General features: G+C 64.2%; 48 protein-coding genes (2 of these 48 cut by a window edge). 27 read left to right on the top strand and 21 right to left on the bottom strand.

What is annotated here, in order from left to right; translation table 11 throughout:
* Positions 1-934: the 5' portion of a hypothetical protein gene (locus tag CMASS_RS09315; protein WP_022862973.1), read on the bottom strand. It extends 530 nt beyond the left edge of the window; only the first 934 of its 1,464 coding nucleotides appear in the window; it begins with the start codon at positions 932-934; its stop codon lies off the left edge, out of view.
* A 55-nt stretch (positions 935-989) separates the two neighbouring features.
* Between CMASS_RS09315 and CMASS_RS09310 the strand changes: the two genes are divergently transcribed.
* Genes CMASS_RS09310 through CMASS_RS09300 form a run of 3 tightly spaced genes read left to right on the top strand, consistent with a single transcriptional unit; the run spans position 990 to position 3,252 of the window.
* A complete protein-coding gene (locus tag CMASS_RS09310) occupies positions 990-1,532 on the top strand; it encodes an NUDIX domain-containing protein (RefSeq protein ID WP_022862972.1) in 543 nt (180 codons plus the stop codon).
* A 22-nt stretch (positions 1,533-1,554) separates the two neighbouring features.
* Positions 1,555-2,490: an ABC transporter ATP-binding protein gene (locus CMASS_RS09305; protein ID WP_022862971.1), complete on the top strand. Its 936-nt coding sequence runs from the start codon at positions 1,555-1,557 to the stop codon at positions 2,488-2,490.
* Positions 2,491-3,252 carry an ABC transporter permease gene (locus CMASS_RS09300; RefSeq protein WP_022862970.1) on the top strand — a complete coding sequence of 254 codons (762 nt, stop codon included), beginning with the start codon at positions 2,491-2,493 and terminating at the stop codon, positions 3,250-3,252.
* A 44-nt stretch (positions 3,253-3,296) separates the two neighbouring features.
* On the opposite strand, the gene cls is transcribed toward CMASS_RS09300, so the two are convergent.
* From cls to CMASS_RS09280, 4 genes are read right to left on the bottom strand one after another with little or no spacing between them, the layout of a single operon-like run.
* A complete protein-coding gene (cls, locus tag CMASS_RS09295) occupies positions 3,297-4,763 on the bottom strand; it encodes a cardiolipin synthase (RefSeq protein ID WP_022862969.1) in 1,467 nt (488 codons plus the stop codon).
* A gap of 25 nt (positions 4,764-4,788) precedes the next feature.
* On the bottom strand, positions 4,789-5,598 hold the full coding sequence (locus tag CMASS_RS09290; protein ID WP_022862968.1) for an exodeoxyribonuclease III: 810 nt from the start codon (positions 5,596-5,598) through the stop codon (positions 4,789-4,791).
* 10 nt (positions 5,599-5,608) lie between these two features.
* Complete coding sequence (locus CMASS_RS09285; protein ID WP_022862967.1) at positions 5,609-6,319, bottom strand: GNAT family N-acetyltransferase, cg3035/Rv0428c family; 711 nt, start codon at positions 6,317-6,319, stop codon at positions 5,609-5,611.
* A gap of 10 nt (positions 6,320-6,329) precedes the next feature.
* Positions 6,330-6,947, bottom strand: coding sequence for a peptide deformylase (locus CMASS_RS09280; protein ID WP_022862966.1), 618 nt, complete (start codon positions 6,945-6,947; stop codon positions 6,330-6,332).
* A gap of 16 nt (positions 6,948-6,963) precedes the next feature.
* Between CMASS_RS09280 and CMASS_RS09275 the strand changes: the two genes are divergently transcribed.
* The 3 genes from CMASS_RS09275 (at position 6,964) to CMASS_RS09265 (ending at position 9,473) form a co-directional block, all read left to right on the top strand.
* Positions 6,964-7,242 carry a DUF3263 domain-containing protein gene (locus CMASS_RS09275; RefSeq protein ID WP_027018655.1) on the top strand — a complete coding sequence of 93 codons (279 nt, stop codon included), beginning with the start codon at positions 6,964-6,966 and terminating at the stop codon, positions 7,240-7,242.
* Between the two features lie 17 nt (positions 7,243-7,259).
* Complete coding sequence (locus CMASS_RS09270; RefSeq protein ID WP_156831789.1) at positions 7,260-8,120, top strand: LytR C-terminal domain-containing protein; 861 nt, start codon at positions 7,260-7,262, stop codon at positions 8,118-8,120.
* A gap of 213 nt (positions 8,121-8,333) precedes the next feature.
* A complete protein-coding gene (locus CMASS_RS09265; protein WP_027018654.1) occupies positions 8,334-9,473 on the top strand; it encodes a glutamate--cysteine ligase in 1,140 nt (379 codons plus the stop codon).
* 111 nt (positions 9,474-9,584) lie between these two features.
* Here the strand turns inward: CMASS_RS09265 and CMASS_RS09260 are convergent, their stop codons facing one another.
* The 8 genes from CMASS_RS09260 to CMASS_RS09225 form a co-directional block, all read right to left on the bottom strand.
* Complete coding sequence (locus CMASS_RS09260; RefSeq protein ID WP_240482784.1) at positions 9,585-11,060, bottom strand: glycosyltransferase 87 family protein; 1,476 nt, start codon at positions 11,058-11,060, stop codon at positions 9,585-9,587.
* Between the two features lie 93 nt (positions 11,061-11,153).
* A complete protein-coding gene (locus tag CMASS_RS09255) occupies positions 11,154-11,534 on the bottom strand; it encodes a monovalent cation/H(+) antiporter subunit G (RefSeq protein ID WP_022862961.1) in 381 nt (126 codons plus the stop codon).
* Positions 11,531-11,806 carry a monovalent cation/H+ antiporter complex subunit F gene (locus CMASS_RS09250; protein ID WP_022862960.1) on the bottom strand — a complete coding sequence of 92 codons (276 nt, stop codon included), beginning with the start codon at positions 11,804-11,806 and terminating at the stop codon, positions 11,531-11,533. Before CMASS_RS09250 ends, CMASS_RS09255 begins: the two co-directional genes overlap by 4 nt.
* Entirely contained in the window at positions 11,807-12,340 is a 534-nt protein-coding gene (locus CMASS_RS09245; protein WP_022862959.1) for a Na+/H+ antiporter subunit E, read from the bottom strand. It lies immediately after the preceding gene.
* Positions 12,337-14,037 (bottom strand): Na+/H+ antiporter subunit D, encoded by a 1,701-nt coding sequence (locus CMASS_RS09240; RefSeq protein ID WP_022862958.1) that lies wholly within the window; start codon positions 14,035-14,037, stop codon positions 12,337-12,339. Before CMASS_RS09240 ends, CMASS_RS09245 begins: the two co-directional genes overlap by 4 nt.
* On the bottom strand, positions 14,030-14,530 hold the full coding sequence (locus CMASS_RS09235) for a Na(+)/H(+) antiporter subunit C (RefSeq protein WP_022862957.1): 501 nt from the start codon (positions 14,528-14,530) through the stop codon (positions 14,030-14,032). The genes CMASS_RS09240 and CMASS_RS09235 overlap by 8 nt, the downstream gene beginning before the upstream one ends.
* A gap of 10 nt (positions 14,531-14,540) precedes the next feature.
* On the bottom strand, positions 14,541-17,717 hold the full coding sequence (locus CMASS_RS09230) for a Na+/H+ antiporter subunit A (protein WP_022862956.1): 3,177 nt from the start codon (positions 17,715-17,717) through the stop codon (positions 14,541-14,543).
* 395 nt (positions 17,718-18,112) lie between these two features.
* A complete protein-coding gene (locus CMASS_RS09225) occupies positions 18,113-19,477 on the bottom strand; it encodes a dipeptidase (RefSeq protein ID WP_022862955.1) in 1,365 nt (454 codons plus the stop codon).
* 180 nt (positions 19,478-19,657) lie between these two features.
* Between CMASS_RS09225 and CMASS_RS09220 the strand changes: the two genes are divergently transcribed.
* The 7 genes from CMASS_RS09220 (at position 19,658) to CMASS_RS09190 (ending at position 28,606) form a co-directional block, all read left to right on the top strand.
* Positions 19,658-21,238, top strand: a complete 1,581-nt coding sequence (locus tag CMASS_RS09220) for a glycosyltransferase 87 family protein (RefSeq protein WP_022862954.1) — start codon at positions 19,658-19,660, stop codon at positions 21,236-21,238.
* Between the two features lie 129 nt (positions 21,239-21,367).
* A complete protein-coding gene (gene groL / locus CMASS_RS09215) occupies positions 21,368-23,011 on the top strand; it encodes a chaperonin GroEL (protein WP_022862953.1) in 1,644 nt (547 codons plus the stop codon).
* Positions 23,012-23,502: 491 nt separating this feature from the next.
* Positions 23,503-23,703: a hypothetical protein gene (locus CMASS_RS09210; protein ID WP_156831788.1), complete on the top strand. Its 201-nt coding sequence runs from the start codon at positions 23,503-23,505 to the stop codon at positions 23,701-23,703.
* A gap of 95 nt (positions 23,704-23,798) precedes the next feature.
* On the top strand, positions 23,799-24,638 hold the full coding sequence (locus CMASS_RS09205) for a GDSL-type esterase/lipase family protein (RefSeq protein ID WP_022862951.1): 840 nt from the start codon (positions 23,799-23,801) through the stop codon (positions 24,636-24,638).
* 122 nt (positions 24,639-24,760) lie between these two features.
* Entirely contained in the window at positions 24,761-25,660 is a 900-nt protein-coding gene (gene ppk2, locus CMASS_RS09200; RefSeq protein WP_022862950.1) for a polyphosphate kinase 2, read from the top strand.
* A gap of 165 nt (positions 25,661-25,825) precedes the next feature.
* Complete coding sequence (locus CMASS_RS09195) at positions 25,826-26,704, top strand: NINE protein (protein ID WP_022862949.1); 879 nt, start codon at positions 25,826-25,828, stop codon at positions 26,702-26,704.
* A gap of 219 nt (positions 26,705-26,923) precedes the next feature.
* Complete coding sequence (locus tag CMASS_RS09190; protein ID WP_022862948.1) at positions 26,924-28,606, top strand: DUF4073 domain-containing protein; 1,683 nt, start codon at positions 26,924-26,926, stop codon at positions 28,604-28,606.
* 67 nt (positions 28,607-28,673) lie between these two features.
* Here the strand turns inward: CMASS_RS09190 and CMASS_RS09185 are convergent, their stop codons facing one another.
* The 3 genes from CMASS_RS09185 to CMASS_RS09175 all read right to left on the bottom strand — a co-directional run bounded on the left by CMASS_RS09185 (position 28,674) and on the right by CMASS_RS09175 (position 29,643).
* Positions 28,674-28,955: a hypothetical protein gene (locus CMASS_RS09185; protein ID WP_084684402.1), complete on the bottom strand. Its 282-nt coding sequence runs from the start codon at positions 28,953-28,955 to the stop codon at positions 28,674-28,676.
* A 5-nt stretch (positions 28,956-28,960) separates the two neighbouring features.
* Positions 28,961-29,179: a hypothetical protein gene (locus tag CMASS_RS09180; RefSeq protein WP_022862947.1), complete on the bottom strand. Its 219-nt coding sequence runs from the start codon at positions 29,177-29,179 to the stop codon at positions 28,961-28,963.
* Positions 29,180-29,394: 215 nt separating this feature from the next.
* Positions 29,395-29,643, bottom strand: a complete 249-nt coding sequence (locus tag CMASS_RS09175; RefSeq protein ID WP_420536132.1) for an ArsR/SmtB family transcription factor — start codon at positions 29,641-29,643, stop codon at positions 29,395-29,397.
* A 224-nt stretch (positions 29,644-29,867) separates the two neighbouring features.
* Between CMASS_RS09175 and arsB the strand changes: the two genes are divergently transcribed.
* Positions 29,868-30,911, top strand: a complete 1,044-nt coding sequence (arsB, locus tag CMASS_RS09170) for an ACR3 family arsenite efflux transporter (RefSeq protein ID WP_027018651.1) — start codon at positions 29,868-29,870, stop codon at positions 30,909-30,911.
* 529 nt (positions 30,912-31,440) lie between these two features.
* Here the strand turns inward: arsB and CMASS_RS09165 are convergent.
* A complete protein-coding gene (locus tag CMASS_RS09165) occupies positions 31,441-35,478 on the bottom strand; it encodes a Pls/PosA family non-ribosomal peptide synthetase (protein ID WP_022862945.1) in 4,038 nt (1,345 codons plus the stop codon).
* A gap of 2 nt (positions 35,479-35,480) precedes the next feature.
* A complete protein-coding gene (locus tag CMASS_RS09160; RefSeq protein ID WP_027018650.1) occupies positions 35,481-35,945 on the bottom strand; it encodes a MarR family winged helix-turn-helix transcriptional regulator in 465 nt (154 codons plus the stop codon).
* A gap of 239 nt (positions 35,946-36,184) precedes the next feature.
* Here CMASS_RS09160 and CMASS_RS09155 point away from each other — a divergent pair, with 239 nt between their 5' ends.
* From CMASS_RS09155 to CMASS_RS09140, 4 genes are all read left to right on the top strand, one after another.
* Positions 36,185-37,198 carry a GDSL-type esterase/lipase family protein gene (locus CMASS_RS09155; protein WP_156831787.1) on the top strand — a complete coding sequence of 338 codons (1,014 nt, stop codon included), beginning with the start codon at positions 36,185-36,187 and terminating at the stop codon, positions 37,196-37,198.
* 265 nt (positions 37,199-37,463) lie between these two features.
* Positions 37,464-40,694, top strand: a complete 3,231-nt coding sequence (locus tag CMASS_RS09150; RefSeq protein ID WP_084684400.1) for a cytochrome P450 — start codon at positions 37,464-37,466, stop codon at positions 40,692-40,694.
* Between the two features lie 9 nt (positions 40,695-40,703).
* The gene (locus CMASS_RS09145) at positions 40,704-42,395 is read left to right on the top strand and encodes an AMP-binding protein (protein WP_022862938.1); all 1,692 of its coding nucleotides are present in this window, start codon (positions 40,704-40,706) and stop codon (positions 42,393-42,395) included.
* 203 nt (positions 42,396-42,598) lie between these two features.
* A complete protein-coding gene (locus tag CMASS_RS09140) occupies positions 42,599-43,483 on the top strand; it encodes a cutinase family protein (RefSeq protein WP_156831786.1) in 885 nt (294 codons plus the stop codon).
* 64 nt (positions 43,484-43,547) lie between these two features.
* Here the strand turns inward: CMASS_RS09140 and CMASS_RS09135 are convergent, their stop codons facing one another.
* The 3 genes from CMASS_RS09135 to CMASS_RS09125 all read right to left on the bottom strand — a co-directional run bounded on the left by CMASS_RS09135 (position 43,548) and on the right by CMASS_RS09125 (position 49,092).
* Positions 43,548-45,728, bottom strand: coding sequence for a YhgE/Pip domain-containing protein (locus CMASS_RS09135; protein ID WP_022862936.1), 2,181 nt, complete (start codon positions 45,726-45,728; stop codon positions 43,548-43,550).
* A complete protein-coding gene (locus CMASS_RS09130; RefSeq protein ID WP_022862935.1) occupies positions 45,729-48,308 on the bottom strand; it encodes a YhgE/Pip domain-containing protein in 2,580 nt (859 codons plus the stop codon).
* A 256-nt stretch (positions 48,309-48,564) separates the two neighbouring features.
* A complete protein-coding gene (locus CMASS_RS09125) occupies positions 48,565-49,092 on the bottom strand; it encodes an inorganic diphosphatase (protein ID WP_022862934.1) in 528 nt (175 codons plus the stop codon).
* 132 nt (positions 49,093-49,224) lie between these two features.
* On the opposite strand from CMASS_RS09125, the gene dacB reads away from it, so the two are divergent.
* The 9 genes in view from dacB to CMASS_RS09080 are tightly spaced (at most 38 nt apart) and all read left to right on the top strand, a layout consistent with a single transcriptional unit that may run on beyond the window.
* The gene (dacB, locus tag CMASS_RS09120; RefSeq protein WP_022862933.1) at positions 49,225-50,517 is read left to right on the top strand and encodes a D-alanyl-D-alanine carboxypeptidase/D-alanyl-D-alanine endopeptidase; all 1,293 of its coding nucleotides are present in this window, start codon (positions 49,225-49,227) and stop codon (positions 50,515-50,517) included.
* Between the two features lie 4 nt (positions 50,518-50,521).
* Positions 50,522-51,493: a tRNA lysidine(34) synthetase TilS gene (gene tilS / locus CMASS_RS09115; RefSeq protein ID WP_027018649.1), complete on the top strand. Its 972-nt coding sequence runs from the start codon at positions 50,522-50,524 to the stop codon at positions 51,491-51,493.
* A 38-nt stretch (positions 51,494-51,531) separates the two neighbouring features.
* Entirely contained in the window at positions 51,532-52,119 is a 588-nt protein-coding gene (hpt, locus tag CMASS_RS09110; RefSeq protein ID WP_022862931.1) for a hypoxanthine phosphoribosyltransferase, read from the top strand.
* A gap of 12 nt (positions 52,120-52,131) precedes the next feature.
* On the top strand, positions 52,132-54,768 hold the full coding sequence (gene ftsH / locus CMASS_RS09105) for an ATP-dependent zinc metalloprotease FtsH (RefSeq protein ID WP_022862930.1): 2,637 nt from the start codon (positions 52,132-52,134) through the stop codon (positions 54,766-54,768).
* Positions 54,761-55,354 carry a GTP cyclohydrolase I FolE gene (gene folE / locus CMASS_RS09100; RefSeq protein WP_027018648.1) on the top strand — a complete coding sequence of 198 codons (594 nt, stop codon included), beginning with the start codon at positions 54,761-54,763 and terminating at the stop codon, positions 55,352-55,354. The genes ftsH and folE overlap by 8 nt, the downstream gene beginning before the upstream one ends.
* Positions 55,355-55,381: 27 nt before the next feature.
* Positions 55,382-56,275 (top strand): dihydropteroate synthase, encoded by an 894-nt coding sequence (gene folP / locus CMASS_RS09095; protein ID WP_022862928.1) that lies wholly within the window; start codon positions 55,382-55,384, stop codon positions 56,273-56,275.
* Between the two features lie 4 nt (positions 56,276-56,279).
* On the top strand, positions 56,280-56,768 hold the full coding sequence (folB, locus tag CMASS_RS09090) for a dihydroneopterin aldolase (RefSeq protein WP_022862927.1): 489 nt from the start codon (positions 56,280-56,282) through the stop codon (positions 56,766-56,768).
* Between the two features lie 5 nt (positions 56,769-56,773).
* Positions 56,774-57,319, top strand: coding sequence for a 2-amino-4-hydroxy-6-hydroxymethyldihydropteridine diphosphokinase (folK, locus tag CMASS_RS09085; RefSeq protein ID WP_022862926.1), 546 nt, complete (start codon positions 56,774-56,776; stop codon positions 57,317-57,319).
* Positions 57,316-57,671, top strand: partial view of a DUF3180 domain-containing protein gene (locus CMASS_RS09080; protein WP_022862925.1) — the 5' portion only. Its footprint extends 121 nt past the window's final position; 356 of the gene's 477 nt are visible here — the first part of the coding sequence; the start codon lies at positions 57,316-57,318; its stop codon lies off the right edge, out of view. The genes folK and CMASS_RS09080 overlap by 4 nt, the downstream gene beginning before the upstream one ends.

Raw genomic sequence — 57,671 nt, 5'->3', positions numbered from 1 at the left:
GCATGTCCCACGGGCGGGAGGCCTCCGCGAAACCCTGCGAGCCGGCCGACCACGTGGCCAGGTTGGAAAAGACGACCCAGACGATCGCCAGGGTGATAAGCCCGGTCGCGGTGAGGAACCCGCGGTTGAAACGCCGGCGGGTTAGCCGCCACAGCCACCACTGGGCGAGGATGAGGAAGATGACCGCGGCGATGAGCCCGGACAGCGGCACCCACTGTGGGGACGTCAGCTGCTTTTGCTGCTCGGACACGCGCATGCTGGTCAGCCGGAACAGCTCGTCGGCGGCGGGCAGCAGATCGTCGCGCATGAGGGCGGAGGCATTCGACATATACGCCTCGGAGACCGCATTGCCGGCGCGGTGGTTCGCGCGGGTGGCCTCCACCATGCCGGTGTAGGTGGGCAGCTCGCGCTGGATGAGCCCCACCAGGTCGCGGATGCGCTGATCCTCCGGGGAGGTGCCCAGGACCGACTCGGTGGCGGCGACGGCGGCGTTATCGATTGCCTCGTCGTAAGCGCGCCGCATCGACTCCGACTGCACGCCGGCCTGCACGAACCCGGTCGTGGCATACGCGTCCGCCTCCGACAGGGAGGTATAAAGCTGGTGCGCCGCATTGCTCATCGGCTCGGTGGTGGACAACAGCTCATTGAGGTTTTCCTGCCGGGAGGCCGAGGAATTCGACATCGAGATGCCCGCCGCGGTGATCGCCAGGGTGAGGATCACGGTGACGGTGAACAGCTTGCCGGGGCTGGTGCCCAGAAACGACAACGTGCGGCGCAGCACCTGCAGTGGCCCGGTGAGCGTCGTCGCGGCGGCGTGCGAAACCTGCCGGAAGACCGGGCTGGCGGTGGACTGATCCGGTGGGGTGGCGGCCGCGGGAGCGCGATCCAACCAGGTGTCTTGGGGTGCGCTCGGGGTAGGGCCGGGGCCGGTCATTCCCTAACCATATATCCGTTCCCGCAGGACTCGCCACCCCTTACTATGGAGAGTCATGACTGGTGCAGGAGATAAAAATTTTGGCCCGGGCAGCGGCAACGGCTGGTCTGTGGGGCCAGGCGGCGTGCCCGTCTGGGGACTGTTCGGCGCCGCCGGGCTGTTCATCCTCGCGGAAGGCGACGGCTCGTCTACCACTCCCTCCGTCCTCCTCCAACACCGGGCAAGCTGGACCAACAACGGCGATACCTGGGGTGTGCCGGGAGGAGCGCGCGACGGCCACGAATCCCCGGAGGAGGCCGCGGTGCGCGAGACCGTTGAGGAGTGCGGCATCGATCCGGCCGACATCGAGATCCTGCACTCCGAGGTGACCGCGGGGCCTTACCCGCAGCCCGACCGCCCCGAGGCGGGCGAGGGGTGGGCGTACACCACCGTCATCGCCCGCACCCGTGACGGCCGCGAGCTGGAGACCACCGCCAATGAGGAGTCCTTCGAGCTGCGCTGGGTGCCGCTGGACGAAGTGGAGGATCTCCCGCTCATCCCGCCCTTCCGGGTGGCCCTGCCGCGGCTGCGCGAGATTCTTCACCGCGTGCTGGAGTAATGCGTATGGCAAGCTAGTGCCCATGATCGAAGTTGAGGGATTGACCAAGCAATACGGGTCGGTCCGCGCCGTCGATGACCTGACCTTCTCGGTGCAACCGGGGGCGGTCACGGGCTTCTTGGGCCCCAATGGCGCGGGCAAGTCGACCACCATGCGCATGATTCTGGGTCTGGACAAACCCACCGCCGGCACCGCGCGCATCAACGGTCAGCACTACTCGGAGTTTAAAGAGCCCCTCCGCGAGGTCGGCGCGTTGCTCGACGCGAAGGCGGTGCACCCCAACCGGTCGGCGCGCAATCACCTCAAGTGGCTCGCGCACGCGAACGGCATCCCCGCCTCACGCGTGGACGAGGTCTTAGAGCTGGTGGGCTTGAGCGATGTCGCCCATAAGAAGGCCGGCGGCTACTCGCTCGGCATGGGCCAGCGCCTCGGCTTGGCCGCCGCCCTGCTGGGCGATCCGGGCGTGCTGATTCTCGATGAGCCCGTCAACGGCCTCGACCCGGAGGGTATCCGCTGGGTGCGCTCCCTGGTGCGCGCGCTCGCCGCCGAGGGCCGCAGCGTGCTTATCTCCTCCCACCTGCTCGCGGAGATGGCCATGACCGCCGACCGCCTCGTGGTCATCGGCCGCGGCCGCCTGGTGGCGGACATGTCCACCTACGAGTTCGTCAAACAGCACTCGCAGTCCTCGGTCATCGTGCGCACCGACTACTCCCAGGAATTCGGCGCCGCGCTTGCCGATGAAGGCGTGGACTTCACTTACGGCCGCGACGAAGAGGACCGGACCACCTTGGTGGTTCCGGGGCGGGAGACGGATTTCATCGGCAAGCTGGCGTACTCCAGCGGCGTGCCTCTGAACGAACTGACCCTCAAGCGCGCCTCTTTGGAGGACGCGTTCATGGAGATGACCGGCGACGACGTGCAGTACCAGGCGCAGCACATGGAAGGTGGGGCGAAATAAATGCTCAATATCCTGCGGTCCGAATGGACCAAACTCACCACGACCAAATCGTCCTGGTGGACCACCGGCCTCTTCCTCGTGCTCACGTGCGGGTGGGCGTTCATCCAGGCGCACTTCACGGAAGACAACGAGCTGGGGCGGATGTTTTTCAACCCGGATAACGCGGTCATCGTGCTGAGGATGCTGGGTCTTCCCATCCTGGCCATCCAGTCGATCATGATGGTGACCACCGAGTACCGCTACCGCCTGCAGTCACAGACCTACCTGGCCAACCCGCGGCGCTGGCAGGTCGCGCTGATGAAGCTCGCGCTCGGCGCGGCGCTGGCGGCGGCCCTGACGTTTATTGGCATCGTGCTCGCCTACGGGATCATGAAGGTGTTCGGCCCGGAGGGATTAACCAGCGAGTTCCACCCCTTCGACGACGCGCACGGCAAGCGCTACCTGTGGATCTACCCGCTGGCCGCGGTGCTTATCGCCCTGTTCGCCCAGGGGCTGAGCCTGCTTCTGCGCCAGACCGCCGGCGCGGTGGCGCTGACCCTCATCTTCTACCTGGGCATCGACGGCTTTGCCACCGCCATCCCGAAGATCGGCGACAAGATCGTGAACTTCCTGCCGTTTACCGCTTTCAACAACTGGATCGGCGAGCAGGTGCCCGAGTCTGCGCCGTGGGACAGCGTGGCCGCCAACGGCTGGGTCTTTGTCGCCTGGGCCGCTGTCTTGTGGATCCTCGGCTTGGTCATGCTGCAGTCCCGGGATGCGTAACCGCCCCCCCAGCGGGCCACGGTTACGCATTCCCCCGGTAGCCGCTACTGCAGCGAGGACGTCAGCCGCATGACGTTGTCCACGTAGCGGCGCAGGAGGCTGCGCTCGTTCCACTCTTCGAGCGTGAGCTCGTGGGAGACGGCGCGGTAGTTCGCCGCGAGTTGATTGAACCCGGCGATGAGGTCGCCCTGGGAGACCAGGATCGTCGACTCGTAGTTCAGGCCGAATGAGCGCATGTCCATGTTGGCGGAGCCGAAGATGGCCAGCGGGTGTTCATCGTCAAGCTCTGGGTCCGCCAGCATGAACTTGGAATGCAGCACGTACGGCGCGGGGAACTGGACGATGCGCACACCGGCTTCCAAGAGCGCCTGGTAGTACGACGACTGGGCGTGTTTGACCATGAACTTTTCCACGTCGCGGGAGACGTAGACCTCCACGTCCACGCCGCGGTAGGCGGCGGTGGTGACCGCTTCCATGAGGGTTTCGTCCGGGATGAAATACGGCGAGACCAGCACCAGGCGCTTTTTCGCGTGGTGGACCAGGGAGCTGAACATGCGTAGCACCGGCTCGGTGGTGTAGCCGGGGCCGCTGGGCAGCATCTGCACCAGGTTGGTGCCGGGCGTATCGGGGTCGGTGTGTTCCACGGCGGGCTCGATGGGTAGCTGCTCGTCGGACTCCAAGTACCAGTCCACGGCGAAGATGTACTGCATGGACGTGACGATGTCGCCGGTCATCTCCACCATGTAATCGATCCAGGCGCGGTCCTTGGTGTCGTAGTAGCGCTTGATGATGTTCTGCGAGCCCATGAACCCGCGCTTGCCATCGATGACGATGATCTTGCGGTGGTTGCGCAGATCCGGGCGGCGGAAGCGCGCCTTGTGCAGCTGGATGGGCAGCATGAGCCGCCAGTCCACGCCGATGGCGGTGAGCTTTTTGCCAAAGGAGGAATACCCCTTGTACTTGAAGCTGCCGATCTGGTCGAGCAGCAGCTTGACCTCCACGCCGCGCTCGCGGGCGCGGGCGAGCGCCTGGTAGAACACGTCGGAGGTCTCATCCCACGACTGGATGTAGATCTCCACGTAGACGTAGTTTTCGGCGCGGTCGATGGCGCGCGCGATGGCCCGGATGGTCTCGTCGTAGTCGGCGTGGATGCCGTGGTTGACGCCGCGGACCGTGGGAAAACCCGTCAGCTCGCGGTTGAGGTGGATGACCGATTCGATCTCCGGCGGCAGTTTCGGCCCGGGGTAGTTGGGCAGGGCGGCCTGCACGTCGTCGAAGGTCTCGTTGGCCTCGATCTGCACCTGGTGTCGCCGCCGGTTGATGTACGGCGAGCCCATGAGCAAAAACAGCGGCAGCCCGACGAACGGGATGAGCAAAATAGCCAGCAGCCACGCGGTGGAGCTGGACGGGCGGCGGCCCTCCGGCACGTAGCCGACCGCGAAGATCTTGATGGCGTAGTCGAGCGCCATCAGCGCGATCTGCCACGCGGAGAGATCAATGTCGATATTCATCTGGGAAAAGCTTAAATCCCCGGCGCTAGCGCACCGAATCGAAGTCGGCGACCGCGAAGTCCGCGATGAGCGGCGCGTGGTCGGAGGTTTTCTCCCCGGCGCGCTCGTCCAGGTCCACCTGGGCGCCGGTCACGGTCTCGGCCAGCGGCGCGCTGGCGAGCTGGAAGTCGATGCGCATGCCCTCGTTTTTGGCAAAGCGCAGCGACTTGTAGTCGAAGTAGGTGTAGCGCTCGTACAAGGTGTACCGCCGGGTGACCTCCTCGAGGCCTGCCTCCTCCAGCATCTGGAAGGCGGCGCGTTCCGGTTCGGTCACGTGCGTCTTGCCGCGGAAGACGGCAAGGTCCCACACGTCCTCGTCTTCCGGCGCGATGTTGAAGTCGCCGGTGAGCAGCAGTTTCCGCTTCGCTTTCGACTCGGCGTAGCGCGCCAGCGAGTAGAGGAACTGCAGCTTGTAGGTGTAGTGCCGGTCGGTGATTTCGCGGCCGTTGGGCACGTACAGCGACCAGAATTCTACCCCGCGCACCACTGCGCCAACCGCGCGCGCCTCCACGCGCTGATCCTTGTCGGGGTCTTTGGCAAAGCCGGGCTGGTGTGGGAAGTCCCGGAAGACTTCGGTGGGTTCGTCCCGGGTGATAATCGCGACGCCGTTCCACTGGTTCAGCCCGTGCGCGACGACGTGGTAGCCAGCCTCAGCGAAAGGTTCGGTGGGGAATTTGTCGTCTTTGACCTTGGTTTCTTGCAGGCACAGCACGTCGATGTCGTGGCGCTGTAAAAGGTCCACCGCACGCGAGGCGCGCGTGCGCACAGAGTTGACGTTCCAGGAGGCGATGCGCATGGCCAATACGTTACCCGTGCGCCTTTGTCGCAATCCGCCGCCGGTACAGCTCCAGGTACCCGTCCTGCTCGAGCGCCGCCGCAGCCTCTTTATCGGCCGCCGCGATCACCACGTAAGGCGCGCCTGCCGCGTCCTGCGCGTGGCCGCGGTGCATGACGATGTCCTCGTCGCCCGCGTCCCAGCCCGGATCGGTAAGCAGGCGCTCGGCGGGCTTGCCGATGCGCTCCGGCACCGCCACCCGCACCGCCTCGCCGAGGCGGCGGTAGAAGGCTTCGATCTCCGCCAGCGGCGCCGGCTGGAACGCCGCCGCGGTCCCTAGCGGCACCGCCGGGTGGCCGGCGCGCATGAACCACTGGTTGTCGCCCGTCCATGTGGTGGCACCGGCAACGCCGCCACTGGCTTCGCGGGTTTCCGGGTCCACGCCGGCGAGGTAGAACTCCGCGCGGCGGATGTCCGAGTTGCGCACGGTGCGCGGCGAGAGCTTCTTGACCACGTAGAGCTGCGCGGCGGGGATTTCCACCGCGGGCAGGTCGGAGGGGTAGCCGCCGACCTGTTGCGGGCGGATGACCAGGGGATCGACCCGGAGCACGTGCCCGATGACGTCGGAGTGCACCGCGCCGCGGGCCGCGTTCTTGTACGGGGTATCCGCGTCGCCGTACTGGCGGCGGGCTACCACGCGGTCGCCGACGGCTATGTCGTCGGAGCGGAAGAACCTGGCCATAGCGCGTCGTTTACGCCTCGTCGTGGCCGAACGGGTCGTCGTCCTCGCCCGGCATCCAGGTCAGTCCCGGCTCGGTCCAGCCGTTTTTCTTAATGGTCTTCTTGGCCTCGCGCTTGTAGCGGCCGGTGAGCACGTCGGTGTAGACGTAGCCGTCCAGGTGGCCGGTCTCGTGCTGCAGGCAACGCGCGAAGAAGCCGTAGCCCTCGATGGAGACGTCCTCGCCCTTTTCGTTCGTGCCGGTCACCCGCGCCCAATCGGCGCGGCCGGTGGGGAAGCTCTCACCTGGTACGGACAGGCAGCCTTCGTCATCGGAGCCATCGTCACGCGGCATCGTCTCCGGGATCTCGGAGGTCTCCAGGGCCGGGTTGATGACGCAGCCGCGGCGCATCTCGCCGGCTTCCTTCTCGGTGCCGTCCGGCCCGTCGGTGTCGGGGCAGTGGTAGACGAACACGCGCTTGTTCACGCCGATCTGGTTGGCGGCCAGGCCCACGCCGTTGGCGGCCTCCATGGTCTCGTACATGTCCTCGATGAGCTGCTGGAACTCCGGGGACTGGAGGTCTTCGTCGACGGGCTGGGTCGGGTTGTGCAGGACCGGATCGCCGTGGATCACGATGGGGCGAATAGACATGGCTTACAGTCTAGGCATGCCTGAGACAACCGGATCTGACGGGATGGGACTGACCGACCTCGATACGCAGATTCTTGACTTCGCCGCCCGCGCCCCGCGCACCGCCGGCGCGCGCGAGGAGGCGATCCGCGCCAACTTCGACATGTCCCCGGTGCGCTTTCACCAGCGGCTCAACCAGCTGCTGGAGCTGCCCGCGGCGTGGGAGGCGTATCCGACGCTGGTCAAGCGGCTGCGCCGGGTGCGCGAACATCGCGATGACATTCGGCGCGCCGCGCGCACAGCGGACAGTAATTGATCGCTAAAGTTGCGCGTGTGACTAATGTGAATCCTGAGAACGACGCGTACGACGAGTTTGATGATCGCTTCGAGTCGGCTGACGGCGCCGGCGACGTTTACGCCACCGAGGCGGGCCACGCGGGCCAGGCCACCAGCCCCGCCCGCACGTCGGGCCGGACCCCGACCTCGCACGCCCGCGCCGAAGAGGCCAGCGGTTTCCCCGTCCGCGGCGTGGCCATGGTGCTTATCGCCGTGGCGGTCCTGCTCGGCCTGTGGGGGCTCTACGCCCTGACGCAGTCGGGGGACAAGGACTCTTCCGCTGACTCGCGCGATACCGCCGCGACCGACTCGGCCGACAAGGGCGCCGCCACGGGCGGGCCGGAGGGCAACCCGGACGCGCGTGGCGATGCCCACGGTGATACCGACAAGAACACCGGCGCCGATAAGTCTGCCGATAAGTCCGCCGACAAGCCTGGCGATGCCGCCGACCGCGACAAGGCCGGCGACAACGGCAACAGCGACAGCGACCGCGGCGCAGCGGCGCCCGCCCCAGCGCCGGGCGAGGGCGCGAACGGCGCGAACGGTCAGGGCGGTGCGGATGCCGCGCCGAAGCGCGTGAACGTGCTGAACAACTCCACGGTGTCCAACCTGGCCAAGGACATCTCCGGCGACATCAAGAAGAAGGGCTACGACTTAGGCGAGGTGGGCAACTTCTCCGACGAGATCCTCCCGGAGACCACCGTCTTCTTCCCGGAGGGCGACTCCGCCGCTGAGGAAGAGGCGCGCAAGCTCGCCAGTGAGATGCACGGCGTGGCCCGCCCGAATATCGACTCGCTGCCGAAGGATGCGACCAAGGACCGCTCCCTGACCGTGGTGCTGGTCGACCCGAACGCGTAACGCCCGGCGGCTTAGCAAGCGGCCGGTGCACATTCGGTCCGGTGCAAATTCGGTGCCGACTAGCGCTACATTTGGGCGCCAAAATCCCTCTTAGTCTGCACCGAATTTGCATAGGGCCGTGAAGGCGGGCTCGCCTGCGCGGTGGTGAATTTATATCGCCCGAAATCGCGCAAATATGCTGCGCGTTCGCACCCGCCACGTAGCATGATCCGGGTGGATATTCCCGCAGAGAAGTTCGCCCGCTCCCCACGCCCTACGCTCGGCGTGGAATGGGAGGTCGCGCTGGTTGACCCCGTCACCCGCGACCTGGTTCCCCGCGCCGCAGAACTCATCGACACGGCGAAAGAACTAGCCCCGGATACCCACCTGGAAAAGGAGTTCCTCCAGAACACGGTGGAGCTAGTCACCGGGGTGTGCGAGACCGTCCCGGAGGCGATGGCGGATTTGCGGGGTTCGTTGGACATCGTCAAGCATGTTGCCCACGACATGGGGCTTCGGCCCTGGGCGTCCGGCGGGCACCCGTTTTCGGACTTCCGGGAAAATCCCGTCTCGCCGAAGCAGACGTACTCCGAAATCATCAACCGAACCCAGTACTGGGGCCAGCAGATGCTGCTGTGGGGCACGCACGTGCACGTGGGCATCAGCCACGAAGACCGCGTGTGGCCGATAATCAATGCGGTGATGACCAAGTTCCCGCACCTCCTGGCGCTTTCGGCGTGCTCGCCGGGGTGGGACGGCATTGACACCGGGTACGCGTCCAACCGCACGATGCTCTACCAGCAACTGCCCACCGCCGGGCTGCCCTACCAGTTCGCCAACTGGGAAGAATGGCAGTCCTACATGCGCGACCAGGCGATCTCCGGGGTCATCAGCCACACGGGCTCCATGCATTTCGATGTCCGCCCGGCGTCCAAGTGGGGCACCATCGAGGTGCGCATTTCCGATGCCACCTCCAACCTCCGCGAGCTCGCCGCCATCGTCGCGCTCACGCACTGCCTGGTCGTGCACTTCGACCGCATGATCGATGCCGGCGAGAAGCTGCCCACTCTGCAGCCGTGGCACGTGGCTGAGAACAAGTGGCGCGGTGCGCGCTACGGGCTCGACGCGCTGGTGATTACCTCGCGCGATACCGACGAGCGCGAGGTGCGCGACGAGCTCACCGATCTGGTGACCGAGCTCGGCCCGCTGGCCGCGGAGCTCGGGTGCCGGGCGGAGCTGGAGATAGTCCGCGAAATCGTTGCCCGCGGCGCCGGCTACCAGCGCCAGCGCGAGCTATTCGAGCGCACCGCTGACTGGAAGCCGGCCGTCGACCTGGCCTGCCAGGAGCTGGAGGACGGCACGCCCTGGGCATAAGGGCCGCGCGCCCGAGTGCAACCGGATGACCCACGAGCAAGGAGTTTGGGCGCCAATGTCGCGCCTAGTGGGTCAACCAATTGCACGAGCCGGCCCCGCGGGGGAGGGAGGCTAGAACCCGGCGGCGTCTGTGGCCGCGGCCGCGGGGTCGTCTCCGCGAGCATCGCTGTGAGCTTTCCCGTGGCCCTTCCCACCGCCCAGGCCGAACAAGCCGGACAGCGCGTAGAGCACGATGAATGCCAGGCCGGTCAGGGTAAACAGGCACTGGATCCACGGCTGCGCGAAGTCGATGTGCGTGGTGCCGCGGTAGGACATGAGATCCCACACGCGCACGTTGACGAACGGGATGAGCACGAACATCGCGGCCGCTAGCGAGAGCAGGCCGGCCAGCTGCGCGCCGAAGATTCCCATGGCGCGGTCGAAGCGCGGGCCGAGCGCGCGGTTAACCGCGGCGAATACGCAGGCCGCCAGCGGGATGATCCACACCCAGTGGTGGTACCAGGAAAACGGCGAGACCAAACAAGCGCTCACACCGGTCAGCGCCATGGCCACGCTGCGGTTGCCGCGGCGCACCGCGACGAAGACGGCCGCGCAGGTCACCGCGAAGGTGCCGGCGACGCACAACAGCCACACCGGGCCGCCGTCGATGCCGGCGTAGCGGTAGAGGATGGAGCGCAGCGACTGCGCGCCCAGGTTGGAGTGCTCGCCGATGCGCGAGGAATCGAAGATGGCGCTGCGCCAGAACTCGCCGCCGTCGCGGACGAACAGCATGCCCACCACCACGGTCACCGCGAAGGTGAGCACTGAGCCGGCCGCGGCCCACCAGCGCTTCTGGAACAAGAACACGAGACCGAGGTACGCCGGCGTGAGCTTCAAGCCCGCGGCCAAGCCGGTGCCGATGCCCGGCAGGCGGAACTTCCGCGGCAGGAAGTCGAAGGAGACTAACAGCATCAAGAAGATGTTGATCTGGCCGAAAAACAGGGTGCCGTGGATGGGCTCCGTGGCCACGGTGGCGGTGGAAAAGACGACGGCGGCCAGGATGGTCCAGACGCTTACTCCCATGCCGCGCTCGCGGAAAATCATGGCGACGATCCAGGCCAGCGCCACCATGCCGCCGATCTGCCACAGGCCGATGAGCACGTTGTCACTCAGCGCGTCCATCCAGGAGAAGATAAGCCCGGAGATCGGCGGGTAGGTGAAGGGGAGGTTGACGAGGAGGGGGCCATCGTAAAGCGGCAGGCCTTCGGCGACCTTCTCGCCGCCCAGGCGGTAGATGGCCAAATCCAGCGGCACGCGCCACTTGAGCGCGTGGTCGTCGGGCGCGGACATGATGCGGTAGACCGCGAACGCGGTAAACGCCGCCAACAAGACGAAGACGGTGGGAAGCCCGTACGAGCGGCGCGGCGCCGCGGGCTCCGCGTCGACGTCGGGCGTGGAAGGCGCCACGGTGGCCGGGGACGCCGCAGTGGCGGGAGTAGCCGTAGTGGCGGGAAAAGCCGCGGTGTCAGGGAAATCCGTAGAAGCCCCAGTGTCGGGCGTGGCAGGCGCGTCGGAGTGCGACATCGGGTCTGGGTCTCTCGTTTCCATGCAGGTCTTTCACTTCCACCGTGCGGGTTGGGCACACGGGCGGCCGGCGAGCAGGCGGTGCTGCACACAGCGCGTCGAGCAAGCAGGAAGCCCCTACTTGCGGCGCACCTTCTTGCCCGCCGGCCGGTCGTTGCGTGTCATATTTTCGTCTTTACCGTACAACCCCTCACGCCGGGCGATACGGGACATGCGCTGGGCGGTGACGGGGCTGGTCATCATGGCAAACAGTACCAGCAACAACAGCATTCCCAGGTCACTACGCTCCGAGACGCCGGAGGATTCCGCGCCCACCACCCGGATGAACGCGCCCAGGATGGTCATGACCAGCCCGAGGGTCTGCGGCTTGGTCACCGGGTGCACGCGCGACATGGTGTCTTTGAACCGCACCAGTCCGATGGCGGTGGCAAAGACCAACACGCCGCCCATCGCGAGCAGGACCAGCGAAACGATGTCCGTGATGAGCTGGAAATTCATTGGCTATCCCTCCTGCGGAAGCGGGTGGCGGCCACCGTGGAGATAAAGCCCAGCAGCGCGATGACCATCATGGCGTTCACAATCGAGGTGTTGAGTGACCACGCGATGTAGATGGCGCAGCCGCACTGGAACATGGCCACGAAACCGTCCATGCCCAAAAGGCGGTCCATGGAGTTCGGGCCCACGACGATGCGCCACAACACAATGAGGAACGACAGCGCGAACAGGGCGGCGATGACCAAGAGGATGCCGTTGTAGAGTGTCGCGTCCATTTAGGCGGGACTCCTTTCAAAGATGGCGATGAGCCGGCGCTCCATGTCCTTGAGCGAGGTGATCTCCCGGTCGAGGTCGGCCGGAGTGTCCGCGTCGAGCAGGTGGACGGTGAGCATGCGATTGGCGATGTCGATATCCGTCACCGCCCCACCCGGCTGCAGGTTGTAGAGCATCACCGCGAGGGTGAGCACCAGCTCGGAGTTGACGCGCATGGGCACTTCCACGATCGCGTGTTTCGGCGGGGCGGCCGGGCGCAGCGCGAGCCAGCCGACGCGGATGGATCCGCGGATGAGGTTCACAAACCAGTCGAAGAAGAACTTCGCCAGCTTGCCCCAGGAGATGTCGAGCGTGCCCACCGGCATCGCCGGCAGTGGCAACAGCAGCACGACCGCGACGGCGACGACGAGCCCGCCGAGCAGGTTGGCCAGGCTGAGCTCGCCCATGAGCATCAGCCACATCACGGTAATCCACACCACGAACGTGGGGCGGAAGCGGTGGCGCAGGCCGGAAAAGCCGGAAAACTTCCTCCTCATCGGTCGGCCTCCTCTCGGCTGGTCAGTGAGTCGGGCGAGCCTTGGTAGCGTTCGTCCTGGTCGAGGTGGCGGGTGGGGTTATCGGCCCTATCGCCCAGCACTGCGTAGCGGTAGACGCTTTTGTCCTGCACCGTCTCCGCGGCCCGCCCGGTGATCCCGGACATCGGCCCGGCCACAAACGTCAGGCTGGTGGAGACCACGACCAGCATCGCCGTGGAGGCGACCATGCCGTAGGTGAGCCGGCCGGCATCGCCACGCACGCGGGTGGCCAGACCCTTGCCCTCGTTGTCTTCGTTGGACACGTCGCCGGTTTCCACCAGGGCGGCGTCGGGGGCGTCGGCGCGGTCGCGCAGGAAACCTTTCGCCCACACGAGCATCATGACGTAGAGGGTGAGAAGCGAGGTGAGCACCGCGCCGCCGGCGAGCACCCAGGCGAGCCACGTGCCCTTCTCCGCGGCGGCCTGCAAAAGGAGCACCTTGCCCAAAAAGCCGGAGAACGGCGGGATGCCGCCCAGGTTGAGCGCCGGGATGAAGTAGAGCACCGCGATGATAGGCGCGGTGTATAGCAGCGAGCCGAGCTTGCGCAGCGAGGCGGTGCCGGTCTGCCGTTCGATGAGCCCGACGACGAGGAAGAGCGCGGTCTGCACCAGAATGTGGTGGATGGCGTAGAAGATCGCGCCGGATAGCCCCTTCGGGCTGGCCAGCGCCAGGCCGAAGATCATGTAGCCGATGTGGCTAACCAGGGTGAACGACAAAAGTCGTTTGATGTCGGGCTGGGCCATCGCGCCCATGATGCCGACGATCATCGTGGCCAGGCCCACCCACATGAGCAGGGTGTCCAGGCTGCCGCTGGTAAAGACCACCGAGCGCATGCGGATGATGGCGTAGACGCCCACCTTGGTCAAAAGGCCGGCGAACACCGCGGTGACCAGCGAGGGGGCGGTGGGGTAGGAATCGGGCAGCCAGGCATCGAGAGGCACCACGGCCGCCTTGATGCCGAACGCGACGAGCAGCACGGCGAAAATCGCGGTGCTCACGCCGCCGGGCACGTCCTCGATGCGCTGGCCGATCTGCGCCATGTTCACCGTGCCCACCGCGGCGTAGACCAGCGCCAAGCCGATGACGAAGATCATGGACGAGGCCATCGACACCATAACGTAGCCGACGCCGGCCCGCACGCGCGACGGCGTCGCGCCCAGGGTGAGCAAAACGTAGGACGCCGACAAGAAGATCTCGAAGCCGACGTAGAGGTTGAACAGGTCGCCGGCTAAAAACGACAGGTTCACGCCCATGGTCAAAAGCATGTAGGACGGCAAAAAGACCGCGACGGGGTCTTCGTTGCTGTCGTCGTGGATGCCCTGGGAGATGGCGTACCAGACCACCGCGAACAGGATGATGGACGAGGTGGTGAGCATCAGCGCGGCCAGGCGGTCGGACACCAGGGTGATGCCCACTGGCGCGTCCCAGCCGCCGATCTGCAGTGTCTGGATGCCGTCGACGTCCGCGATGATGAGCAACAGGCCGTTGACCACGATGGTCACCAGCAGGGTGAAGAACGCCACCTGGCGCTGGGTGGTGGTGCGTTTGCCGAAGACGAAGCAGATGGCCGCGGCCAGCATCGGCAGGATGACCGGCAGCGGGAGGAGGTAGCCGACGTACGGGGTCAGCGCGTCGACCCACGCGGGGGTATCAGTCATCCTTCGCCCCCTTGACGGGCTGCTCGAAGGACTTCGGTCCGAAGTCGTCGCCCTTCTTCGTCGCCCGCCCGGTGGTCGGGTCGTCGGAGGCGTCTGAGCCCGGCCCGGAGGCCGAGCTGGTCGGGCGCGAGGCCATCGCGGTAATCGCGGTGTCCTCCGAGTCGTCCTCAATGAGGTCGGCGGAGCGGTAGCGGTACTGGCGGTAGGCGAGCGTGAGGATGAACGCCGTCATCGCCATCGAGATCACGATCGCGGTGAGCATCATCGCCTGCACGAGCGGATCGGCGATCTTGTCGCCGTACTGGGCGGTCTCCCGCCCGGCAATCGGCGGCGAGCCGGCGGTGCCGCCGGCCTGCAGCATGAGCAGGTTGGCGCCGTTGCCGATGAGCAAAATGCCCAGCATCATCTTGGTCATCGACCGGTCCAGCAGCAGGTACACGCCCGCCGCGATGAACACGCCGGTGGCGAGCAGGAGGAATAAGTTCGCTTCCATAGCTTCCCTCTTACGTTTCCTTTCCGGTCGAGTCGGTGTTCGGGTGCTGCTGAATCTCGGTTTCTTCTTGGTCGCCGCGCGGGGTGCCCGGTTCGGTGTCGGAGCCGCGCGGGTGGGAGACCGTGCCACCGGAATCCGGGTCGGCGCGCCCTAAGACCTTGCCGTCCGCGCCGACCACCGAGTCCTTGCGCGCCGCGCCCACCGCGGTGAGCTGCAGCCGCTTCTGGTCCGGCGCCGCAGGGTCGGTTTCGGTGGCGGGCGAGGACGGGTTGACCACGTTGTTTCCAATGTGGCGCTTGCGCCGCCGGGCCAGGGATCGGGCGCGGTCGCGGGCGCGCTGCTTGCGGATGTCCTCTTCCTGGTCGAGCTTCGCACCGAGCGCGCCCATTACGGCGACGATGAGACCGACGACCACCATGTACACGCCCAGGTCGAACACGAGCGCGGACGGGACGTGCACCTCGCCGATCAGCGGGACGGAGAACTCCGCCACCTCGGAGGACAGCGGCGGGCGGCCGAAGAACATCGGCACGATGACCGCGGTCAAGCTCAACAGGATGCCCAAGCCGAGGATGCGCCCGGCATCGATAGGCAGGGCCTCGTCCAGCTCGTGGCGCCCGCCCGCCAGGTAGCGCAGCGTGAACGCGAGCGCGGCCACCAGCCCGCCGGCGAACCCGCCGCCCGGGGCGTTGTGCCCGGCGAAGAAGAAGTAGACCGACAGCGCGATCATCGACGGGAACAGCAGGCGGGTGGACACCTCGATCATCAGCGAGCGGTTCGCCTGCTGCTCGGTCTCCGGCTCCGCCGCGAGCCACCGACGGCCGGTCACGCGCAGGGTCGGGCGGCGGGACTCGCGGTTGAAGGACTGGGTGCGGAAGATAAGGGAGGCCACGCCGGTCGCGGCGATGGCCAGCACGGTCATCTCGCCCATGGTGTCCCAGCCACGCAAGTCCACCAGCAGCACGTTGACGGTGTTGTCGCCGTGCCCGATACTCTTCGCCAGCTCCGGCATGTACTCGCTGATCGGGTGTGCGTTCCGCGCGTTCATGGCAAACAGCCCGATCAGCGGCACGACCACGCCCACGGTGACCGAAAGCCATGCGCGCTTGCGGGTGCGCTCCGGGTCGTGGGTCTGCGGGGTGCTGGCCGGCATCTTGCGCAGCACCAGCATGAACAGCACCATGATGAGCGTTTCGCTGAGCAGCTGGGTCAGCGCCAGGTCGGGCGCGCCGTGCAGGATGAACAGGAAGCTTAAGGCGTATCCGGAAATGCCGACCACGATGACGGCGGACAGGCGGTTGTCCAGCACCGTCGCGGTGACCGCGGCGGCGATGATGATGACCGCGGCGAGGATCTGCCACGGGTTTTCCGCCACGATCATGCGCACGTCATCCAGCTCGCCCACAATGGCCGCGGTCAGCGGCACGACGATGAGCGTGCAGAAGATCGTGACCAGGTTCAGCGTCAGGGAGCCGCGCTGCGTGGACGCGGTCAGGTGCAGCGAGATCTTCCGCGCGGTGGCGAGCACGGTGTCGTAGGCATCGTCCGCCGAGCCCAGCGCCGGGTAGTCGAACTGCGCGCGGGCCACCACGGAGCGCTGCCAGTGCATCACCGCGCCGAGCACTATGATGCCGGCGGAAATCCCCAGCGTCGGCGTCAGCCCGTGCCACAGCGCCAACTCCGTCGACTCCGCAGCCGGCCCAAAGCGCGCGTCCAAGTCTTGATTGATAATTGCCGACAGCGGCTGCGGGAACACTCCCAGCACCACCGTCAGCGCGGTGAGCACCGTCGGCGGCAGCCACAGCATGGGGCCGATCTCGTGCATCTGGTCCACGGCCTCCGATACCCCGCCGCCGGTGGGGTGGTCCGGGTCCTTGGTGGCAAACGCGCCCCACAAAAAGCGCAGCGCGTACGCCATGGTGAGGATCGACCCGGCGACCATGCCCACCAGGAGCATCGCGCGCGGCATGCCCACCAGCAGGTCTTCGTGCATGACCGCCTCCAAGACGGTCTCCTTGGTCACAAATCCCAAAAGCGGCGGCACGCCGGCCATGGACGCGGCGGAGATGATCGCGATGGCGTAGAGCACCGGCTGCCTGCGCCCCAGCCCGGACAGCTGCGTGATGTCGCGGGTGCCGGCGGTGTGGTCGATGGCGCCGGTGATCATAAACAGCGCCGCCTTGAAGAACGAGTGCGCAAACGTCAGCGCCAGCCCCGCCAGCATCGCCTCCCGGGAGCCGATGGCCACCACGGACATGATGAACCCCAGCTGGGAGACGGTGCCGTAGGCCAAAATCAGCTTCAAATCCTTCTGCTTCAGCGACATCCAGCCGCCCAGAAGCATGGTGAAAATGGCGATGGGCAAAAGCGCCAGGTGCCACGACGGGATCTCGTGCAGCTGCGGCGCCAGGCGCGAGACCAGGTAGATGCCCGCCTTCACCATCGCCGCGGAGTGCAGGTACGCCGACACCGGCGTCGGCGCGGCCATCGCGCCGGGCAGCCAGAAGTGCGCCGGCGCCAGCGCCGACTTGGTCAGCGCGCCGACGAGCACCAGCACCGCCGCCACGACTAGTCCTGGCGTGTCCGCCAGGTGCGGCTTGTCCGTCAGCTCGCTAAAGGACCACGCCCCGGTGCTCAGTCCCATGAGCACCAGCCCGACCAGCATGGTCAGGCCACCCAGGGCCGTCACCATGAGTGCCTGCATGGCGGACCTGCGTGACGATGCCCGCTCGCCGTAGTAGCTCACCAGAAGGAACGACAGCAGGGAGGTGATCTCCCAGAACACGTACATCAGCAGGAACGAGTCCGCGGAGACCAGCCCGAACATGACGGTGGCAAACAACGTCATCTGGGCGCCGAACATTTCCAGGCGCCGCGGCGCGGTGTCGAAGTAGCCCCAGCAATACAGCAGGACCAGAAAGCCCACGCCCAGCACAATCAGACTGAAAAGGCCACCTAGCGCATCCAACCGGAAGTCGATGGACAGGTGCGCGGCGGGCATCCATTCGATGTGGCGGGTGACGGCCCCGCCATGTTCAAAGGTCCCGGCGGCGAACAGGTGGAGGACCCACCCGCAGCCGACTAGCGGGACGAGCGCCAGCAATCCGAAGGCGGCGCGCCCGATGCCCCGGATGAGAACCGGGGCGATGGCTGCGGCCACGAAAAGGGCACTGAGTAAAACCAGCACGATGGAGGTGCGCTCCCTACTTCAAGGTTTCGGACTCGTCGGCGAGATGGGCCGCGACTCGGCACACCGAAGACACCGGTGAATACCAGCCACTGAACGCACAACGCGTGTTCTCCACCCAGCGGGAAGTTCACAAACAGATGAGGTTGTCACTGAGGAAACAGAGGATCACCTGCGCCTACGTACACACTCGTCTACTTACTCGCGTACACACTGTGGGCGCAGCGTTGCGGCGGCGTCTTGGGATACGGCGCGGCCGGCTCGTGTCCCCATCCTACCGATGGGTGGAGTCGAGCGAAAGGAAAATTCCACAACCGCGCCCACACCGCACCGCGCCCACACCGCACCGCTCCCACGCGGCACCGCACGCAGACTCCGTACTAGCAGACCCCGTACTACTTGCCGTAGCGCTGAAGGAACAGTGCCTCCGCGATGGCGATGTTTTCCACCTCGGTGGGATCGACCGACTCGTTGGCGGAGTGAATGGTGCACTTCGGCTCCTCGACGCCGAACAGCACGATTTCCGCGTCTGGGTGCGCCTCCTGCAGCTCGACGGTCAGCGGAATGGATCCGCCCATGCCCATCGAGGAGGCGTCGGAGCCGTAGGCCTCGGCCAGGCACTCGCCCAGGGTGGCCAGGGCGGCGGCAGACGGGTTGGTGGAAAAGCCGCGGTTGACGTCCCACACGTCGACGTCGATGTGCGCGCCCCACGGAACGTGGTTCTTCAAGTGCTCGGCCACCGCGTCGGCCACTTCCTGCGAGTCCATGGTGGCCGGCACGCGCAGGTTCAGGTTGGCCTGCGCGGTGTGCGGCACCGCGTTGACCGCCTGGTCCACCGGCGTGGAGGTAAAACCAGTGACGGTCAGCGCCGGGCGCGCCCACACCATGTCGGCGACCTGGCCTGCGCCTTCCTCGCCGCCCATGATCTCCGTGCCGTCGAGCATCTGCGCATCGGCCTTGAACTGCTCGGCCGGGTAGCCCTGGCCGTCCCACTGAGCGGCACAGTCGATGCCGTCGATCTGGGTGCGGCCGGTCTCGTCGGTCAGTGAGTCGATGGCGCGCATGAGCGCCTTGACCGCGTCTGGGGCGGCGCCGCCGAACTGCCCGGAGTGCACCGGCGCGCGCAGCGTATCCACCGTCACGGTGATCTGCGCGCCGCCGCGCAGGGAGGTCACCAGGGTCGGCTGGCCCACGGCCGCGTTACCGGCGTCCGCGATGAGGATCGCGTCGGCCGCGAACAGCTCGGGACGGTCAGCGATGAGCTGGGAGAGGCCCTCGCCGCCCTTTTCCTCGGAGCCTTCCACCAGCACCTTGAGGTTCACGCCAGCGCCGCCATTGGCCTCGAGCGCCCGCAGCGCCGCGAGGTGCATGGCCAGGTTGCCCTTGCAGTCGGCCGCCCCACGCCCAAACCAACGGGTGGAGCCGTCCGCGGCCGTGCGCTCGGTGAGCGTGAACGGATCGGAGTCCCACTCGGCGTGGTCACCGGCCGGCACGACGTCGTAGTGCGAGTACAACAGCACCGTCGGCGCCGCCGACTCCGCCGTCTTCTCACTCACCAGTGCCACCGAACCGTCGGTGGTCTCGATGGCTTCGACCGCAAAGCCTGCCTCCGTCAGGGCGTCTTTGACCCACTCGGACGCGCCCTGTGTCTGGTCTTTGAGCTCCGGGTCGCCGTGGACGGAGTTGAAGGAAACCAGCTTCTTCAACTGGGAGAAGATACGGTCTCGGTCGCCTCGTACGTGTTGCGCAATATCAGTCATGCCGCCATATTCTACGGCGCTGCATCCTCGCCCACCCCGTCTTTCGCGGTTGGGCATGACTTACCGGCGCGTGGAACGCTATTTCCCGTGCGCTGCGGTTTACCGTGGACAACAACCAGGCACACACTGCCTCTTTTGCCCCAAGCCCCGCACCGCCCCCCCCTCGGAAGGACGTTCACCGTGGGCCGTCACGCCGCCCCATCGCGCACCAAGAACCGGAGCCACACTCCGCAGAACCACCCGCCGCAGAACCGCCCACCACACCGCATCTCCCCGTACGCGCGCGCCGGCGCTCTGCTGACGGTCTGCGTCATCGCGCTGGTTGTCCTGGCGAAAAACACCAGCGACTGGGCGATGGAACCGGCAGTCGATTCGGCAGTGCAGCTAGAAAACGAGGCGGACCCGGCCGCCCGCACCGCGGATACGTACCACCTGTTCGGCATCCCCATGGACTTCCAGGTCTATTACCGGGCCGGCGAATGCGTGCGCACGGCCGGCTGCGATGTGTACGCCCATAACTTCGTCACCGAGAACAACGGGCAGCGCTGGGACCTGCCGTTTACCTATCCGCCCTTGGTGGCGTGGCTGTTCGGGCTCGTCTCCCGGCTGCCGCTCATCGCGGCCGCGGAGCTGTGGCAGCTGTTCGCGCTTCTCGCGCTCGGCGGGCTCATCGCCGCGGTGCTGCGCGAGCGGCACATCCCTCTCACGCTCGGCTCCGTGCCGGCCATCTGCGCCGTCACGCTGGCCGCCTTCGCCTTTGAGCCGGTGCGCGCTGGGTTCTTCTGGGGACAGATCAATATGTTCGTCACCGCGCTTATCGCCGTGGACTTCCTCGCGGCCCCGGTCCTTGCTGCGTACAACGACAAAAACCCTCGGCCCGGCGACGAACGGTCGCGCCCGTCCAATCGTCACCACCCAGACGACCCCTGGTGGGCTGGTGTCGGCGTGGGCCTTGCCGCGGGGATCAAGTTGTTTCCCGCGTTTTTCGGATTCCTCTTCCTCTTACAGCGCCGCTACCGCGCGGCGGCCGTCGCAGGCGGCACCTTCCTCACCACGGTGGCGCTGGGGGATATCGCCGTCCCGGGTGGCTTCCGCGCGTGGTGGAAGACCCTGTTCGACGTGGAGCGCTTCGGCGGCATTGATAACCCGACCTCACAGAGCCTGCGTCTGTGGCTGCAACGCGAGGTCGGCGTCGACAGCGGGGTGTTGTGGGCAGCGCTCGCGGTGACGGTCGCGGTGCTGACCTTCGCCAGCGCCTCGCGGCTTCTCACAGCGCACAACGTTACGGCCGCGATGGCCATCACGGGGATCGGGATGAGCCTGGTCTCGCCGTTTTCGTGGCACCACTACTGGCTGTGGGTCGTCCCGCTGGCCGTCGGTGGGGTAGCGGACGTGCTGCGCCGCACCCAGCAATCACACACAATCCAGCCATCCCACCCCGCATGCCACTTCGCCCTCGGGCTCGCGCTCCCCATCGCGGCACTTGTGGTTATGTGGCCGTTCCTCAGCGTGATGCTGGATCTGCCGTTCGACATCTGGGACCAGATCCACTCCGGCAACGCGCTGGCGCGCTCGACCTGGATTTGGTGGAGTCTGCTGCTCATCGCGGCGCCGTGGCTGAAGTATCTGGTGCAGTCCGCACGCACTCAACCCCGCTGGCAACCAGCCCAGTCCCGCTACCAACCTGCGACGCGCCGTGGCTCGGGTGGTCTTGCACACACTGCGCGCGAGTGCCAGAATAGCCCTAGCACTCACCGATAAAGAGTGCCAGAAAACCTGGCATACGTGGTTGAGGCTGGTTAGCACTCACCAGCTCTGCCGTCGCGGGCGACCATGTATGACGCAGACACGAGTGTGGTTGAAAAGCGAATTCAAGGAGCACTACACACTATGGCAAAGCAGATCGCCTTCAACGAGGAGGCCCGTCGCGGCCTCGAGCGTGGACTGAACACTCTTGCCGATGCCGTCAAGGTCACCCTCGGCCCGAAGGGCCGCAACGTCGTCCTGGAAAAGTCCTGGGGCGCGCCGACCATCACCAATGACGGTGTCTCCATCGCGAAGGAGATTGAGCTCGAGGACGCCTACGAAAAGATTGGCGCCGAGCTGGTCAAGGAAGTCGCGAAGAAGACTGACGATGTCGCCGGCGACGGCACCACCACCGCTACCGTTCTGGCCCAGGCGCTCGTCCGCGAGGGTCTTCGCAACGTCGCGGCTGGTTCCAACCCGATGGGCATCAAGCGCGGCATCGAGGCAGCGACCAAGAAGGTGGTTGACTCCCTGCTGGATTCCGCGAAGGAAGTAGAAACGCAGGAGCAGATCGCCACCACCGCTGGCATCTCCGCCGCGGACCCGGCTATCGGTGAGAAGATCGCAGAGGCCATGTACGCCGTGGGCAACGGCTCCGTGGCTAAGGACTCCGTCATTACCGTCGAGGAGTCCAACACCTTCGGCGTGGATCTCGAGGTCACCGAGGGCATGCGTTTCGACAAGGGCTACATCTCCGGCTACTTCGCCACCGACATGGAGCGCCAGGAGGCGGTCCTGGAGGATCCGTACATCCTGCTGGTCTCCTCCAAGATCTCCAACGTCAAGGACTTGGTCCCGCTGCTCGAGCAGGTCATGCAGTCCGGCAAGCCGCTGCTGATTATCGCCGAGGACGTCGAGGGCGAGGCCCTGTCCACCCTCGTGGTCAACAAGCTGCGCGGCACCTTCAAGTCCGTCGCCGTGAAGGCCCCGGGCTTCGGTGATCGCCGCAAGGCCACCCTGCAGGACATGGCCATCCTCACCGGCGGCCAGGTCATCGCCGAGGAGGTCGGCCTCAAGCTGGAGACCGCCGGCCTCGAGCACCTCGGCCAGGCCCGCAAGGTCGTCGTCAACAAGGACGAGACCACCATCGTGCAGGGCGCTGGCTCCCAGGAGCAGATCGACGGCCGCATCAAGCAGCTGCGCGCGGAGATCGAGAACTCCGATTCCGATTACGACCGCGAGAAGCTGCAGGAGCGCCTGGCCAAGTTGTCCGGCGGCGTGGCTGTGCTCAAGGTCGGTGCCGCTACCGAGGTCGAGCTCAAGGAGCGCAAGCACCGCATTGAGGATGCCGTGCGCAACGCCAAGGCTGCCGTGGACGAGGGCATTGTCGCCGGCGGCGGCGTCGCCCTCCTGCAGGCGGCGCAGGCGCTGGATTCGCTGACCGATCTGACCGGTGATCAGGCCACCGGCGTGAAGATCGTCCGTGAGGCGCTGTCGGCACCGCTGAAGCAGATTGCGTACAACGCCGGCTTCGAGCCGGGCGTTGTGGCCGACAAGGTCGCCTCCCTGCCGGCCGGCCAGGGCCTGAACGCGGCTACCGGTGAGTACGTCGACCTCATGGAGGCCGGCATCAACGACCCGGTGAAGGTCACCCGCTCCGCCCTGCAGAACGCGGCCTCCATCGCCGCCCTGTTCCTCACCACCGAGGCAGTCGTGGCGGACAAGCCGGAGCCGCAGTCCAACGCTGGCATGCCGGATGCCGATGCCATGGGCGGCATGGGCTTCTAAGAAAGCCTTCGTCCTAACCCAGAGCCCAGCGACGCTCTCAGCCCCGCTGAGAGCCGCTGAGACGCTCGCAGAGGCCCTGTCTTTCCCGTCTGGGAGGGCAGGGTCTTTTGGCGTTTCTAAGGGCTGCAGCGCGTGTCGATGCCCGCTCTCGCCGTCTCGACGTGAATCAGCGTCGCGCCCTACGTTCGCGCAGCGGAAAATTTCTACCTTTAAGTGCGCTTTTCTGGTCACAAGCGAGTAAGTGTGAACGCGGTTTCGTTTGTCTCACGGGTCGCATGGGTCACTCTGGAGATGCCCCGGTACCCCCGGAATAGGGTAAAGGCTGGGTGCCTGAGACGGGGTTCGACGAAATTTTCAAGAAAGTTTTCAGCGGTTGTGCAACATCGAGAGCGGGCCGACGAGCGTTACGTAACTACGGGTTAAATGTTGCCGCGTCACGCAAACAGCGGATTAACTTGCTGGTAGAGGCTTTTTTCGAGTGAGAAATACTTTTGACGCATCCGGCCGTGGAGACTCTGCCGCGGCGGCGTGAGAAATCGAACCTTGATTACGTCTTGTCCTCCGACCTGGACTTCGGCTTCTCCACCATCGAGAACCTCTTCACCAACGGCTTCACCGACCTGTACTCCGTCGTTAAGCCGATCGTCTCCATCGCTGAGGGCGCTTCCAAGCTGCTCGGCATGTTCGCATAAGACGAACTCCTAAAGTCCTCTGCCCCGGCCTTCAGGGTCGGGGCTTTGGCATATCTAAAACTTTTACAACTGGAGACCTAGGAGTAGACGGAATCATGTTCAAGCGCGCCCGCCGCATCGCCGTAGCAACTGCTATGGCTGCAGGCCTTGTTTCTGCCCCGCACGCTCTAGCCGAGGAAGGCCAGGGCAACCTTGTCGCTATTGGCGATTCGATCACTGCCGATCCCTGGGTAGGGGACTGGGCCCCGTACTGGGTCGGCCAGGAGACAGAAGCTACCAAGGCATCTCCAGTCGGTTGCCCGACTAGCCCGAATAACTACGCCAAGCAGGCAGGGCAGCGCTTGGGCCTTCCGGTAGACGACTACTCCTGCACCGGACTGACCGTGTCCAGCGAGAGGAACAAGCTGTTCAAGGACCACGCTGCCAAGGCGATTGAGGACGGCGCGCTGAACGCAAGCACCGAACGCGTCATTATCACCGTCGGGTTTAACGACTCGTACAGCGAGAAGTTCGGCGATGGTGGCCAGCGCATCCAGCACTACATCGATGAGGCAGCTCCGGTTGTCGAGCAGAACAAGGCTGCCGCGCCGAACGCCCGCATCCAGATGGTCGGCTACCCGACCATCTCCAAGGACGGCAACGTGTGCCCACTCCACGTCGTGGATGACAAGCTCGTGCCGGCTCCGCCTATCCACCTGCCGATGGTCACCGACTTCGAAAACATCGCCCAGGACATGCAGCGTGGCCTCGCCGAGCGCACCGGCACCGAGTTCATTGACATGAAGCCGTCCACTGAGTTCAACGGGATGTGCGGGCCGGACGAGTCCCGTGAGTTCGCTGGCGTCATCGACACTACCGGCCCGGCATTCAACCTCCCGTTCCACGCGAACTCCCGCGGCCACGCCCACATCGCTGACGTCATCGCCAACAGCTAAGCCCGTACCGCGCGGCCCACGGGCGAGGGCCGCGTCCCTCCGAGTGAACACTGAGTAAAGAGTGTCCCCGGAGGTGGAGATTGTGGCCCTATGGTGAGTGAAACATCGTTAAGCTGGTGCTCATGGCTGACCTCAAAGACGACGACCTGCCGGAAATTGACCTCACTGAAACCGACGGCTACGTCGTCGATGAAACGGATGAGGATGATCCCACGCTCCTCGGCCCTGACGGCAACGAGGTGCAAACCTGGCGCGAGAACTACCCGTACGACGAGCGCATGTCCCGCGACGAGTACGAGCAGGTCAAGCGCGCCCTGCAGATTGAGCTGCTGAAGTGGCAGAACTGGACCAAGGAAACCGGCCAGCGCCACATCATCATCTTCGAAGGCCGTGACGCCGCGGGCAAGGGCGGCACCATCAAGCGCTTCAACGAACACCTCAACCCCCGCGGTGCTCGCACCGTGGCGCTGGAAAAGCCTTCGCCGCGTGAGTCCACCTCCTGGTACTTCCAGCGCTACATCGAGCACTTTCCATCCGGCGGCGAGATCGTCTTCTTTGACCGCTCCTGGTACAACCGCTCCGGTGTCGAGCGCGTCATGGGCTTTTGCACCGAGACCCAGCACGCGGAGTTCCTCCGCGAGGTCCCGATGCTGGAGAACATGATCCTGGGCTCCGGTATTTCGCTGACCAAGCTGTGGTTCTCCGTGACCCGCAAGGAGCAGCGCACCCGCTTCGCCATCCGCCAGATCGACCCGGTGCGCCAGTGGAAGCTGTCCCCGATGGACCTGGCGTCGCTGGACAAGTGGGACGACTACACCCGCGCCAAGGAAGAGCAGTTCCGCTACACCGACACCGACGAGTCGCCCTGGATCACCATCAAGTCCAACGACAAGAAGCGTGGCCGCATCAACGCCATGCGCTACGTGCTGTCCAAGTTCGAGTACACGAACAAGGACCATGAGGTGGTCGGGGAGCCGGACCCGAACATCGTCAAGCGTGGGCGCGACCAGATCGGCGACTAGCTAAAAGTCGCCTCCGTAGGCCTCACCCTTGAAGCGCGGTGAAGCGTTGGGGTGGGGCCTCGTTTATTTGTGCCGTTAGGCGCCGGAATTGCCTGTTGCTTAACAGGAAGTGAACTTTAGCTGTCAAACGGCCGTTTAATCGGTGAGTTAGATACTGTAACGGCTATGGCGAATTCCGATGAGCAGTCCACTCCAGAAAACCCATTCCGTAACGACGACAGCACCAACTCCAACGCCGGCGATTCCCTAGGTAGCGGGAAGCACCGCGACAACTCAGACTTCCTGAGCTCCGAGACCAACTTCGGCAGTCCGGGCTCCGAATCTGCTTCCCCCATGGCGGGCTCGCACCGCGTTTCGCGTGACGAATTCACCGGTGGGGATGCAGGTTCGTCCGCGTCACAGCACGCGGAGGGGCAGGGCTCCGCGGCTCAGGGATACTCTGCGCAGAGCTTCTCGGCGCAGGGCGATTCCGCCCAGCACGGCTACTCCCAGCAGGGCTGGCAGCCCACGCATGCGCCGTTCCCGAAGGACCGCGAGGAGCGCCAGTACGGGCAGGGCCAGGGGCAGGATTTCAACGCAGGGCAGACGTATGGCCAGGGTCTGCAGCATGGCCCGCAGAACGGCCCGTCGGGGCCGGGGCAGTTCGGTCAGTCGGGTCAGCAAACTTACGGCCAGAACCCGGGCCAGGGTTTCCAGCAGGGGCAGCCGGCCGCAGGTGGGCAGCAGGGATACCCGCCGGCATCGCAAAACCAGGGCTATCCGGTGGCGCCTCACCAGGGCTACCCGGGTGCAGTATCGGATAAGACCAAGCTGGTCGCGGGCTTGCTCGCGCTCTTCTTGGGCGGACTTGGTATTCACCACTTCTACAATGACAACCCAATGATGGGAATCGGCCGTATCGCGGTGACCGTACTCTGCTTCGTTCCGTTTATCGGTATCATTTTCTTGCTGATTGATTTCGTCTGGTGGGTTGCAGATGTCGTCATGGCGTTCACCGGTAACGGTCCGTTCAAGCAGGACAAGTACGGTCGACCACTGCAATAGGGAGACGATCCCTTGAGCTCAGACGAACGGGCGGTATAGCCCGCCCGTTCACGAAGTTCTTACCGCTTTTCAATGGGTGACACGCAGTGGCTCGAATCTAACCAAAGGACGCGGAAAAGTTTCTTTAAGGCGCTCCTGCGCTTCCGGTGCGAGGTCTGTTGGGATAAATTTCATTCATAGTTCACGGCCCCGTACCCTGCGTGTGGGACATTTATCCCCATGCGTATTCAATTCCCTGTTACTCACTTCTTTTCCCGTGCCGTCCTGCCCGCCGTTGCGGGGGTCGGCGCGCTTTCTGTTGCGCTCGGTTCCTTCGGCTCTGTCGTGCCCGTAGCTCACGCGCAGTCGGCGGCGTCCTCGTCGTTGTCGTCCAACTTGTCGTCGAACCCGTTCGGTGATCGCGGCTCAGACTCGAACGGAACGCCCGCGCCCGGTCCGGATGCGGCCCCGGCGTCGCACCACCGCGAGGTGCTCTGGTCGGAGGACTTCGACGGGGTGGACAACCCGGCGAAGTTTACGCATCGGGTGCCGGAAGGATGGACATCGTCAAGCGAAGGCGTCCACTCCGGCGAGGCCCGGTGGAACGGCTGGGCACTGTCCACCATCCGGGACTGGACCTGGGCCGCGGGCACTGACAAGCGGCACTACTTCACGCAGGCGCACGACCAGCTGGCCATCATCGACTCCGAGCAGCAGCGTCTCAACGACAAGGACCACATGGACGCCTCGCTGGTCTCCCCGGAGGTGGGCGTGGCCGGCCGCGACAAGGTCTCGGTGGAGTTCGACCACCACTACCGCCAGGGCGATAAAGGCCAGGACGCCGTGGTGAGCGTCAGCTTCGACGGCAGCGAGAAGCAGGAACTCAAGGTCTTCGACGCCGACCAGTTCAGCGCCCACGAGGCCTTCGACGTGGAGGTGCCCGCCGGGGCGACGTCGATGCAGATTCACTTCGATTACCGCGGCGGCAACAATGACTACTGGTGGGCGGTGGACAATGTCTCCGTGGCTGAGCCGCTCGGGGAGGTCAGTGGGAAGCCGCAGGCGATTATCGATGTCCTGTCCGACACCCAGGACGACAACGACGACTACCGCGACGCGGTCAAACAGCTCAACGCGATGCCGGACAAGGCCGGTGCGCTGGTGCTCAACGGCGACCTCGTGGACAACGGCTCGAAGGAGCAGTGGGACGCGTTCATGCAGGCGCACAAGGACACCCCACACGATTCCGGGAAGGAACTGTGGACCATCGGCAACCACGAGATGTACGGCGACGAAGGCTCCGAGACCTACATGCGCCGCTTCCTGGAGAACTCCGGGCAGGACAAGCCGTGGAAGGAAGAGGTGGTCGACGGTGTGCCGCTGATTTCGGTCAACACGGAGTACTACTCGGACATCGACCGCGGCGGCAAGGAACCGTTCCAGCGCATCTCCCAGGAGCAGCTCGACTGGTTGGACTCCCGCCTGGCGTACTGGGACGCCAAGGGCACCCCGGCGCTGGTGTTTACCCACCCGCTTTTGCCGCAGACCGTGTCTATGTCGTACTCCGCCTGGTACCAGAACGACTTCGAGGACCTCGAGGCGGTATCGAACGTGCTGAACAAGTACAACAACATCGTCGCGTTCACCAGCCACTCGCATTCCTCGCTCAAGCAGAACAACTGGTGGGGCGTGCGCCGCTACGACGGCACCGGCGAGGCCGGCAAGCGCGGCTTCCCCGTGGTGAACACCGGCGCGGTGCTCAACGAGTTCATGCCCGACGGCGACCACGACGAAGAGATCGTCACCGAGCCCGCAGACCACTCGACCGGTCTGCGCGTGAAGGTGTATGACGACCGCGTGCGCGTGGAGGCGTGGGACTTCAAGAAGCACAAGATGATGAAGTTCCACGACTTCGCGCGGTAATTAACCGCCTTCCCCAAGGGTCTCTAGGAAGCGAATTGTAGTTACTTCCTAGGCGCCTCGTAGGCTTTTACTCGTGCGGGCCGATGTAAGTTATATGAATTTCTTCACCCCAGTAGGACCAGTATATGCGCCATGCTGATGGGGTGTGATTTTCGATGTACGAAATGAAAGTAGGGGGTTCATCGCTACTTTGCATTTTGTGCGTGCGGAAAGATGGGTAATTAGGACCATGAGTTTTCATGCGTCCAATTGCCTTATTGACTTTATGTTTCTTTGCCGGGTTTTTCTTTAATGCCTTGCTGGCGTCCTTATTCGCCGAGGGGGTTATCTTGACTATGAAGTTAGACACGGGCGTTAAAAGTACTCGATGTCTACAGCTTGGCCGTCAAGGAATTCCTGGCGACTAGCGTTAAATACGCCGAGGGCCGTCGGGTTCGAGTACAGCTCAAGATTTTCTTCAGTTAGATCTTCGTGGCTTACGAAAATGAACTTGCCAGCGGAATCTTCGAAGCGAACGAATTGTCCGCAGTCTTTGGCATTGTCTGGGAGTGTTGTTGCCTGCACGGTTTTCATCTCCTCTCCCTTGAGTGAGTGCCGCCTATTGGTTCGTTAGAGTCCAACGGCAGCGCGTCTCCTTATATTTCCATACGGGGTGCAGTATGTAAACTTCCTTTACGCCGTGTTGGCTGCAAAGGGTGGTCTATTATTAAATGCTATCGGGGCATTCGCGCAGGGTGCGGAGGTAGTGCTTCGTAGAACGACGCCTGGTGAGTGACTTCGGGTGCTGGCTACCCCATTTGGAGTCCGGTGCGCAGTTGGGCGAACGGCTCTGGGCAGATCTGATGGGTGATGGCGCGCCCCGCACGCACCTTTTTCACAAGTCCCACGTCTGAAAGAAGCTTGAGGTGGTGCGAAACCGTCGGCTGGGTCAAGCCAGACATGACAGTCAGGTCGTTGACGGTCATGGGTGCGCATCCCTTCTCTGTGAGGCGGGACAGGATGCGTAGGCGGGTCGGATCCGCGAGAACCTTAAACAATCTGGCGTAGCTTTCGGCCTCTGTAGCAGTGAGGGGCCAGAACCCAGGGTGCAGCAGTCACGGGCTTCGGTGTGCGGGTTCTCGGGTAGTGCCATGCGGGCCATTATATTGACGCCTTCGTGTCGCCCTCTCTAGGTTTTATATTGATGAACGTCGATATAAGGAGGGACCGCGTGGCCGCGCAAGGGGCGTCTGACACGGCGGGGCAGCAGAACAAACCGCGCATGTCTTTTTTAGACCGGTTTCTGCCGGTTTGGATTTTGCTGGCGATGGCGGTGGGGCTGGGCATCGGTAAGCTAGTTCCAGGCCTGCGGGACGGACTCGCAGCACTGGAAGTAGGCAGCATTTCCCTGCCCATCGCGCTGGGGCTCCTGATCATGATGTACCCGCCGCTGGCGAAGGTGCGCTACGACAAGACGCGGGAAGTGACGGCCGATACCCGTCTGATGATCGTATCAATCGTGCTGAACTGGGCCGTTGGCCCCGCATTCATGTTTGCGCTCGCCTGGATATTCCTGCCGGATGAGCCGGCGCTGCGCACTGGGCTCATCATCGTCGGGCTTGCCCGTTGCATCGCGATGGTGCTGGTCTGGTCCGATTTGTCCTGCGGCGACCGGGAAGCAACCGTCGTACTCGTGGCTTTGAACTCGCTGTTCCAGGTGGTCATGTTCGGTGTGTTCGGGTGGTTCTACCTTAAGGTGTTGCCGTCGTGGCTGGGCCTCGAGACTGCTTCGGCTGACTTCTCCTTCTGGGGGATCGTGTCGTCGGTCCTAGTCTTCTTGGGTATCCCGCTGGTACTCGGCTTCGTCTCCCGCGTGGTGGGGGAGCGGACCAAGGGGCGCGCGTGGTACGAGGAGGCGTTCTTGCCTCGGATTTCGCCGCTGGCCCTGATTGGACTTTTGTTTACTATCGTCCTGCTGTTTTCGCTGCAGGGTGACCACATTATCGCGCAGCCAGGCACCGTAGCGCGGCTGGCGGTGCCGCTGCTGGCCTACTTCGTGTGCATGTTCGCGGTGGGGCTCGGCGTGGCTAAGGCGACCGGCATGAACTACGCGCAGTCGGCGGCGGTGGCGTTTACCGCCGCCGGCAACAACTTCGAGTTGGCCATCGCGGTCTCCATCGGCACCTTTGGCGCGGCATCCGCTCAGGCGTTGGCCGGCACGGTGGGCCCGCTCATCGAGATCCCTGTGCTGGTGGGGCTGGTCTACGTCATGAGGTGGCTGGGGCCGAAGGTGTTTCCCGGAGATTCCACGGTCCCGGCGAAGTAGCCGGCCTAAGGGGGCTTGGCAGGCCCCGCTTGGTTCAAGCGTTTTGCTGACTGATTGTTGCTCCTGGCGTGCGGCACGAGCTTACTGGCAGGGTGCTTGCTGAGCGTGTTCATGTAGGGCTGTGCAAGTTCGGTGCAGTCTGAGGCGAGATTTGGTGCCCTTTTGCGGCGCTAGTCTGCACCGAATTTGCAGTGGAGGCTTGGTCCCAGGGGATCTGGTGACCAGGGGCTCGGCCCGGGGTTCATGGCTAACGGCAGGCGTGCGAACAGTCGTGGCCTCGGATGGCGCTTAGGTCGCTTCTTTTTATTGATTCGTTCGGTACACAACGGGCCAGTTCGGCCGTGATGGGAGATGAAAACCTGTCACTAGCTGGGGAAATTTTTTCTTGATTGTTTCTTGCTTCGGGCATCCAACTTTAGTTGCACAAAAAGGCTCCCCTGGTCGGGAAGACGAGGGGAGCGTGCCCGCGGAGTGAGCCAGCGAGAATGAGCCAGCGGCACCGAGCGCGGCGGCGAATGCGCCGCGTGGATTACCCGGTGAAACCGCGCGGCTCGATGGGGTTGCCCTGCCACACGGAGTGCGCTGGGACTTGGTCGCCGCGCATGACCAGCGAGCCGGGCTCGATGGTGGTGGACTCCGCAATGCGGGCCGCCGGCAGGGCGACGGAATGGGCGGCGAGGGTGGCGCCATCGCCAAGCGTGACTGCGTCCAGGCTCATCACGCGGTCCTGGAACAGGTGCGTTTGCACAACCGTGCCCGGGCCCACGGTGGCGCCGCGGCCGATGTGGCAGAGATCCGTCTCCGGCAGCCAGTAGCTGTCCACCCACGCACCGCGGCCGATGCGCGCGCCGAGCAGGCGCAGGGCCGTGTTCATCGCGCCGGTGCCGGCGTTGTGGTTGAAGAACCACGGCGCGGCCACGCACTCGACGAAGGTGTCCTGCAGCTCGTTGAGCCACACGAACGGCGACCACAGCGGGTGCTCGCCGCGGCGGTGTTTGCCCACGCACACCCACTTGGCCACCACGGTGACGCCCACGGCGATCGCACCGGCGGCCATCAACACGAGCCCGGACAGCGCCCAGGCCAGCCACGGGCCGAGCGCGGCGGTGAGGTAGACCAGCGTGGCGATGACGAAGGCGAAGACAATGCCGGAGGCGATGGGGGCGAAGAGCCGGAGCGTCTCGATGACACCGCGGGCGACCTTGAGTCCCGCGCCGGGCTGGTAGGTGCGCGCCTCGGCCGCGGATGCGGCGGCGGAAGCAGCGTCGCCGCCGCGCACCGAGTCGGAGGCCACGCGGCGCATGCGCTCCGGGGGAGCGCCCCACCAGTTGGACTCCGGCTTGTTCTTCTTCGGCGTGGACGACAGGACGGCCACCAGCGAGTTCTTCGACAGCTTGCGCCCCGGGGTGAGCACGCCCGAGTTGCCGAGGAAGGAGCGCTTGTCCACCCGGGCCTTGCCGGAGCGGACCCAGCCGCCGCCGAGTTCGTAACCGCCGACCATGGCGTCATCGGCAAGGAACGAGCCGTCCTTGATGTCGGTGAACTTCGGCACCATGACCGCGGTGGAGGCCTCCACGTCGCGGCCCACCTTCGCGCCGAGCGCGCGCAGCCACACCGGGGTGATAAGCCCGGCGTACATGGGGAAGAGTTGGGTGCGGGCATCGTCCATCAAGCGGAACACGGCCCACAGGCGCCAGCCCGCCGCCGACCGCACCGGGTTGACCCCCGGCTTTAAGCCCAGCGAAAACACGCGCACGCCGAGCCACGTCAGCGCGGTGTAGGTGGCAAAGGCCATAAGCGCACCCAGCGGCGCGAAGGCGAGGGCGCCGGCGAACGCGTTGCCGCCGGTGCGCTCCACTAGGAAGACGGTGAGCGCCGCGCCCACCGCGAGTGCCGCGACCGGCAGCAGCGCGAACGCGAGCGAGGTCAGCCCGTAGAAGGGCACCCACCACGGGCGGCGCGCCGGGTGCGCGTCGGGGAAGCGGTGCTTGGAGCGCCCCACCTTCTTCGCCGGCGATCCGGACCAGCGTCGGCCCGACTTCACCTTCTTTGCACCCGTGACGGTGGAGCCGGACTCGACGTGGGCATCACTGCCGATGTTCGCCCCCGGCAACAGCGTCGACCGCGCGCCAATGCGCGAGTTCTTGCCAATCTCGATCGCGCCGACATGGAGGACGTCGCCGTCCAGCCAGTAGCCGCTGAGATCGACCTCGGGTTCCACCGCGGCGTGCTTGCCCAACTTGAGCAGGCCCGTCACCGGCGGCAGGGAGTGCAGATCGACGCCCTTGCCCATGCGCACGCCCAGCGTGCGGGCGTAGTTGTTCACCCAGGTCGCGCCCGAAATGGACCGGGCGCCCGAGGCATCCGTCCAGCGTTCCGCCGCCCAAATGCGCAGGTGCGTCGCACCGCCGCGCGGGTAGTCCCCGGGTGTGATACCGGCGGTGATCGCGCGGGCGCCGAAACCGCCGATGGGGATGCGCCCCAGCGGCGTGGCGAAGATGATGATGAACGCGATGACCAGCCACCACGGCTGGTGCGGCGCCCACGGCACGCCGGCCGCGGCCGCCATGTTGATGCCCAGCATGGTCCACGCCAGCCAGGTGGCGCCGGACAGCGTCATGGCCACCAGCTGGATGGCGAACTGGGCCGCGCGCGTGCCGACGCTCACCGGTTTTACGCGGCGCTTCGGCCGCGCCGTGGCTCGGGCGTGCGGCGCACTCGCGGAGGCGGCGCTGCCCGACTTTCCGGGCTTGCCAGACTTGCCGGCCTTGCCGGACTGAGCGTTTTTCGCGCCGGCGCGGGAGCTGGCGCGGCGCGGTTCCTCGTCGCCCGCGAGGTGCTGGGCCAACTGGCCCAGGCGCGGGTAATCGTAGAGTTCGCGCACCGCCACGGTGGGGTAGCGCTCGCGGATGCGGCCGATGAGCGTGGCCGCCGCGAGCGAGGTGCCGCCCAGGGAGAAAAAGTCGACGTTGGCGTCCGGGATGGACACGCCCAGCACGTCGCTCCACAGCTCGGCGAGCCACTCTTCCGTCGGGGTAAGGGCACCGGCGTCCGCACCGAGGCCGGCATCGGCAGTCGGCAGCGGCCAGGGCAGCGCCTTCTTGTCCACCTTGCCGGAGGTGCGGATGGGCAGCTCGTCCATGACGTGGATGCGCGGCACCAGCGCTGCCGGCATGGTGTCGGCGAGGCGCTCGCGGGCGCCGTCGTGATCGAAGCCGTCGTCAGCGCGGTCCAGCGACACGTAGGCCACCAGTACCGACTCGCCGGCGCCGGTCTTTTGCACGGCCACGGCGGAGTTGTACACGTTCGGCAGGGCGGCAACGTTGGCTTTCACCTCGCCGAGCTCGATGCGGCGGCCGCCGATTTTCACCTGGTCGTCCTTGCGCCCGACGAAGTACAGGCCGTCTTCTTCCAAACGCACGTGATCGCCGGTGCGGTAGGCGCGCTCCCAGCCCAGGGACTCCAGCGGGGCGTACTTCTCCGCGTCCTTTTCCGGATCGAGGTAGCGCGCAAGACCGACGCCGCCGATGACGAGCTCGCCCGGCTCGCCGATGCCGACGGGGTTGCCCGATTCATCGATAACCGCAAGGTCCCAGCCGTTGAGCGGCAGGCCGATGGATACCGGTTTCCCAGCCTCCATCTTCTCGGCGCTGGCCACCACGGTGGCTTCGGTGGGGCCGTAGGTATTCCACATCTCGCGGTCATCGGTGGCCAGGCGGCGCACCAGCTCCTCGGAGCAGGCCTCGCCGCCGACGATGAGCAGGCGGATATTGTCCAGCGCCTCCGCGGGCCACAGGCCGGCCAGCGTGGGCACGGTGGAAACCACCGTGATGTCGCGACGGATGAGCCAGGGACCCAAATCCATGCCGGAGCGCACCAGAGACCGCGGCGCCGGGACCAGGCACGCGCCGTGGCCCCAGGCAAGCCACATCTCCTCGCAGGAGGCGTCGAAGGCTACGGACAGCCCGGCGAGCACCCGGTCATCCGGGCCCAGCGGGCCTGCCGGGTGGTGGATGAGGAAAAGGGCCGCCTCGGCATCGACAAACGCGGCCGCGGAACGGTGGCTGACCGCAACGCCTTTCGGTTTGCCGGTCGAGCCGGACGTAAAGATGATCCACGCGGTATCTTCCGGACGCGGTTCGGCCTGCTCGCCGCCGCTTTTGCGGATCATATGGAAGCCATCGTCGGTGAACACGCCGTTGATGTCGGCCTCACCGAAGACCATGTCCGCGCGCTCGTCCGGGTCGTCCACGTCCACCGGTACGTAGGCGGCGCCGGCGGCCATGATGGACAAGATGGCGAGGTACAGCTCCCGCTGGCCCGACGACATGCGGATGCCGATGTGGTCGCCGCGGGAGACACCCTGGCGGTGCAGCTCCTTCGCCCACGCGCGCACGTCCGCGATGAGCTCGGCGTAGGTGAGCACCTCGCCGTCATCGATGGCCGCGGCGTCCGGGTGCAGCTCCGCCGTGGTCTGCACGACGTCCCACAGGGTGCGTGGACGTGGAGCGTACCCGGCCAGAAGGAATTGAGATGGGACAGTTACACTACTGACGGGCGAGTTCACAATTAAGAGGCTCCCTCTTCAGTATCGGCGGAAATGATCGCCTTTGCCAGTTTGCGGAGGTGTTTCAACTGCTTTGACGTGGAGTCGTCGAGGGCTTCATCTTCCGCCGCACAAACTAGGATCGACAGCTCCCGCTGTGCCTTATATCCTTTCTTTGTAGACGCGACGATCTGCCGTCGGCGGTCCTTAGGATCGCGTTGTCGTTTGGCCCATCCGTTGCTTTCCAGCGAGTCGATCAGACGCACCATGTCCGAGGCGTCTATGGCAAGGGTTTCCGACAGAAACGCTTGGCTTGCCGCGTCGGCATCGACAAGACAGGTCAAAACCCAATATTCCCGGAGTGTGGTCTTCTTAGCGGCAAGTGCTGTTTCTACCTTCTCACGGGTTCGTCTCCGCACTCGCTCGAGTTGAAACGAGGGGGACTCCAGGAGAGCCGTGGGGATGGCGTTCAGGTTCGTATTTGTCATGTCTATGACCATAGACCACCTATGGGGTCAATATATTATTGGGGTAGCCTACGGTTGGCCAGGCGGAGAAGCTAGGGTTCCTAATAGAATGGGGGTGGGAATATACCTCAGGCTCGTATCGTCGGTGATTCGAAGCGTAACATTTGGTGGGTCAGGGCTGATAGTCTCAATGGGGTCGCAGAAATGACTCGAGGTCTGCGGCGTTCGAGATGCAGGTGCACTAAAGAGAGAGGTACGAAGTGAAGAAGCGTATCGCCGGAACTACGGCGGTTAGTATGATCACGGTGGGGCTGCTAACAGCTCCGGTTAATGCGCAGGAGCAGCCAGCCGGGTCGGTGCAATTTCCGGATCTCCCTCCTATCGACGCAGCGCAACAGTTGAACGAACTTCCTGGACGGGTGCCCATCCAGCTACCTCAGCCGCGCCTGCAGCCTGGAGAGCTACCGAACCAGAATGTAGAGGAGAGCTACGTTTCCTTCGGTGATTCGGTGGCCGCTAATCCAGGGCAGATCGATATCCTTGCAAGCCGTATTAAAAAACAGGTCCCAGACTACGAGTGGCCCACCATTCGTGACGGTCGATGCGCTCAAGGAGTAGGTAATTTTCCATCGAGGACAGCCGAAAAAACCGGTTTGCGTCTTGCGGATTACTCCTGCGGCGGCTCTACGGCGTTCACCCCGAGTGGAGACAACGATCCGATCCCTCACAACACCCTAAACGACCAGGTCGATCAAGCCCTCAATGAAGGGAATCTCGACGGGCGAACCAGGCTGGTGACGGTTTCTATCGGTATTAATGACTTTTACCAGCCAGGCAACGGTCCGGAAATGGGGCAAGAAGAGCGCAACCGTCGGTACGATCGTGAGGTCGGCCGGGCTATCGACCGCATCAGAGAAGCTGCTCCGAATGCAAAGATCGTAATGACTGGTCTACCTGATCAAACTGACGGGGCTAACCACACCTGTCCTACGAACATGTTCGGAGTAGTTTCCCGCTGGTACTTCCCGTTCGTTTCCTACTATCAGGATGAACTACGGAATTCCCAGAGGCGAGTCTCTGAACAGCACGGCGTAGAGTTCCTGGACATGGTTTCTGAAATTAACCTGGCGAACAATAATAACGGGTGCAGCACGAACCCGGATCGTTTAAGCGCCTCGATCTTCGATGATTCTCCGCATAACTTCACGTTCCACCTGACGGATGCGGGTAACGAATACTACGCGAACCGTCTGGCTGACACCTATAACGCATAGAACCTATAACGCTTAGGAAGAGAGAGTCTTGATGGATATTCCATGGCTAATGGAGATTGTATCCAACTACCCTTTGACCACCGCCCCCATCGAAGTAGTGGGATCCTTGCAACTCGATGACCCCATCGGGCGAACCTTGAACGTGTATCCGGACGTGCAGCACATAGTGGATTACTTCTTCTAAAAGACCCAACCAAATTCCTTCAGGCTTAGAGCTTGGTGGTTGAATCCCAGCGCGTAAAATCAAAGTTGCTTAGGAGACTTTATGGTGGATCGAAGCCAAGTTCCCGGTCCCAAATCTCTACCAGTGATCGGGACTGCATACAGTGTTAACCCGAACAATCTAGTGAAGTCCCAGACCGAGCTAGGGGACAAGTACGGGGAAATATTCCTACATGATCTGCCGGGGCAACCTCCTCTGTACATTATCGGCTCCCACCGCCTCACCCACGAGTTATGTGACCAGAAACGCTTTCACAAAGCAATTCATCCGTCGCTTGAGGCTATCCGCACGTTTGCAGGTAACGGGCTCTTCACGTCCTACTACGACGAACCAGAATGGGGCCAGGCACACCGTATCCTAATGCCGGCATTTAATCCGGCTGCCTTACGGGAAATGTATGAAGGTATGACGGATATTGCTGAGCAACTTATGTTCAAATGGGCTCGTACGCGCAGCGATGATCCTGTCGATATACCGGGAGATTGCACGCGATTGACGCTGGATACAATTGCACTCTGTTCTTTCAGCTACCGCTTTAACTCCTTCTATTCCGAGAAGCTGCACCCGTTTGTCGCCGCGATGGCGAACGGGCTCAAAGATTCAGGTAAGCGTTCTCACATGCCTGATGTGTTAAACAAGCTAAACGTCCCAGGAACGCGTCGATACGACCGAGATATAACGACGATGAAGGACACGGTTGATTCCCTCATCGCCGAAAGGAAGGAAAACCCACGTACCACGGAAAACCGAGACGTCCTAGACGTCATGTTGGAAGCTAAGGATCCGAAAACGGGTGCTAAGCTTTCCGATGAGAACCTCCGATATCAGCTGATTACGTTCCTGATTGCAGGTCACGAGACAACATCTGGTTTGCTGAGTTTCGTCGTGTACGAGCTTATTAAAAACCCTCGGGTCTTTAAGAAAGCCCGGGAAATTGTCGACCGCGTTCTCGGCGGTAGGTTCCCTGATTACTCGGATCTCAAAGAACTCGGTTACCTCGACCAAGTGTTGCGAGAGGGATTGAGGCTTTACCCTACCGCACCAGCGTTTGCGGTTAGTTCGTACGAAGAAACGGTCATCGGTAAAGACGCTAAACATGAAGGTGTCACGGTCAAGCCCGACGACATGTTGCTTGTACTGCTTGGGAGGGTGCACCGTGATCCCGACGTCTGGGATTCTCCTGAAGAATTCCGGCCTGAACGGTTTGATTTTGAGAACGCGAAAGACATACCACAGCATGCGTGGAAACCATTCGGAAACGGTCAACGATCATGCCTAGGCCGAGCGTTTGCGCTGCAGGAAGCAACTATGGTCTTGGCGTTAATGGTTCAGCACTTCGATTTTGAATTTGCTGATCCTGAGTACGAACTCGACGTCATTGATGGGTTGACTTCCAAGCCCAAAGATCTTCTGGTGAAGGTTCATAACCGGCCGGGACATGAGTTTACCGGCAGGCGAGCTCGTCGCGAGAATGAAGATCGTAAAGAAGATTTATCCCTCCCTCTCTCGGACGTTCAGCCCAATGGGCACACTATCCAGATAGCTGTCGGATCTAACGCCGGTACGTGTCTCACCTTTGCGAAAAAACTTGAGCGTTTTGCTTTCCGTCAGGGATATGACGTCGAGGTAATGGACCTCGATGAAGCTGTCGACAACCTGCAGTGTGGTGACCCGGTCTTAATAGTCACCTCTTCCTATGAGGGCTTGCCACCAGATAATGCTGCACAATTCCTCGAATGGCTTTCAGTCAATGATCCCGATTTGACTGGCGTGAACTACGCGGTATTCGGCAGCGGCAATAGTGAGTGGGCCTCTACTTTTCAGAGAGTGCCGACTCTGGTGGACGAACTTCTTAACGAATGTGGTGCATATCGTTTAGTCGAACGTGGCGCCGCGGACGTAAGAGGGGACCACCTGGGCGCGTTCCAAGACTGGTCTGAAGAACTGTGGAATACGGTCGCTGAAAATTACGATGTCGACCATCACGATTACGAGCGTGAAAAGTTAGTTCTCGAGGGTTCAACAAACCGGTCCCATTTCCTCAACGCAGCGAAATATGGCTCCGGTGCTACGGATGCGCAGTACGTAGCCGCTCAAGTCACGGATAAGGCAGTACTGTCCTCTACCAACGATGACAACGGCCCAATCCGTACCAAAATGCATCTGGAGGTAAAACTGCCGGGTAGCGTCACTTTCGAAACGGGTGACTATCTGGAAATTTTGCCTCGGAACAACCCGGATCTAGTTGAACGGGCACTAAAAACGTTCGGTTTGTTAGGTGATGATCGCGTTATTGTTAGATCGGATCATGCTTTCTTGCCGTCAAACACGCCCGTTACATACCGGGAAATATTTGCAGATTATGTGAATCTTTCGACCATTCCTACGCAACGGCTTATTTCTAAACTCGCCGAAGAATGCCCCTGCCCTCCAGAAAAGTCTGATATTCAGGAGCTTGCTGGCCCGCTGTACCAGAATGAGATTTTGGATCGTCGCGTTAGTCTCCTGGACTTACTGGAGATGTACCCGTCGATTCGTCCAGATTTGACTAATTTTCTGGAAAATTTGGAACCCCTCTCACCTCGTAAGTACTCCATTTCTTCGTCGTCGAGTCGCGGGAATAACACACCGGCTATCACCTTCTCAGTAATTGATGAGCCTGCCTGGTCGGGCTATGGTAATTTTGCGGGAGTAGCATCGACCTACCTCGCGAACTTGGAGGTTGGTAGTAAAATCCAGGTCCGAGTTGTAGCCGGTAACCCTGCCTTCAAGCCGGACAAAGAACCTACTGCCCCTGCGATACTTATTGGTGCGGGTACGGGTATTGCTCCATTGCGAGCGTTTCTTCAGGACTTGGCGGCTAATCCAGTCGAAGCTCCAAGGAAACCATCTGAACCTAAGGCTGTTCTCTACTACGGATGCCATGGTGAGAAATCTGATTTTCTTTACTCGGATGAGCTTCGCACTTTGGAAGAAGCAAATATTGTGGACGTTCGGCCTGCTTTTTCGCGCCACCCCGTCGATGGCGAGACCGGTCGTATTCGCTACGTTCAGCACCGTCTTTGGGAGGATCGAAATGAGGTAGCAAGCCTATGCGAACGGGGCGCGAAGGTTTTGGTATGCGGGGATGCACGCCGCCTTGCTCCTGCAGTTCGCCAAACCTTCGTGTCGATAGTGGCCGATACCCGAGGCGTATCGGAAAACGAAGCAGCTACTGTCGTTGACAAAATGCAACGTGAGAAATTCTCATACGTTGCCGACGTATTCGAATAGTGAGGACTTATGTCGACCTATACTCTTAAGCCATCCTCCGAGCACGGCGTTAGCCGTGCTGAAGTGATGAAGCAGTTTTTCTTCTTTCTTCGCGCGATGCGCGAGTCAAAGATTCTTGAAAAACCGTCTTCTCTGTCTTCGCTAAGGGAAGAGGTTGCAATTCGTCGGCGCTGGGGAAGCCTTGAATCCGGGACTCTCGCTATAAACGCCAAAAAGTACCCGGATGAACTTGGCTTTGTTGATGAGGAAGGTGAACTCACATACCTAGAGTTTTTTGATCGTGTTTACCGCCTAGCCCACGGTCTGCAAGAACGAGGGGTGCATGAAGGTGACAATGTTGCCGTAATGGCACTCAACGGACGCGCAGCCGTATTTCCACTTTGTGCTCGACAGATGCTGGGCTACCACATCTTCATGATCAATGCGAATAGCTCAGGACAGCAGATTCACAAGGTGCTCGGGTTTCATGATATCGATGCTTTTGTCGTGGATCAGGAATTTTATGATCGCTTGCTTCCGGAGACAAAGGAACAGTTTGACATCATCATCGGTTTCGTTGATGACGAGAAAGCTCTTGACCGAGCCGATACCCTTAAGCAGATTATCGATAACACTGTCCTAAACACGGGAGAGGATCGGCTTCCTGAGAAACCCACGAAGTCCCAGCATGTTGTCATGACCTCAGGGACGACGGGTATGCCGAAAGGTGTCATCCGTCGACAGTTGCTTTCCCCGCAGGGGATTGCCCCGGCGCTGGCAACCGTACCTTGGCGACGGGGAATGAACGTGTTTGTTCAGGGAACACTGTTCCACTTTTATGGATGGGGCATTATGATGGTCACTCTAGTGACTGGGTCTACAATCATTACGCGGCGCAAACACTCGTCTGAGCAAACGCTCCAAGTCCTTAAGGACTATAAAGTAAACGGCTGGTGCTCGTCGGCTTCTCGTCTTCGTGCGATGATCTCAGAACTCGATAAACGAGAGTCCGCTGGGGTAAGTGGGTTAGAATGGATTACTTCTTCTGGTAGTCCCTTAACCCCGTTCGAAGTCGAAAGTATGGCGAAGTACTTTGGGCCCGTTCTGGTTAATAGTTACGGGTCAACCGAAACATCTGCCATTGCTATGAGCCCGGGGCGTATGTTGGCGTCTGACCCCTTGCTTACCGGCAGAATATACCCTGGTGCGATGGTCGAAATCCTCGATGACGACGGAAACCCAGTGCCCGATGGTGAAATGGGCGAGGTCTATGCCGGTTGCTACGATATGTTTGTCGGGTATACCGATCCAGACATTAAGCCGACGGTCAACAACGGTCTGATTCGTATGGGCGATAAGGGCTACCGTAAGGGGGATCGTCTTTATGTCGTTGGGCGCGCGGATGATCTGGTTATTACCCAGTTCGCGGAGAAGATTTTTCCGTCGGAGCTCGAAGACGTCCTCATTCGTGACGAGCGCGTTTCGGAAGTACACGTTCATGGTGTCCGTGACGATAAATTCGGGCAGGCCTTGCGTTGCTACGTAATCCGCGAGGACGGGATTAGTGAAGACGAGTTGAACGAGGATGTCGTCAAAGAACTCCTGCGAACCGGACTCTCTGACGCACATGTGCCCCGTGACGTCTTTTTCGTCCATGACTTCCCCAGGAACGCCATGGGTAAGGTGATTAGGCCTCAGTTGCCGGATCATTCGACCGCTTAAATCGGGGCGGCTATATGTCCCCCCTTGTGCGCGTACGCTCGGTTGTTGAATCCGCGGGGTACGCGGTGTCTATTTCGAAGCGTCCTGGACGTCTGTTTGAATAGTCGGGGTGGAGGTTCGCAACGGCATCGGGTGTACTATGCGTGTTCAGTAATCCTGCTATACTTAGTTGGCGAAACTAGGTTAGGCCATGGAGAATTACTGTGTCTTCTAAAATGAGCCGTTGCAATCTGAAGTTATTAGCACTTTCGATGGCCGGGGTGGCTGCGCTAGGCCTAGCGGCACCAACTGCTTCGGCGAGCGTCTCGGGAGCTATCGTGGGAGACCTCCACGATATTCCAGACTGCACTCCAGTCGTAGCGCTTGTTGTGCCGGGAGCTTTGAATTCTTTGGCGGCAATTCCGGAATCTATCCCGCACGGACTTCAGACGCGGAAAGTGACGGCCAAGCTTGAGCAGCGGGGGGTGGCGACGCGGACGCTTTCTTACAACGCAACTCCATGGTTCATGCAGTCATACGAGCGCTCTCAAAGAGAGGGCTATCACGGTGGTTTGTCGTTCCTTAAGCAGGCAGCACGGAAGTGCCCCGACTCCGACTTTGCTCTTGCAGGTTACTCTGAGGGCGCTGATATCGCGGGCCGGATAGCGGAAGATGTGTTCGACGGGCGTGGGCCTATTCAAGCTAAGCGACTAAAACCCGTTTCCTTGCTTTCAGACCCGCACAATGGTGGCACCAAAATCATTGGTGGAGCCTCGCAGAGTGCGACCGGAATCCTTGGCCGCCGAAAGTACGGATCCGGTGCGGATAAGGTCCTGAATATTTGTGATTCGGAAGATTGGATCTGCAATCGTGATGTTTTGAGTAAGGATGCAACAACCAAGGACGCTACGGAACCGGGGCGGAAATTTGATCCTCTGCGCCCGATGTCAGCTGAGGTGATTCAAGCGACTGAGAATCTCCCCCAGTTTGTTGAGAATCTTCCTTCGTTCATGCAGGGTGACGTGTCCCACGTTACATACTATCCGTGGGTGGTTGACGCAATGGTGGATCATATCGCGGCGGAAAGCCCTGAAACCTCCCGTGGCTAGGCGGAGTGTGCGGCTTCGCATAAGTTGTCAACAGGCGCTTTTTTGAATCACTTAGTACTGTCGTTCACTGCATTACTTTAGTACCGTCAACCGCCTGGTTGATGGCGGCGATCTGGCGGGCGATGAGCGGACGGATGACCAGGCCGATGAGGAGGGTGGGGAGGACGAACAGGCTGAGCATCGCCAGTGCCTTGGTGAAGTCGCCGTCGTAGGTGCCGAACAGCGCGGCGCGGATGGCGGTGATGGTGTAGGTGCCCGGCAGCCAGGGGCTCACCGAACTCACCCAATCGGGCAGCAGCATCAGCGGGTAGGCGCCGCCGGCGGCGGAGACCTGCAGGACGAGCAGCAGCACGCCCAGGGCCTTGCCCGCGTTGCCAAAGGTGTCCACGAAGGTGAAACACATCAGCTGGAACACCAGGCTGGCCACCCACCCGGCGACGAACAGCAGCAGCGGGTGCGCGGGGTTGACCTCCACGTAGACGATGAGCCCGCCGATGAGCAGCGTGGATTGCAAAAGCCCCGTGAGGGCGAAGGTGAGGTAGCGGCCGAAGTAGCGCTGGATGGCGGTGACGTCGGCATCGGCACGCACGCTCTGGCGGACCGAATCCTTGTCGGTGCGCACCGCCACGCACGTCAGCACCGCGCCGACCCACAGGGCGAGAACGGTGTAGAGCGGCGCGACGCCGGCGCCGAAGCTGGCGCGCTCAAAGACGGCGTGGCGCTCAATGTCTACCGGCTTGGCTAGCGTATCGGCGAGTTCCTCCGGGTCGCCGGCGATGACCTCAGCCAGCTTGTCCAGGTTGCCGGTCTCCTTGGAGTCGTAGACGGCGCCTAAGGCCTCGTCCATCTTGCCGGCGGTGCCGCGCAGCTCATCGGCAAGCCCGCGCAGCGCGCCGCCGGCGTTGGTGAGCGTGTCCCGCAGCGAAGTCGGGGAGTTCCCCAGGGTGGACATCGTCTTATCGATGTCCGCGCGTGCACCGGCCACATCGCCCTTGAGGGTGTCCAGGGAGGCCGAGATCTGCTGCACCTGGGGCACCACTTGGGTCTCAAAGGTGGTGCGCACCCCGGCGATGGCGTCGCGGGCCGTGGCGATGGACGCCTGAATCTCCTGCTTGTCCGCGTCGCTCGTGCTCGCCGGGCCGGAGCGCAGGCGCGTCGCGGCGTCGGTTAACCGGTCGTGCAGACCGTCGAGGCGGGCGATGGCGTCATCGAGATCCGCCCGCGCGCCGTCGATGGCCGGGCCGGCCTGCGGGGGCAGGGCGGGGCCGAGCTGGTTGGTCAGGCGATCGCGGACCTCCCGGTACTGATCGGAGGACACCTTGACTTGGGCGGCGACATCGTCAAGCGATGCCGCGGCCGCCTCCCGGGACTCACCGGCATTGGCCAGGATCTCGTCCACTTGATCCTTGACGGGGCCAAGCCCCTCGCCGGCCGCACCGAGCGCGCCACCAATCGCGCCGGCGCTGCCCGCGATGCCCCCGCCGAGGCCGTCGAAGTCGGCGGCGTCGACCGAGTCCAAAGAATCGCGCATCGAGCCCGCGATGCCGTTCGCGTTGTCCACCACGGGCACGGTCGAGTCCGCGAGCCCGGCGATGGCATCGGCGGTGCCCGCCGCGGAGTTCAGGTCGTCGCGGCCGCTGCGCAGGCGGGTCTCCAGGGAATCGAGGGCGGCGTGCGTGTCGTCATCGTTCAGCGCGCCGTGCACCGTGTCCACCACGCCGAAGGCCACCTCGGAGAGGGTATGGGTGAACGATTCGTTGATCTTTTCGTTCACACCCTCGCTGCCGGAAGAGACCAGCATGGGCGACAGCGGGGACTTCTTCTCGTTGACGTAGACGGAGATCTCGCTCGGGTGCGCATCGCCGGCGTAGAAGGTGAACATGTCCTTGCTCAGCGTTTTGGGCAAGACGATGGCGGCGTAGTACTCGCCGGACTTCGCGCCCTCGATGGCCTGGTCCTCGTCGGTGATCACCCAGTCCATGTCGTGGTTGCGCGCTAACTGGGACAGCGCCATGTCGCCGGCGCTGACCTTGAGCGGCAGCATGTCGCTGGAAAAACCCTCGTCCGCGTTCGCCACCGCGACCTGGAAGCGCTGCGTGTTCCCAAACGGGTTCCACGTGGCCAGGACGTTGAACCAGGCAAAAAAGCACGGCAGGACCACCAGGCCCACCATGACGATGCCGGTCATGACGTTGGTGTAGAGCCGGCGCAGATCGTGCGCGGTAATGGACAGCGCGGTGCGCATTTACTCCACCTCCGATGCAGGGGCTTGGGAGTCGTGGCGGTGGACGATGGCGTCGCGCAGCTCGGCATCGTCAAGGCGGCTGACCGCGCGGGCGTCGATGGCCGACTGCTTGAGGTATTCCACCACCGTCAAAAAGACGATGACGACAAGCAGCCAGACGACGGCGAGCGCGAGCATGATCGTCTTGTCCGTGTGCGCGAAGGCGGCCAACCCGGTGATGACCAGGATGCCGAGCACGCCGAAAAAGATGCCGGCGGTAATGAGCGCGCGGTAGTTGTCCCGGATAAACCGGCTGCGGCGGTCCACCTCCGTGCGGTACTCGGTGCGGTCGCCGATGGCCGCCATGATGTCCGACAGGCGGTACGGCGAGCCGGTGATCTCCACCTTCTCGCTGCGGATGAGCTCCGAGCGCGCCAGCTGCGAGTTGAACATGAGGTGGAAGTGCGACAGCGCCAGCCGGAACAGCCAGCCGCCGGCGAAAACCACTGCGGCCAGCAGCGCGAGGGAGAACACGTCGCGCAGGTAGTGGTGGCCGTAGAAGCCGACGACGGTCTCGCGCATCGCGTCGATGCCGAACCGGAAGGGCAGCACGGGATAGACGGCGCGGAAAAAGTCCGGCATGAGCTCGATGGGGTAGAGGCCGGAGGCGCCGGGGATTTGCACCATGAGCAGGAAGATGGCGAGGCCGCGGCCGACGTGGCCCAGGGCGGCGACGAGGGCGTAGACGATGGCGGTGTAGCACATCGAGTTAAAAATCGCGGTGGCGTACATCCCCGGCACGGAGGCGTGCTGGACGCCGAAGGCGAGGTTGCCGGTCATCACCACGACGGCTTGCAGGGTGGCCATGAGCGCGAAGAGGAAGAAGCGCCCCAGGTAGCCCTGGCCCACGGTCACGCGCCGGAAGCCGGCGCTATCGGCCTCCACGCGGTAGATGATGGTGAGCATGAACGCGCCGATCCACAGCGAGAGGTTGGTAAACAGCGAGGCCATCGCGCTGCCGTAGTTCTCGGTGGGGTACACCGCGTGCTGCGTGATGGTCACTGGGCTGGACAGGTAATCGCCGACGTTATCCGGCTGCAGTGCGACGATGTCGTTGAGCACCTCGTTATCGCCGGTGGTCAGCAGCGCGGCGATGTCCGCCTCGGTGTCGCGCGCGGAGCCGGCGTAGTTGTGCAGGTCTCCGCTGACCTGGTCGAGGATGGCCACGGTCGATTGCAGTTGCTTGTCGATGCCCGCGAACAAATCCTTCGTCTGCCCGAGCAGCGCGCGCTGGCTCTCCACCGCCGACTTCACCTTGGACACGCTGCCGGAGAGATCGGCGAGCTTCGCGCTGACCACCGGGGCGTTGGCGGCGATGCCGTCGCTGGCGGCGTGGGCGGAGTCGCTGGCCTGGTTGGCGGCGGCGGACAGCTCCCCGCCGAGCCCGGCGACCGAGTCGAGGGTCTGGGAGGTGGTGCGGTCGACCTCGTGCAGCCCATCGAGGACGGCGCGGGCGGCGTCGGTGCGCTCGCGCAGGGAGCCGACCACCTCGTCGACGTCACGCTGCGCGTCCGGCGGCAGCGGCACGGCGCCGGCCAGACCTTCCAGCTGGGCGACGGTGTCCTCGCCCTGTGTGACGATGCCGTCGACATCGTCAGCCGCCGTTTGCGCCCGGCGCTGGGTGGAGCGCAGTTGGTCGGTGGTGTCGGTCAGTGAGGCATCGGCACGCGCGGCGCCGGTCTGGAGCGCGTTGGTGGACTCGATGAGCGCGGTGGAGCTCGCGCCGGAGAACTCCGCGACCGTCCCCTGGAGGGTGTGGGTGAGCTCGTCGACCTCGCCCAGGGTGCCCTCGAGGTCCGCCAGGACACCGTCGATGGAGTCGGTGGTCTCCGCGGTACTGGCGAGCGCCGGGCGTGCCGCGTCCACCCGGCCGCGGTAGTCCTGGGCTGTGGCGCTGGCACCGTCCAGCTTGTCCGCGACCTCGCCGAGGCTCCCGGAGGCTTTGTCCCGGGCCGAATCCACCTTGCCGCGCACGTCCATCCCGGTATCGCGCAGCTGCTCCGCGGTGGCTTCGGCGACTTGCTGCTTGAACGTGTCCGTGATCGTCGTGCCGATGGTGCTGGCGCCCTTATCGGTAATTGACGGGGCGATGCCGTTGACCTTCTCGTTGACGTAATAGTCGAGCGTGGGGTGGGCGTAGTCGCCGTCGACTAAGTGGGTGAGCTTCTCGCTGAAGTCGGCGGGCACCCGGATTTCGGCGAAGTAGTCGCCCTTCATCAGGCCCTCGTGGGCCGTGTCCGCATCGGGGAATTCCCAGCCCATCTTGTCGTTGTCGGCGAGTTTGTCCGTGAGCGTTTTGCCAATGTTGATTGTCTCGCCGGGGGAACCGCCGGCGCCGGCGGGCGCGGGCGCGCCCGTGTCCTCGCTGACCACCGCCACCCGGATGTTTTCGGTGGCGGAGTACGGGTCCCAGAAGGCGTTGATGTTGAACCAGGCATACAACGACGGCGTGATGAGGACGCCCAACACGATGGCGTAGACCCGCCGGTTTTTTAGCAGGCGCTTGAGATCGCGGAGGAAAAGATACCAGCTAGTTCGCACACAGACACTCTAGCGCCGGGGATAGGGCAGGGAAAGTGACGCAGGCCCGCCGCCGTACATGAAAAAGCCATTTTCGCCGCGATCCGCGCAGATCTGGGGTCAAAATGGCCAGAAACACGCGGGGGTAGGTGGATGCGCGCTGGGTTTCGGCGAACGGCCGATCGGGGGACAACACGAAAGGCGCCCGCCGGAGAGAGTGGTTCTCCGCGGCGGGCGCCTTACACTAAATAAGGCCGTTGGAATTAACGGCCAGCCGTTAGTTAACGGTCTTGTCTTCCTTCGACTCTTCGAGGTTCTCGCGGGAGTTGTCGCCCTTAAAGTTCTCCAAGGACTCCTTCAGAATCTTCTCGGCCTCCTCGCGGTTGCCCCAACCAGAGCCCTGCACTTCCTTGTTTGGCTCAAGGTCCTTGTAGTGGACGAAGAAGTGCTCGATCTCGTTCTTGGTAAAGTCATCGACGTCATCGATGTCTTGGTAGGACTCGTAGCGGACGTCATCGATGACGCAGAGCAGCTTGTCGTCGCCGCCGGCCTCGTCGGTCATCTTGAACACGCCGATCGGGCGGGCAATGACGGTCGCACCCGGGAAGACCGGTTCCGGGGTGATGACGAGGGCGTCGAGGGGATCGCCGTCATCGGCAAGCGTGTTGTCGATGAAGCCGTAATCGGCCGGGTACGCCATCGGGGTGAACAGGTAGCGGTCGAGGAAGACGCGGCCGGACTCGTGATCCACCTCGTACTTGTTGCGGGAACCCTTGGGGATCTCAATGATGACTTCGATGCTCACGGTTACTAAACCTCCCGTGGTAGTAGAAACGCTTGCGTGCACGCACTACTTTAGCCGCAGGTGCCCGCCGCCAACTGCGCGGGCGCAAGTAACAGCAAGGCACAGGCGAGTCAGTTGTAGGGTGTTAAGACGATGAAAGCGAAGAACCTGTGGTGGGGCGCAGTGGCCCTTGCGTCCGCGGCGGTCGTGGGATCGGCAGCGGCCTTCGGCGTCGCGGTGCACAACGAGTACAAGGATCTGCACCACGAGCCGGCGTATGTGGCGGACACGCCCGAGCAGATGCTGACACCGAACCCGGACCCCGCCCCGGCGCCCGCCGCCGGCGACGTCGCCGCGGCGTTGGACAAGGCCTTCGACAAAGACGCGCTGGCCACCTTCGGCGGCGCGGTCATCGATACGGCCAGCGGCGAGGTGGTCTGGGAAAAAGACACCGACCGCCCGCTGACGCCGGCGTCATCGACGAAGGTGCTCACCACCGCGGCCGCCACGTGGCAGCTTCCCGAAGACGAGCGGATTACCACCGAGGTGGTGCGCGGGCAGAGCCCGGACAACGTGGTCATCAAGGCCGCCGGTGACGTGTGGATGTCCTCCGCGCAGATAGACGAGCTGGCCGAGCAGGTGAAAAAGGCCGTGCCCAACGTGGCCGGCGTATACGTGGACACCAGCGCGTGGGCGGGTGATACCCAGGCGCCCGGCTGGGATCCGGAAAACATCGATGAGGGCTTTGTCGCGCCTATGGAACCGGCGATGCTCTACGGCGGGCGCCAGGGCGCGGAGGGCGGCGACGTGCCCCGCAGCCACACCCCGGCCAAGGACGTGGCGCGGGCCCTGGCGGACAAGCTGGGGGCGCAAACAGCTGAGTACGGCGTGGCGCCTGCCGATGCCGACGTAGTGGCCAGCACCCAGTCCGCACCGTTGAGCGAGCGCGCCGAGAAAATGATGAAGCACTCCGACAACGTCATGGCCGAGGCCATCGCGCGCGAGCTGGCGGCCAGCCGCGGCGAAGAGCCCAGCTTCGCCGGTGACACGGCGGCGACTTTGGCGGTGCTGGCGGAGCATGGCATCGACACCCACGGCGTGGAGATCAAGGACAACTCGGGCCTGTCCACCGACAATCGGATCCCGGCGAAGACGCTGGCGCAGGTCATCGCCCAGGGCACCGAGGACGCCCAGCTGCGGCCGCTTCTCGGGTACCTGCCGGTCGCCGGCGGCGACGGCACCTTGAGCGACCGGTACGCAGACCTCAGCGGGCGCGGCTACGTACGTGCCAAGACCGGCACGCTCACCGGGGTGTCGGCCCTGGTGGGCACCGTGCCCGGCCAGTCCGGCGCGCAGTACGCGTTCGCCTTCCTGGTCAACGACGGCGACCTCCTCAGCGCGCGGCAGGCGCAAGACAAGCTGGCCAGCGCGCTGCGCGAGCAGTAGGTAGATGGTCACGCCCTTCTGGCCCAGGCGCTCCCCGCACTTTCTGGCCTGCCGGCGCGGGGTACGCGAGGCCGTGTACGGCGCCGACGCGTCCCGGTCGGTGGTCGTAGGTTTGTCGGGCGGCCCCGACTCGCTGGCGCTGCTTGCCGCGGCCGTGGCCGAGGGGCTGGAGGTGGAGGCGGTGTGCGTCGACCACCAGCTCCAGGACGGTTCGCGCGCGGTGGCCGAGCGTGCCGCAGCCCAGGCACGCTCGCTGGGTGCGACCGCCCGGGTGGTGGCCGTGCATGTCACTGGCACCGAGGGCATGGAAGACGCGGCGCGCCGGGCCCGCTACCAAGCGCTCGCGCGCGCCGCCAATGGCCGAGAGGTGCTCGTCGCCCACACCGCCGAGGACCAGGCGGAAACGCTGCTTCTCGGGCTGCTGCGCGGACAGGTGGCCGGCATGGCGCCGCGCGCGGTGATCGAGGGTGCGCGGGTAGTCCGCCCGTTGCTCAGCGTGCGCCGCGCCGACACGGTGGGCGCGTGCACAGAGCTGAACATGGAGTACTGGGACGACCCGCACAACGCCGACACTGCGTTTAGGCGAGTCGCGCTGCGCCGCGACATCATCCCGCGCCTGAGCGCACTGGCCGGTGGCGACGCGGTGGCGCCGCTCGCGCAGGCGGCGGGCGATGCCGCACGCGACGACGCCGAACTCGCGCGGCTTGCCGGCGCCGAGACCGCGGGCGCGCGCGCCGAGCTCGACTGCGCGGAACTCGCGGCCGCCCCGGAGCCACTGCGCCGCCGGACTATCGCCGCCTGGCTGGTCGCCCACGGGGTGGCGGTGACGCGGGCGGGGCTGAGGGACATCGGCAAGCTATGCACCGACTGGCACGGCCAAGGCGGAGTTGGGGTGAAACCGCACCCGGCCGGCCCCCGCGGCGCAAGGTTGGAAGTGCGCAGGGTTGGTGGCAGACTGTCACTATTAAGCACGTGACAATGCGAGCCTGACGCGGGCAGAAAGGGCAGACGGCCGTGTACGACACCAAGGACTTCAACGTTCCGGACAACCCCTACGGCAAGGACGTGGAGGCAGTCTTAATCCCCGAGGAGACACTGCAGGCCCGCATCCAGGAGCTCGCGGACGAGGTCTCTGCAGCACACAAGGACTCCGACCAGGACCTCATCCTCATCTGCGTGCTCAAGGGCGCGGTCTTCTTCCTCACCGACTTTGCCCGCAAGCTCTCCATCCCGGCCGAGCTCGAGTTCATGGCGGTCTCCTCTTACGGCAACGCCACCACCTCGTCGGGCGTGGTCCGCATCCTCAAGGACTTGGACCGCGACATCGCCGGGCGCGACGTGCTCATCGTCGAGGACATCATCGATTCCGGCCTGACGCTGTCCTGGCTGATCAAGAACCTGCGCAGCCGCAACCCCCGCTCCCTGGAGGTCATCACCCTCCTGCGCAAGCCCGAGGTGGTCAAGGCAGATATCGACATGTTCGACGTCGGCTTCGACATCCCCAACGAGTTCGTCATCGGCTACGGCCTGGACTACGCGGAGCGCTACCGCGATCTGCCCTACGTGGGCACCTTGCACCCCGATGTCTACAGCAACAACTAAACTCCACCGTTAATGAAAAACCAGAAGATCCTCCGCTACGGCGGGATCGCTGCCCTCGTGTTGGTGGCGCTCTACGCCTTCACCTTCCTCACCAACGACACCCGCAACTTCATGCGGGTGGACACGTCGGTGGCGCTGCAGCAGCTCGATGACAACAACGTCGAGGAAGCCCAGATCGACGATCGCGAGCAGCAGCTTCGGCTGAAACTGCGCGAGCCGTCGACCATCGAGGAGCGCGACGACGTCGAGGAGATCTACACCCAGTACCCGGCACGCACCTCGCCGGAGATCTTCGACACCGTGAAAAACTCCGGCGTCGACTCCTACGAGACCAACGTGACCAAGGACAACTTCCTGGTCCAGATGGCGGGCTTGCTCTTGCCGATGGTGGCCATGGCCGCCCTGCTCTTCTTCTTCATCACCCGCATGCAGCAGGGCGCCGGCGGACTGTTCGGCATCGGCGGCAACAAAGCCAAGGAGCTCACCAAGGACGAGCCGACCAACACCTTCGACGACGTCGCGGGTGCCGATGAAGCCGTTGACGAACTCATGGAGATCAAGGACTTCCTTGAGGATCCGACCCGGTACTTCGAGCTCGGCGCGAAGATCCCGCGCGGCGTGCTGCTCTACGGCCCGCCGGGTACCGGCAAGACGCTGCTGGCCCGCGCCGTGGCCGGCGAGGCGGGCGTGCCGTTTTATTCCATCTCCGGTTCCGACTTCGTGGAGATGTTCGTCGGCGTGGGCGCGTCCCGCGTGCGCGACCTGTTCAAGCAGGCGAAGGAAAACAGCCCGTGCATCATCTTCGTCGATGAGATCGACGCGGTGGGCCGCCAGCGCGGCTCCGGCACCGGCGGCGGGCACGACGAGCGCGAGCAGACACTCAACCAGCTGCTGGTGGAAATGGACGGCTTCGGCGACCGCGAGGGCGTCATCCTCATCGCCGCCACCAACCGCCCGGACATCCTCGACCCGGCGCTGCTGCGCCCGGGCCGCTTCGACCGCCAGATCCCGGTGACCAACCCGGATCTCGCCGGCCGCGAGGCCATCCTGCGCGTGCACGCGAAGAACAAGCCGCTCGCCTCGGACGTGGATGTCACCCAGCTGGCCAAGCGCACCGCCGGCATGTCGGGTGCGGACTTGGCCAACGTGCTCAACGAGGCCGCGCTTCTTACCGCCCGCATCGGCGGCAACGTGATCACCGCGGACGCACTCGAGGAGGCCACCGACCGCGTGGTGGGCGGCCCGCGCCGCCAGTCCAAGATCATCTCCGAGCACGAGAAGAAGGTCACCGCCTACCACGAGGGCGGCCACACGCTCGCCGCGTGGGCGCTGAAGGATATTGAGCGCGTGTACAAGGTGACCATCCTGGCCCGTGGCCGCACCGGCGGGCACGCGATGACTTCGCAGGAAGACGACAAGGGCCTCTACACCCGCGACGAGATGTTCGCGCGCCTCGTCTTCGCCATGGGCGGGCGTGCCGCCGAGGAACTCGTCTTTGGCACCCCGACCACGGGCGCGTCCTCCGACATCGAAAATGCCACCAAGATCGCGCGCGCCATGCTCACTGAGTACGGCTTTTCCCCGGAGCTGGGTACCGTGAAGTTCGGCCAGGAGCAGGGCGACCCGTTCGCCCACATGGGCGGCGGCGGTTCCATCGAGTACTCCGAGAAGGTTGCGGCGAAGATCGACGAGCAGCTGCAGTACCTGCTCGACTCCGCGCACCAGAAGGCCTACGAGATCCTGGCCGAGCACCGCGACTACCTCGACCGCGTGGCCGAGCAGCTGCTGGAAAAGGAGACGCTGCGCCGCCCCGACCTGGAGCGCGCCTTCGACGGCATCGAACCGCGCGAGGCCGACGACGTCTTCCCGGGCGAAGATCTGCGCTTCCCACAGCAGGCCGGCCGCCAGCCGGTCAAGACCCCGGCGGAGCTCGCCCGCGAGCGTGGCGAGGAGCCGCCGAAGCGCATGACGCTTCTCGATGCCTCCCGCGCCGCCCGCGAACGCCGCCTCGCCGGCAAGGAGCCGGGCAGCCAGGAAGAGATCGGCTTCAACTTCGGCCAGCACGCCGGCGACGTCGTTGGCGAGCAGGTCGAGGCCACCCCGGCCACCAAGTCGCGCACCGAGGGAGCTGGCGACAGGCCTGCCGCCGGAGAGACCACCGGCCAGCAGGGCTGGGGCAACGCACGCTCCGCTCAAGCAGGCTCCGCTAATGCCGTGCCGGTCAGCGAAACGGCGCAGCAGGCCCCGCAGCAGCAGGCTCCGCGGCAGCAGGCCCCGCAGGACGACACTTACGTCGCCGGCTCCGGTGCCCGCCGCCTGGCCCACGAGGCCGAGGAGCGCAACCGCGCCGAACGCGAGCGCATTGCCCGCGAACGTGAAGACCGCGAGCGCGCCGCACAGTCCACGGCCGACCGCGCCCGCCAGCAGCGCGAACAAGCAGAGCGCGAGCAGGCCGAGCGGGAGCAGTCGGAGCGAGAGCAGGGCCAGCGCGAGTTCGGTCCGAACTCCGAAGAGACCCAGATCCTCCCGCGGGTGGGCCGGCACCACAAGCCTGACGCGCCGCGCCGCCCGGACACCCCGCGCCACCCGGGCGAGGAGAACTACGGCAGCGGCCAGGATCCGCGCTGGGGCGGTGGGCCGCGTGGCTAACCAGAACGTTCCCGCCGAGCGTCCGTTCGACCAGGAGCGGGCGGAGGCGGCCGTGCGCGAATTGCTCTTCGCGGTGGGCGAGGACCCCGACCGTGAGGGTCTGCAGGACACGCCGGCGCGCGTGGCGCGGGCCTATGCCGAGACGTTCGCAGGTCTCTACGAGGACCCCACGGTGGTGCTGGAGCGCACCTTCGCCGAGGGCCACCGCGAGCTGGTCCTCGTGCGCGACATCCCGATCTATTCCACCTGCGAACACCACTTGGTGCCCTTCTTTGGCAAGGCGCACATCGGCTACATCCCGGGCCGCGACGGGCACGTGACGGGCCTGTCCAAGCTGGCGCGGCTGGCGGATCTCTACGCCAAGCGCCCCCAGGTCCAGGAACGGCTGACCACCCAGATCGCCGATGCGTTAGTGGATAAACTCGACCCGCAGGCGGTCATCGTCGTCATCGAGTGTGAGCACCTGTGCATGGCCATGCGCGGCATCCGCAAGCCGGGCGCGACCACGACGACCTCCGCGGTGCGTGGCGGGTTCCAAAACAGTGCCGCCTCCCGCGCGGAAGTGATGAGCCTTATCAAGGGTTAAAACACACGAGTAAAGGAGAAGGAAGCCATGACCAGCGCAGGCAGTGCCCGTTCGTATTCCGTCGCAGGCGACATGACCTTCCCAGGCCGCACGACGGTCATGGGCATCGTCAACGTCACCGAGGATTCCTTCTCCGACGGCGGCAAGTGGCTGGGCATTGATGATGCCATCGCCCACGCCAAGGACCTGGTGGCCCAGGGTGCGGACATCATCGATGTCGGCGGCGAATCCACCCGCCCGGGCGCCACACGTGTCGATGCCGACGTCGAAGCCCGCCGCGTTGCCCCCGTCATCGAGGCGCTTTCCCAGGAGGGGATTTTGACCTCCGTGGACACCATGCGCGCGAGCACTGCCGCGGCCGCGGCGGAGGCCGGCGCGGCCTTGATCAATGACGTGTCCGGCGGGCTTGCCGATGCCGACATGTACCGCGTCATGGCCGACACCGACCTGCCGGTCTGTCTGATGCACTGGCGCACCGTCCAGTTCGGCGACGCCGCCGGCAGCGCCGATCACGGCGGCGACGTGGTCCGCGACGTCCACGAGACCCTCGACCGCCTGGCTGATAACGCGTTAAAGGCCGGCGTGCGCGGCGAGAACATCACGGTGGACCCGGGCCTCGGGTTCGCCAAGACCCCGCAGGACAACTGGGCGCTGCTCAAGGCCCTGCCGGCGTTCATCGCCGGCGAGTACCCGGTGCTGGTCGGCGCCTCCCGCAAGCGCTTCCTCACCCAGGTGCGCGCCGACCGCGGACTGGAGGCCAGCCCGCAGCTGGCCGACCCGGCTACCGCCGCCGTCACCGCCCTGTCCGCCCACCTGGGGGCGTGGTGCGTGCGCGTCCACGAGGTGGACGTCTCCCGCGACGCGGTGGACGTGGCGGCCGGGTGGCGCCAGGGTGCCAACTTCCGCCCGCAGGAGGGCTAGCGCCATGGCCGACCGCATCGAACTGACCGGGCTACAGTGCTACGGCTATCACGGCGTGCTGCCGCACGAGCGCGAGCACGGGCAGACCTTCACCGTGGACATCACTTGTTGGGCAGAGCTCGCTCCGGCCGCCCAGGGCGACGATCTCACCCAGACCATCAACTACGCGGAGCTCGCCGAGATGGCCGCCGGCGTCGTGGAGGGCGAACCGCGCCAGCTCATCGAGACCGTCGCGGCCGACATCGCTGAGCGCGCCATGGCCGACTACGACCTGCTTCACGCCGTCGAAGTCACCGTGCACAAACCACACGCGCCCATCCCGCGCACGTTTGCCGATGTCGCCGTGGTCGCCCGCCGTTCCCGGAAACGTGCGGCGGGCGCTAACGCACCCACCGCACGGATAGCCGACGCTCCGACCCCACGCCACGGCGGTGCACCCACCGCACGCGAAAGCGGGGCACGCGCCGAAGCTCCCACGAAGGCGGGGGAGTAGTCACCATGCGCGCGGTACTCTCCATCGGCTCCAACATGGCGGATCGGCTGCGGCTTTTGCACACCGTGTACACCGAATTCGCCGTCGACATCGTCGCCGCCTCCAGCGTGTACGCCACCCCGCCGTGGGGAGTGACCGATCAGGGCGACTTCCTCAACGCAGTGCTCATCGTCGACGTTGAGCACACACCTAAGGACCTGCTGCGCCGCGGGCAGCGCCTCGAGGAAGCCGCCGACCGCCGGCGCGTGCGGCACTGGGGCCCGCGGACGCTGGACGTGGACATCGTGCAGCTTGTCGATGCCCACGGCTCCGAGATCCGCTCTACCGACCCGGAGCTCACCCTCCCACACCCCTTCGCGCACGAGCGCGCCTTCGTGCTCATTCCGTGGCTGGAGGCCGACCCCGCCGCGACGTTGAATGGGCGCGGGGTGCAGGAATACATCGACAAGCTGGGCGCCGACGAGGTCGCCGGGGTGCGGAGCCTGGGCGATATGGACACCTTGCTTGGCCGTGCCGATTTTGCCGCCGACTCGACCGGGAGCGCCCCATGAAGCAGACGTCCGTCCCGGCCCTTTTCGGTACCGCGGCCTTCTTCGCCGCCGCGGCCTGGATTCTGGTCCGCCGGTTCTACGGCGACATGGTCTCCATCCCCGTCACCGTCTCGTTGACCCTGTGGGGGCTTGCGGCCGTGTGCGCGCTGCTGACGGTGAAGGTGCGCCGCGCGCTCCACAGCGACGACGCCCCCGGCATCGGGCTGGACAACTCCCAGCTCAACCCCATGACCGTTACGCAGTTCATGCTCGTGGGCAAGGCATCTGCGTGGACGGGCGCGGCGCTCGGAGGAGCGTACGTCGGAATGGCATTCTTCATACTCCCACACGCCGGGGAGCTTACCGCCGCCGC

Source organism: Corynebacterium massiliense DSM 45435 (genome assembly GCF_028609805.1).
GTDB lineage: Bacteria > Actinomycetota > Actinomycetes > Mycobacteriales > Mycobacteriaceae > Corynebacterium > Corynebacterium massiliense.
Note: the sequence above shows the minus strand (reverse complement) of the source record. Positions and strands in the feature narration are given on the sequence as shown.

Excerpts from the sequence above, each read along its gene's own strand:
- CMASS_RS09310 (WP_022862972.1), top strand. The coding sequence starts at position 990 with ATGACTGGTGCAGGAGATAAAAATTTTGGCCCGGGCAGCGGCAACGGC.
- CMASS_RS09305 (WP_022862971.1), top strand. The coding sequence starts at position 1,555 with ATGATCGAAGTTGAGGGATTGACCAAGCAATACGGGTCGGTCCGCGCC.
- CMASS_RS09300 (WP_022862970.1), top strand. The coding sequence starts at position 2,491 with ATGCTCAATATCCTGCGGTCCGAATGGACCAAACTCACCACGACCAAA.
- cls (WP_022862969.1), bottom strand. The coding sequence starts at position 4,763 with ATGAATATCGACATTGATCTCTCCGCGTGGCAGATCGCGCTGATGGCG.
- CMASS_RS09290 (WP_022862968.1), bottom strand. The coding sequence starts at position 5,598 with ATGCGCATCGCCTCCTGGAACGTCAACTCTGTGCGCACGCGCGCCTCG.
- CMASS_RS09285 (WP_022862967.1), bottom strand. The coding sequence starts at position 6,319 with ATGGCCAGGTTCTTCCGCTCCGACGACATAGCCGTCGGCGACCGCGTG.
- CMASS_RS09280 (WP_022862966.1), bottom strand. The coding sequence starts at position 6,947 with ATGTCTATTCGCCCCATCGTGATCCACGGCGATCCGGTCCTGCACAAC.
- CMASS_RS09275 (WP_027018655.1), top strand. The coding sequence starts at position 6,964 with ATGCCTGAGACAACCGGATCTGACGGGATGGGACTGACCGACCTCGAT.
- CMASS_RS09260 (WP_240482784.1), bottom strand. The coding sequence starts at position 11,060 with ATGGAAACGAGAGACCCAGACCCGATGTCGCACTCCGACGCGCCTGCC.
- CMASS_RS09255 (WP_022862961.1), bottom strand. The coding sequence starts at position 11,534 with ATGAATTTCCAGCTCATCACGGACATCGTTTCGCTGGTCCTGCTCGCG.
- CMASS_RS09250 (WP_022862960.1), bottom strand. The coding sequence starts at position 11,806 with ATGGACGCGACACTCTACAACGGCATCCTCTTGGTCATCGCCGCCCTG.
- CMASS_RS09245 (WP_022862959.1), bottom strand. The coding sequence starts at position 12,340 with ATGAGGAGGAAGTTTTCCGGCTTTTCCGGCCTGCGCCACCGCTTCCGC.
- CMASS_RS09240 (WP_022862958.1), bottom strand. The coding sequence starts at position 14,037 with ATGACTGATACCCCCGCGTGGGTCGACGCGCTGACCCCGTACGTCGGC.
- CMASS_RS09235 (WP_022862957.1), bottom strand. The coding sequence starts at position 14,530 with ATGGAAGCGAACTTATTCCTCCTGCTCGCCACCGGCGTGTTCATCGCG.
- CMASS_RS09225 (WP_022862955.1), bottom strand. The coding sequence starts at position 19,477 with ATGACTGATATTGCGCAACACGTACGAGGCGACCGAGACCGTATCTTC.
- groL (WP_022862953.1), top strand. The coding sequence starts at position 21,368 with ATGGCAAAGCAGATCGCCTTCAACGAGGAGGCCCGTCGCGGCCTCGAG.
- CMASS_RS09205 (WP_022862951.1), top strand. The coding sequence starts at position 23,799 with ATGTTCAAGCGCGCCCGCCGCATCGCCGTAGCAACTGCTATGGCTGCA.
- ppk2 (WP_022862950.1), top strand. The coding sequence starts at position 24,761 with ATGGCTGACCTCAAAGACGACGACCTGCCGGAAATTGACCTCACTGAA.
- CMASS_RS09195 (WP_022862949.1), top strand. The coding sequence starts at position 25,826 with ATGGCGAATTCCGATGAGCAGTCCACTCCAGAAAACCCATTCCGTAAC.
- CMASS_RS09190 (WP_022862948.1), top strand. The coding sequence starts at position 26,924 with ATGCGTATTCAATTCCCTGTTACTCACTTCTTTTCCCGTGCCGTCCTG.
- CMASS_RS09180 (WP_022862947.1), bottom strand. The coding sequence starts at position 29,179 with ATGAAAACCGTGCAGGCAACAACACTCCCAGACAATGCCAAAGACTGC.
- arsB (WP_027018651.1), top strand. The coding sequence starts at position 29,868 with ATGTCTTTTTTAGACCGGTTTCTGCCGGTTTGGATTTTGCTGGCGATG.
- CMASS_RS09160 (WP_027018650.1), bottom strand. The coding sequence starts at position 35,945 with ATGACAAATACGAACCTGAACGCCATCCCCACGGCTCTCCTGGAGTCC.
- CMASS_RS09150 (WP_084684400.1), top strand. The coding sequence starts at position 37,464 with ATGGTGGATCGAAGCCAAGTTCCCGGTCCCAAATCTCTACCAGTGATC.
- CMASS_RS09145 (WP_022862938.1), top strand. The coding sequence starts at position 40,704 with ATGTCGACCTATACTCTTAAGCCATCCTCCGAGCACGGCGTTAGCCGT.
- CMASS_RS09135 (WP_022862936.1), bottom strand. The coding sequence starts at position 45,728 with ATGCGCACCGCGCTGTCCATTACCGCGCACGATCTGCGCCGGCTCTAC.
- dacB (WP_022862933.1), top strand. The coding sequence starts at position 49,225 with ATGAAAGCGAAGAACCTGTGGTGGGGCGCAGTGGCCCTTGCGTCCGCG.
- tilS (WP_027018649.1), top strand. The coding sequence starts at position 50,522 with ATGGTCACGCCCTTCTGGCCCAGGCGCTCCCCGCACTTTCTGGCCTGC.
- ftsH (WP_022862930.1), top strand. The coding sequence starts at position 52,132 with ATGAAAAACCAGAAGATCCTCCGCTACGGCGGGATCGCTGCCCTCGTG.
- folP (WP_022862928.1), top strand. The coding sequence starts at position 55,382 with ATGACCAGCGCAGGCAGTGCCCGTTCGTATTCCGTCGCAGGCGACATG.
- folB (WP_022862927.1), top strand. The coding sequence starts at position 56,280 with ATGGCCGACCGCATCGAACTGACCGGGCTACAGTGCTACGGCTATCAC.
- folK (WP_022862926.1), top strand. The coding sequence starts at position 56,774 with ATGCGCGCGGTACTCTCCATCGGCTCCAACATGGCGGATCGGCTGCGG.